Consider the following 55229-nt stretch of genomic DNA (forward strand, 5'->3'; position numbering starts at 1 on the left):
GCGGCAGGGTGCCCAGCAGCAGGATCATCACGCCGAGCCGGATGTAGAGCAGGATCGTGTGGATGATCCCGGAGATCAGCAGCAGGAAGGCGAGGATCATCAGCAGGAAGGCCTGGATGCCGCCGCCGTCCGTGCACTGGCCGATGTGGTTCAGCTGCTCCTGCGCCCCCGCCTTGAACAGATAGTCGGCGTAGCGGTCCGAGAGGCTGGCCGCCGCCGACACGAGGGTGGTGGCGCCGCCGGAGACGAGGACGACCCGGAGGATCCCCTTGAGCGCGGTGCGGCCCGCGTCGCCGCGTCTCTCGATCGCCATCCGGCAGGCCGCGAAGATCAGTGAGCCCACCGCCATATAGACCACCAGCCATTGCGAGGCTTGATTGATCTTCTGTGACGACTGGACGTTCGACAGGGTCGGAATGGCGGTGGCCAGTGCGCCGAACACGGTGATCGCGGCCGACAGGACGAAGTCCGCGATGGCGGTCATGATGGTTCCGATGGGGTCACCCAGGAAGCTGAAGAACCCCACCAGCGCGTCCAGGACGGGCACCCCGGTGCCTTGCGAGCACTGCATGTCAGGCCTCCCAGAGGAGATAACCGCGGGTGTTCTGCACCGACCGCACCTGCGCGTAGAGGGATCCGTCGCTGAACGGCACCACCTTCCAGTCGCCCTTCTCCCAGCGGAGGTTGACGGTGGTCGCGGCGTAGCCCTGGGTGGACCGCATGAGCAGGTTCACGCTCGCCGTGGTCCTTGTGCACGAGGGCACGGAGAAGCCGACGTACGTGGAGACGGCCGACGTGTCCGTCGTGTTCGCGGCGACGGAGTCCGCGACGGTCGAGCGGCGGAACACGAACATGTCGCGCGGCTGCCCCGGTACGAGCTGCTCCGCGGCCACGGTCCGCCAGCCGGACTCGCCCATCTGGGCCGTGATGATGTGGGCGGCCAGCACGGCGCCGGTGGCGGTGTGGGCGAAACACCACCACGGCGTGCCGTCGTCGTGCGTCGGCCCGGCCGCCGCGGAGACCGGCACCCGTACGACGCCGATCATGCGCCAGTCGATGTCCTTGGGCGCGGCCGTCGGCAGGGTGGCACCGGCGCTGTCGTCGGTGCGGCAGCCCCGGGGCCGGCCGTCCTCGGTGAGGGAGCCGGACAGCGGGCCGGAGGAGGCCACGGGGGTGCGGCCGTCCCCGCCGGAGGCCACCGCGGCGAACCCGCCCAGCACGACGGCGACGGCGAGGAACCCGGCGGACAACTGCCAGCCGCGCTGCCGCCAGTAGGGCTCGGACTCCTCGGCCCGCCGTTGCCTGCGTGTGAACATCTCGAAGGCCGCCTGCTCAGGCGAAGACGAACGAGATGAGCGGACCCGCGGTGGCCACCAGCACGCAGCCGCCGAGCACCATGCCGAGGCGGCTCATGTGCTCCGAACTCTCGCCGCGCTTCAGGGAGATGGCCATCATCGCGCCGGTGACCAGCACTCCGGCGACGCCGGCGGCGGTACCGGCCCAGGCGGCGATGCCGAGCACGGTGTTGACCTTCTCGGTCAGTTCGCCGGGCGCCTGCCGCGTCGGGTTGGGCACGTCGGCGGCGAGCAGCGATGCCTTGTACAACAGTGAGGAGGACATGGGGATTCTCCGGGTGGGTCGGCGTCCGCCGGACGGCGGGCGCGGGGTGGTGAGCGGTACGGAAACAGGCGGGGTACGGAGCGCGGGCGGCATGGAAGGCCGAGCGGGGCGCCCCGTCGGGGGTCAGTGGAGCGACAGGTCCCCGAGGGCGGCGACGAGCGGTCCGGCGCAGGTGGCGAGGAGGCTGGCGAGGGTGACGAAGAAGACACCGCGGAAGTGCTCGCCGCCCTCTCCCGGGTCACCCCGGCGCAGCTGGAGGGCCATCTGGATGCCGACGATGATCAGCCCGCCGACCCCGGCGGCCGAGGCGCACCAGGCGAGCATCCCGAGGATGTCGGTGGTCTCCCCGTTCGCGTTGGGGTTGAAGGAGTCGGCCAGCAGGTGCCCGTGGCGCAGCAGAGGGTTCATGACAGGGATTCCTCGGGGTGGATGTCGGCGCCCACCAGCTGGGCAAGGGTGCCGAGCTGCCGGGGCGGGGTACGCGGCCGGCCGCCCGTCCGCCAGGCCGGAATCCAGGGCACCCGGTGCACATGGGCGGCGGAGCGGATGACCCGGATACGGCGCAGCAGGCTGAGCGGCAGCCGTCCCGGGGCGTCGGCGACGAGCACCACGGCCAGCAGGTCGAGCCCCTGCGGGGCGTTGCCGTCGCGCAGCGCGCCCAGCGCCTGGGACACGGCCCGCAGACCGCGCGCACTGGTCCGGCCGACCAGCACGATCCGGCCCGGCTCCCCCCGGGCGGGCTCCGGCCAGCGGGCTCCCACGTCGACCCCGCCGAGCAGCTCGCACAGGGAGGACGCCCCCGCGCCGCCGTGCGCCTTGACCCACCCGATCTCGTTCCGCTCCTGCTTCTGCGTCCGCCCCGGCCCCCGTCCGGCGGCCCGGGGCCGCTGGAGCTCACCCCAGCCGGCGTCGCCGCCTCGGGGGCCCGCGGCGCGGCGCGGGGGCGGGGACTGGGGGGAGGAAGGAGCCGGGGGAGCGACGGTCCGCGGGGGAGCGGGAGCCGGCGGAGTGGCGGCCGGACGAGGAGCCGCGGCAGGAGTGGGCGTCGGACGAGGACCCGCGGCAGGCGGGGCCGGTGTCGGACCGGGTGCCGGTGAAGGTGGCTGCGAGCGGCCGGACTTGGGCCCCCGCACCCAGGACTGCGGCCCCGGCGGCGTCACCGGGGGAGTGCCCGTGGGCGACCCGTTCCGCTGCTGACTCATGCTTCCGCTGCTCTGGCTCATATGGTTTCCACCGGTTTGAACTTCTTTGCCCTGGGCCCCGTTTGATCTCCCGGGCTCGTCGGACAGCACAACGGGCCGTCCGGGCAGAGCGGTTCAAGGTGAGGGGAAGAAGGCGGGCGCGAATGAGCGCGGACATGGGAGAGAAGGGCGGCGACGGCGACGGCGGCGAGAGCGGTGTCGCGAAGACCGTACGGAACACCGGAGTGGCCGTCCTGGGCTTCGGCTGCCTGCTGTTGCCTGTGGTCCTGGTGGGCGGCGCGGTCGTGGTGATCATCTTCGGTGGACTCGGTGTCCTGCTGGCCCCGCTCATCGCGCTGATCCTGCTGTTCGGCGGGGGCGGCGGAAGCCACAGCGACGCCGACAACGAGGCCACGGCGAACGAGGTGGTGGCCATCATGCAGGGCGACGGCAAGGACCCGCTGGACGAGAGCACCGTCCCCGAGGACCTGGTGCAGCCCATCGAGGACGCCGGCAAGGAGTGCGAGACCATCGGCCCGGTCGTCATCGTGTCGCAGATCGAGTTCGCGTCCGGATACAACTCGAAGATGGTCGGCCCCGACGGCGAGAAGGGCATCTCCCAGCTGCCGCCCGCGGTCTTCGAGAAGTACGGCAAGGACGACGACGACAACGGCAAGGTGTCCGCCGAGGACGACGTGGACTCGATCCGGGCGCAGGGCCGCTTCATGTGCGACCTGGCCGACGAGGCGCAGAACGCGCTCGACACGGCCAAGGTCAAGGGCAATGTCCTGGACCTCACCCTGGCGGCGTACAAGGTCGGCATGGACGCGGTGCTGGCGGCGAAGGGCGTACCGCAGACGAACGAGGCCCTGGGCTATGTCGCCGCCGTCCGCGCCCAGTTCGCGAAGTACGCGGGTGTGGCCGCGCCCCCGCCCGGCGCCACCCCCGGCGTGACCCCCACCCCGACGGAGACCAGGAAGACGACGACCTCATGACAGAAGGGCCGCCCATGATCCGCTTCGACGTGCACATCTCCGACCAGGGCCGGGCGGAGATCGACGGCCGCCCGGTCGTGGCCGCACCGGGGGACTCGATGCACGAGGCGGTGCTGGACGAACTCCAGCGCCACGCGGAGGTCCACGGCACACCGGTGGAGGCCACGGTGAACGACATCGCGGGGGCCACGCACTTCGTACTGGAGGTGTCACCGGACGGTTCGAGCAGGGTCCTGGTGCGGGAGGAGGAACCGGCGGGGACACCGGAGCCGGAGCCTGCGCCGGAGCCCTCCCCGCGGTCGGCGATAGCGCAGGCGGTGGCCCGGGCGAGAGCCACAGCGGTGGCGCACGGGACACCGCCCCCGCGACGGGCGAGGGTGGGAGCAGCCGAGATAGCAGCGCCGTCACCCGCCCCGGACATATCGGCGGACCTGGCAGAACGCATAGGAAAAATAAACGAGTCGGCGCAGGCGGGCCGGCTGGACGAGGCGTACGCGGACGCGACGGCGCTGACGGAGAGCGTGACGGGCCGGTCGGGCGTGGCCCACCCGCACGCGCTGGAGGCGAGATCGGTCGAGGCGTATCTGGCCCATCTGCGAGGCGACCACAGAGCGGCCACGGTCCTGGCGTTGACCGTGGCAAGGATCCGCTGCGGGGCGGGGGACGACCGGGCTCCGGAGGACGTGGCGAGGGCGGCGGCGGCCTGGCAACGCCTGGAGGACGACAGGGCGGCGGTGGTCCACGGCTACGAGCTGCTGCACATGTGGGACAGATTGCACAGCAAGGGCCTGCTGCCGCCGGGTCACGCGGAGCTGGCGGACCGGGTGCGCGGCCATGTGGCGGAGCTGGAGGCGTACGGCCAGGGCGGCTTGAGCAAGGCTTGAGCTTGGCCCGAGGAGGACCGGGCGCGGCGCGGCAGGCGCAGAAGGCACGGGGACCAGCGGGTCCACGGCGCCGTACAACGACCGTCAACCGAACGTGGAACACGCACCGGAACACTCCCCTCCCCCGGAGGCCCGGCCCGCACCTGGGCCGGCCTTCCCAAGGAGCGGAGCACACGATGAACGTGATGGTCATAGGTTCGGCCGGCGCGATATCCCCCGAGGAACGCGCGCTGCGCGAGCTGTACGTGGAGCACGGCCCGGCGCTCTACACGTATGTACTGCGCCTGCTGGGCGGGGACACGCACCGGACCGAGGACATCATCCAGGAGACGCTGCTGCGCTGCTGGAACAAGCAGAACCTGGTCGACGACGAGAGCATGGCCGTACGCCCGTGGATGTTCCGGGTGGCCCGCAATCTCGTCATCGACGCCCACCGCACGAAGATGGCCAGGCCCCTGGAGATCAGCGGCGCGGCATGGCTGACCGAGCTGGGCGCCGAGGCGGACGACATCGAGCGCATGCTGTCGTCCATCGTCCTCCACGACGCCCTGAACTCCCTGACCCCGGCCCACCGAGAGGCCCTCCAGGCCACCTTCTTCGCCGACAGCACCACCCAACAGGCGGCAGAGGACCTGGGCGTCCCCCAGGGCACGGTCAAGTCCCGCGTGTACTACGCACTACGAAGCCTCCGCTCAGCACTGGAGGAACGAGGAGTCCATTGGTGACCCACCCCGCACCGCAGCGCCGGCCGTCACCACCCGGAGCCCGCCGACGACGGGACGGTGCATGGCCCTTACCGTTCTCCTCTGGGATCGGCAGCGTTCGCCCGGTGCTGTTTGTGCTTCGTCCGCCTGTCGTGATGTCTTCATCGCCCTGGGCAGCGGTCCGGAGCGCCGCTACTGCTCCCGGCGCTGCGCGACCCGTGAGCGTGTGGCGGCTCACCGCGCTCGCGCCACGGGTGGCCCCGCACAGCCCCGTTGACACCCGGCGGGCACGGTCGCAGACTCACGGGGCGGACCGGTGAAGGTGACTTCGCTCCGTGCATGCGTGCGCGAACGACGCCCCTGGAAGGGAACGGCCGATGCGTACCGCCGTCGGCATCATCGGAGCCGGTCCCGCCGGACTTCTCCTCGCGCGGCTGCTGCACCTCGCCGGCATCGACTCGGTCGTCCTGGAGAGCCGCGACCGCGCCTATGTCGAGCACCGCCAGCGGGCCGGGATCCTGGAGCAGGGCACGGTCGACGCGCTGCGCGCGGCGGGCGCCGGAGCGCGCATGGACCGCGAGGGGTTGCGGCACGACGGGATCGAGCTGCGGTTCGCCGGGCGGCGCCACCGCGTCGACTTCTCCGGGCTGGCCGGCGGACGGTCCGTGATGGTGTACGCGCAGACGGAGGTGTGCAAGGACCTCATCGCCCTCCAGACGAAGGAGGGCGGTCCGCTGCTGTTCGAGGCGGAGGCGCTCGCCGTGGAGGGCGCCGACACCGACCGCCCGCGCATACGGTTCCGGCACGCCGGGCGCGAGGACGTCCTGGAGTGCGACTACGCCGTCGGCTGCGACGGCTTCCGGGGCGTGGCCCGCGACGCCTTCCCCGCCGCCCTCACCCGGACCTTCGAACGGACGTACCCCTACGCCTGGCTGGGCATCCTCGTCGACGTCGCCCCCTCCCACGACGAACTGGTCTACGCCCGCCACGACCGGGGCTTCGCCCTGCTGTCCATGCGCTCCCCGCACGTCTCCCGCCTCTACCTCCAGGTACCCGCCGGCACCGAGGCCCACGAGTGGCGGGACGACGACATCTGGGCGGAACTGGAGCGGCGCATCGAGACCACCGACGGCCGGCGGCTGGAGCGCGGCCCGATCACCCAGAAGTCGGTCACGCCGATGCGCTCCTACGTGCACGAGCCCCTGCGGTACGGCCGTCTCCTCCTCGCGGGTGACGCCGCACACATCGTGCCGCCGACCGGCGCCAAGGGACTCAACCTCGCCGTCGGGGACGTCGTCACCCTCGCCCGGGCGCTGACGCACGAGCAGGAGACCGGCTCGGCGCGGCTCCTGGACGCCTACTCCGCGACCTGTCTGCGCCGCGTCTGGCAGGCCGAGCGGTTCTCCTACGACATGACGACCCTGCTGCACCGGGCCCCGGACGCCACCGCCTTCGAGGACCGCCTCCAACTGGCCCGGCTGGAGCGGATCGCCTCCTCCCGCGCGGCCGAGACCGACCTGGCCGAGGCGTACACGGGTTTCCCGTTCGACTGACTCCTCGGCAACGGCCCGTTACCTCGACCGGCCCAGCGCGGCCCGTCTCCGGCCGGTTTCGCCCATGTAGCGGAATCGTCATGGAACGGGACCCTCCATGGCCGGGAATGAGGCGGCCCGTTAGCGTGTTGCGCAGCACGAATGGGAAAAGATCCTCCCCAGGAACTAGGGTCAATCCTTTGCCAGCCTATTACTCTTGAGCCAAGGCCGCGCAGGGCGGCCATGGAGGAGTGAAATGAGGAGCAGTAACCCGGTCTTCTCGCGACGGGGGTTCAGCCGCGACAACGGCTACGCGGGCTTCAACACCGCGCCGCAGGCCGGGTACGCGCCGGGCAACCCCTACGCCCAAGCCGGCAACCCGTACGCCACGAACCCCTACGCCCAGCAGGACCAGCAGCACGGCGCCCCGCCGCAGGCCCCGGTCACCACCGACCGGATGACGATGGACGATGTCGTCCTGCGCTCGGCCACCACGCTCGGCGTGGTCGCCGTCGGTGCCGTCCTCGCCTGGACCCTGCTTCCGGTGTCGTCCGGCAGCTTCGGTCTCGCGATCGGCGCCGCGCTGATCGCGATGGTCCTGGCGCTGGTGCAGAGCTTCAAGCGCACCCCGTCCGTCGCGCTGATCCTGGGATACGCCGCCTTCGAGGGCGTCTTCCTCGGTGTGATCAGCGAGATGTACAACAGCCAGTGGAGCGGCGCCCCGTTCCAGGCGGTGCTCGGCACCATGGCGGTCTCGGGCGCGACCCTGCTCGTCTACAAGGCCGGCTGGATCCGCGTCACCGCCCGTTACGCCCGCATCGGCCTCGTGATCGCGATGGCGTTCGTGGCGGTCATGGCGGTCAACCTGCTCCTGGTGGCCTTCGGTGTCGCCGAGGACGGCGGTCTGCGCAGCTTCGGCCCGCTCGGTGCGATCGTGGGCATCATCGCGATCCTGCTCGGCGCGTTCTTCCTGACCCTCGACTTCAAGCAGATCGAGGACGGCATCGCCTACGGCGCCCCGCGCAACGAGGCGTGGCTGGCCGCGTTCGGTCTGACCATGACCCTCGTGTGGATCTACGTGGAGATGCTGAGGCTGGTCGCGATCTTCAGTAGCAACGACTAGCCGGCCGTACGTCGGCAGCGCGAAGGGCCCCGGGTTTCCTCCCGGGGCCCTTTCGGCGTTCCGGGTGTGCGCGGCTAGGTCCTGTCGTCAAATTCCCGTCGTTCGCCCGGAGGGCGGGCCCTGCGGCGTCGTGGGGGTCCCCCCTGGTCGAGCGGAGCCGAGAGCTTGGGGGAGCGTGCTCTCGGTGTGCCGGGCGCGGGTCCTCGTACTGGACGTACTTGGGCCTGTGTCCGGTGCGGCGAGTGGGGGTCCCCCCTGCTCGGAGAGCTCGGGGGAGCGTGCATGGCGTCGCGGGGCTGGGGGCACCTCCCGGCCGGAGGCTGGGGGAGGGAATTTGACGACAGGGCCTAGAGCAGTTTGCGCGCGGCCCTCCTCAAGTCGTACTCATGGACAAGAGCCTTGGCGTGGCCGTACGCGAGGTTGTGCTCCTGGCGGAGCCAGCTGACCTTCTCCTCGAAGCGGAAGAGGGCGGGGCCTTCCTCGACGGTGCGCAGCCAGTCGGAGACTTCACGACCGGTGCAGTGGGGGATGCGGGCGAGCAGATTGCGATGGGTCTCTTCGGAGAAGACTTGGGACATCGGCGCCTCCGGACGCATTCGAAGCCGGTCCTTCACGTCACCGTGCCTGAGCGTTGGCGTGTTGGCAACACTCCAGGTCCGACGCGTTACGCTCACCGCGTGGTTGATACGACGCCCCTGACCCGTGCCGTGGATCACTTCGCCGACCGGTTGCGGGCGGCCCCGCAGAGCCGGTTGCAGCGCAGCGCGGCTGCCGAGGCGCTGGGTCTGGCAAGGGAGTTGGCCGTGCGCGCCCAGCGGATCGAGGACCCCTCGGCGGAGCCGCGGGAGATGCCGGACGCCGGTATGTTCGCCGCCGCGGACCAGATCACCGTGGCCGGGCACGATCTGGCGCTCGTGCTCACGAGCGACGCCGAGGTGCTGGAGGCGGTGCGCCTGGTCGACGAGGCCCGCCAACGCGCGGGCGTATGAGCCGCCCCGCGGCACCCGTCCCCCGGCCCGGCTGAGGCCGATGGGCCGCTGTCCTGCCGCTGAAGGGCGCGGGCGCCGGCGTCCGAGCGCGCCCCGTCGCGGCCAGGGCTCGGTCCGGCGGTACGCCTCACGCTGAGGGCGGTGGGACGCGGTCCTGCCGGGGAAGGGATCCGATCGCCGGCGTCCGAGCGCGCCCCCTCGTGGCCAGGGAACGGCCCGGCGGTACGCCTCACGCCGAAGGCGGTGGGTCGCGGTTCTGCTGCTGGAGGGGCGCAGGTGTGTGCCCCGCTCGTTGCTCGGCTACAGGGACGCGATGACCCGGTCGGCCAGGATGTAGACGTTCTCCTCGCCGCACGCGAAGGTCAGCGTGTACGCGCCCGAGACGCCCGAGCCGCCCAGCAGGACCGGGGCCACGCCGCAGCGCAGGAACGCCGTCAGGCGTTCCGCGGTCTCGCGGTGGCCGGGAGTCATGCACAGGGTCGTGCCGTCGGCGAACACATAGACGTCGAGGGTGCCGAGGGGGCCGGGGCGCACGTCGGTCAGTTCGACGCCGGACTCGGCCAGCTCCTCCAGGGCGGTCACGGTGCGTTCGTGATCGTTCACGATCGGCGACTGCATCGGCACGAAGTCCGGATGCGAGGGATGCCGGCGGCGGGCCGCGGCCAGCTCCGGGGACTCACCGGTGAACTCGTCGACGTCCGTCACCGGGTCGGCCAGCGACTCGGCGACCGGCTCCAGGCCCGCGAAATCGGCCTGCCGGGGCAGGAACGGCTCGTTGTCGGCCAGGCCGAGCAGCGAGGGCGCGTCGGACGCGTCCCGGGCCTCCTGGGCGGCCCAGAAGGCGCGCGCCTCGGCCAGCTCCCGCTCCCGTTCCTCGGCGAGCGCCTCGGCGACGGCGGCACGTATCTGCTCGGTGTCGCTCGTGGTCCGGGCGCCGGGCAGCAGCGCGCGCGTGGCGGCTGCCTGGCTCTCCGCGAGCTGGGTGTGCAGGGCCGTGACCTGGCGGCGCAGGACGAGAACAGTGCGCAGGACGGCGACGCCCACGGCGCCCGTGGCGGCCGTGGTGATCAGCAGGGCGATCGGCATGGCGCTCACTGACGTACTCCCGGTTCAAAGTCGACCCCCGACTTCCTACATCAGCTTGAAGGATGGACTAACCAGCTGTCAGTGCGTAACGTCACGAAACGGACAGGACTTTGGGCCCGGGGTTTACCTCCACAACCGCTCTGACCTGCGGGATATCTCCCAGAAGGGAGATAGGTCACATCCTGGGGGAGATTGGATCACAAATCGGCCCGGCGTTCGGATCGTCCTCGAACGCCGGGTCCGAACAGTCACGTCGGGTCCCGCCTCGGTCACTCTGCGGAACCTCGGGCGTGATCAGCTGAGGCGCTCGATGACCATCGCCATGCCCTGGCCGCCGCCGACGCACATCGTCTCCAGGCCGAACTGCTTGTCGTGCCACTGGAGGGAATTGATGAGCGTGCCGGTGATGCGGGCGCCGGTCATCCCGAAGGGGTGGCCGACCGCGATGGCGCCGCCGTTGACGTTCAGCCTGTCGAGGTCGATGCCGAGTTCGCGGTAGGAGGGGATCACCTGGGCGGCGAACGCCTCGTTGATCTCGACCAGGTCGATGTCGTCGATGGTCAGCCCGGCGCGGCGCAGCGCCTGCCGCGAGGCCTCCACCGGGCCGAGGCCCATGATCTCGGGGGACAGTCCGGAGACGCCGGTCGACACGATCCGGGCGAGCGGGGTCAGGCCCAGCTCGCGCGCCTTGGTGTCGGACATGATGACGACCGCGGCGGCGCCGTCGTTCAGCGGACAGCAGTTGCCGGCGGTGACCAGCCCGTCCGGGCGGAAGACCGGCTTGAGGCCCTGTACACCCTCCATGGTCACGCCCGCGCGCGGACCGTCGTCCTTGCCGATCACGGTGCCGTCGGGGAGCGTCACCGGGGTGATCTCGCGCTCCCAGAAGCCGTTCTTGATGGCCTCCTCGGCGAGGTTCTGCGAGCGGACGCCGAACTCGTCCATGTCCCGGCGGGTGACGCCCTTCCAGCGGGCCAGGTTCTCGGCGGTCTGGCCCATCGCGATGTAGGCGTCGGGGACCAGGCCGTCCTCGCGCGGGTCGTGCCAGGCCGTGCCCTCCTGCCCGGCGACCGCGGCGGTGCGCGCCTCGGCCTCGGCGAAGACCGGGTTGTGCGTGTCCGGCCAGCTGTCGGAGTTGCCCTTGGCGAACCGCGAGACCATCTCGACGCCGGCCGAGATGAAGACGTCGCCCTCGCCGGCCCTGATGGCGTGCAGGGCCATCCGGCTGGTCTGCAGGGACGAGGAGCAGTAGCGGGTGACGGTGCAGCCCGGCAGGTGGTCGAGGCCCATCAGCACGGCGACGATCCGGCCGAGGTTGTTGCCCTGCTCGCCGCCGGGCAGGCCGCAGCCGAGCATGAGGTCGTCGATGTCCTTCGGGTCCAGTTCGGGGACCTTCGCCAGGGCGGCCTGGATGATCGTGGCGGTGAGGTCGTCCGGGCGCAGTTCCTTCAGCGAGCCCTTGAAGGCGCGGCCGATGGGGGAGCGGGCGGTCGAGACGATGACGGCTTCGGGCATCACGGCTCCATTGGCGTACGGGTGGGCAGGGCTGCTTGGGAAGCTACCTGTCCGTACGGTCACGGTCACCGGTGGCGCGGTGTGACACTGACCGCAGTTTTCTAAGCGCTTGCTTTCCCATCCTTCCGGTGTGTGCACGGCCGCCCGAGGGAGCGACGGCCCGCCTCACGAGGGCTGCACGGTGGGCGTGCCGGGCGCGGCGGGCGCGGACGTCGGCTCCGGCTCGCCGACCCGGCGCCGGCGCCGCCGCTTCAGCAGCGCCCAGGGCCCCCGCGGACCCGTCGGCATCGCCGCCGTGACCTCGGTGCCCGCTTCCGCCGCCGCTTCCGCCGCCGCACGGGCCACCGGCAGGAAGCCCTCGCGCCGCGACACGTCCGGGCGCTCCTCGTCCGCCGGCCACAGGCCGAGGCTCGCGCACACCGTCGGCAGCATCGCCATCGCGGCCGTGGCGTAGCCCTCCGCGGACGGGTGGTAGTTGTCCGGGCCGAACAGCTCGCGCGGGTTCGCCGCGAACTCGGGGCCGAGCAGATCGCCGAGCGACACCGTGCGGCCCCCCTGTTCCACCGCCCCGATCGTCTGGGCGGCCGCCAGCTGCCGCGAGGCCCGGCGCGCCAGCCAGCGCAGCGGCTGCTGCACCGGCTCGATGGTGCCCAGATCGGGGCAGGTGCCCACGACGACCTCGGCACCGGCCGTGCGCAGCCGCCGCACCGCCGCCGACAGATGCCGGACCGACTGCGTCGGCGGCATCCGGCGGGTCACGTCGTTCGCGCCGATCATGATCACGCAGACGTCCGGGACGGGCACGCCCGCGGACACCACCAGGGTCACCTGACGGTCCAGGTCGTCGGACTGGGCCCCCGGCAGGGCCACGTTCCGCAGCTCCACCGAACGCTCCGCCACCGCCGCCAGACCGGACGCCAGCAGCGCGCCCGGCGTCTGGCCCGCCCGGTGCACGCCCTGGCCCGCCGCCGTGGAGTCCCCGAGCAGGGCCAGCCGCAGGGGCGGCTCGCCGGGGATGTCATAGCCACGGCCGTAGAGTCCCTCAGCCGACGGGACCCGGTCGGCGGTGCCGTTGCCCACCTGGCGCTTGGCCAGCTGCACCTCGGCCAGCAGCAGCCCGACGGCGGCCGCGCCGACCAGCCCGACCCCGCCGCCGCCGTATGCCGCGCCGGCCGCGATCCGCCGGGCCACCCTCGCCCTCGACATGCTCGTCATGCGTCGCCGCCACCTCCTCGTAGCCCTACATCCACTCCTTGCCCCGTACCGCCCGTCGGTCAATCTCAACAGCGAGTGAACGGCCGTCCCGCCGGTGTCGCCGGCCTTAGGCTGACGGAACCACTAGGACCACTTCTTTGTGCAAGCAACCGGAGACAACGGTGCAATTCCACGACTCGATGATCAGCCTCGTCGGCAACACCCCGCTGCTGAGGCTCAACAGCGTGACCAAGGGGATTCGGGCGACCGTCCTGGCGAAGGTGGAGTACTTCAACCCGGGTGGAAGCGTGAAGGACCGCATCGCCCTGCGCATGATCGAGGCCGCCGAGCAGAGCGGGGAGCTGCGGCCGGGCGGCACCATTGTCGAGCCGACCAGCGGGAACACCGGCGTGGGCCTGGCGATCGTGGCGCAGCAGAAGGGTTACCGGTGCATCTTCGTGTGCCCGGACAAGGTGAGCACCGACAAGATCAATGTGCTGCGGGCGTACGGGGCCGAAGTGGTCGTCTGCCCGACCGCCGTGGCGCCCGAGCATCCGGACTCGTACTACAACGTCTCCGACCGGCTGGTGCGCGAGACCCCCGGGGCCTGGAAGCCGGACCAGTACTCCAACCCCAACAACCCGCTCTCCCACTATCACTCGACCGGACCTGAGCTGTGGGAGCAGACCGACGGCCGGATCACCCACTTCGTGGCGGGCGTCGGCACCGGCGGCACCATCTCCGGCACCGGCCGCTATCTGAAGGACGTCAGCGACGGCCGGGTCCAGGTGATCGGCGCCGACCCGGAGGGCTCCGTCTACTCCGGCGGCTCCGGGCGGCCGTACCTGGTCGAGGGCGTCGGTGAGGACTTCTGGCCGACCGCCTACGACCGGACCGTCGCCGACGAGATCGTCGCCGTGTCCGACAAGGACTCCTTCCAGATGACCCGCCGGCTGGCGAAGGAGGAGGGCCTGCTGGTGGGCGGCTCCTGCGGCATGGCGGTGGTGGCCGCGCTGCGGGTCGCCGAGCGGCTGGGCCCCGACGACATCGTCGTCGTCCTGCTGCCCGACAGCGGCCGCGGCTACCTCAGCAAGATCTTCAACGACGAGTGGATGGCCGACTACGGCTTCCTGGAGGACGAGGGCCCCAGCGCCCGCGTCGGCGACGTCCTCAACGACAAGGTGGGCGGTCACATCCCGTCCCTCGTCCATATGCACCCGGACGAGACGGTCGGCCAGGCCATCGAGGTGCTGCGCGAGTACGGCGTCTCGCAGATGCCGGTCGTGAAGCCGGGTGCCGGCCACCCCGACGTGATGGCCGCCGAGGTCGTGGGCTCGGTGGTGGAGCGGGAACTGCTCGACGCCCTGTTCAGCAAGCGGGCCTCGCTGGAGGACCCGCTGGAGAAGCACATGTGCGCCCCGCTGCCCCAGGTCGGCTCCGGCGAGCCGGTCGCCGACCTGATGTCGGTGCTCGGTACGGCGGACGCGGCGATCGTGCTCGTCGAGGGCAAGCCGACCGGTGTGGTCAGCCGGCAGGATCTGCTGGCTTTCCTCGCCAAGGGCGGAAAGCAGTAGCAAATGTCCGGTGAACCGCCGGTGTCCGCGGCGAACTTACGGTGTCCGGCGGCTTTGCAGCCGTTTCGGAAGTGGTACGAGCGCGTCACGTGCGCGCAGCACCCGCTTAACACGCGTCCGGCACATTAGTGGGTGTCGGCAGGGCGGGAGCGGCTCCCCGCCCCGGCCGGCGCCGAACGGCGCCAAGGACCTCCGGAGCGGCTCCCGGACCTCCATGGACGCCATGGACGCGCAAGCCCGGCCCTGACCCGGCCCGCGTCCCTCGCGGGGACCGCCGTCGTCCCGCCCCCCGGTAACGGGGGTGCGGCGGTCCCCGCGCACACCTCTTTCACGGCGCGCCGGGTGGTCCGGCCGGCCGTCAGTCCTCCCAGTCGTCGTCCCCGGAGGACGCGCCCGAGCGGCGGCGCGGTCGGCCGAACAGGCCCGGAGTGGTGCGCGCGGCCTGGACCGCGTTGACGCCGACGATGCCGAGCCAGGTGACGATCAGACCGGGCAGATGGCCGACGCCGCCGCCGATCGCGGACAGCGGGACCGCCAGCACCAGCGAGACGATGCCGAAGCCGAACCGCTCCCCCCAGGAGTCGGTCGGCCTGGGGGACCGGGCGCCGCGCGCGACCTGCATCTGCTGCTCGGCGAGGTGCCGGCGCATCCGGCGCTCCACCGCGCCGTCGATGCGCTGGTCGACCTTCTCCAGGAACGAGTCGACCAGCGCGGACTCGTACTCCTCGCCGAGTTCCCGGCGCGCCTGGAGGGTGGCGTCGAGTTCCTTCTTCAGGTCGGCGTCCCGTGCCTCGATTCCGGTCATACGGGCCACCGTAGGGGGCCGGGCCGTCCGCCGCACGGGGGCTAGCCCCCCTCTTGCCCCGGCGTCAGGGCAGCAGGGAGACGAGCCCGGTGCCGAGGTCGCAGCGGGCCGCCGCGACATGCGCAGGTGTGAACGCCGGGTCCGCGCGGATCGCGTCCCGGACCCAGGTGGTGTGGGCGCGCATGGCGTGCTCGGCCCAGTCGCCGGGGACCGCCCGGGTCCTGCGGGCCGCGGGGATGATCTCCGCGACGAGCAGCCGCAGGTGCCCCGGCACCGGCGCGCCCGTCCGCAGATGCTCCAGGGTGGCGGCGACGGCACCGCAGCGCTCGTGCCCGAGCACCAGCACGAGGGGGATGCGCAGGTGCTCCACGCCGTACTGGACGGAGGCGAGCACCGCCTCGTCGAGCACCTGGCCGGCGGTCCGGGTGCACAGCAGGTCCCCGAGCCCCTGGTCGAAGACCAGTTCCGGCGGCACGCGGGAGTCGATGCAGCCCACCACCGCGGCGATGGGGCGCTGCTCGGCGGCGAGCACATGGCGCTGTCTGCGGTCGCCGTGCGGATGGCGGGGGCGGCCGGTGGCGTAGCGGCGGTTGCCGGCGAGCAGCGCGTCCAGGGCGGCGGGCGCGGTGTGCGGCGGACGGGAGGAGGGGCCGGGCGTGGCCGCCGCCGGTGTCGCGGGGGCGGCGGCCAGCGCGCCGACGGCGGTGGCCGTCAGGAAGGCCCTGCGGTTCGGGACCATGACGCTTCCTCGGGGTTGTGCGTGCTGCGCATTTCACGATATGCACATGTCCCGGCACCCTGAGTGGCTGTTCGGTGTTCCTCGGCCGGCTGCCCGGTGCATCGGCGCCCTCGCGATACCGCCGCTCGACCGGTCACCGGCGCGGACGTCCTCCGCTCCGGCGCGCGGGCCGCGCGGCGCCGCGCCACCGGCCGGAACTCTGCGCCGTACGGCGCCGGAACGCAGCGCGGGAGCACGGCGCCGGGGCAGCCGGCTACTTCAGGAGGCCGTGCCGGCGCGCGTACGCGGTCGCCACGTCCTCCGGGTCCTTCTTGTCCTTGTCCACCTGGCGGTTGAGCTCGGTGAGCTGGGCGGTGGTGAGGACGTTGCCGAGCCGGGCGAGGGCCCGCCGGACCGTCGCGTCGGCCTTGCGGTCGGCGATGAGCGGGACGACGTGCTGGCCGGGGATGAGGTTCTTCGGGTCGGTGAGCACCACCCAGCCGTTGGCCTGGATGTCGGTGTCGGTGGTGAAGAGGTTCGCCACGTCCACGTCGCCCTTCTTGAGGGCGCCCTTGACCAGCGGACCGGACGAGTCGAGCGACTTGAACTCCTTGAACTCCACCCCGTACACCTCCTTCAGGCCGACCACGCCCACCTGGCGCTTCTTCACCTCGGGCGCGGCGCCGACGACCAGCCGGCCGTTCTGCTTCTTCAGGTCGGCGAGCGAGGTCAGGCCGTACTTCCGGGCGGTCTCCCGGGTGACGACGAAGGCGTCCGAGTCCTCCGCCATGCCGTACGGCAGGACCTGGAGCCCGGCGGGCAGCGCGACCGTGAGGGCGTTCTGCATCGCGCCCTCCTCCGTGGCCGTCGCCTTCGGAGCGAGGTAGTGCAGCAGGGCGCCCTGGTACTCGGGCAGCAGATCGATGTCGCCGCCCTTGAGGGCGGGGATGAGGATCTCGCGGGTGCCGAGGTTGGGGCGGACCGTGGCCTTCACGCCGGCCCCGGTGAGCGCGGCCGCGTAGAGGTGGCCCAGCACCTGGTTCTCGGTGAAGTTGGCGGTGCCGATGGTGACGCCGCCCTTGCTGGAGCCGCCGCCACCGGAGGCGCCGCCCTCGCCGTCGAGGGAGGTGATGCCGCCCGCGCACGCGGACAGGGCGGGGACGGAGGCGGCCGCGAACAGGCCGCCGAGGAGCGTACGTCGGTTCATGGTCTGGGATCCCTAGGCGGTGCGGTGTCGGAAGAGGAAGCGCTGCAGGCCGGCCAGGGCCACGTCCAGGACGACGGCGACCACGGCGACGAGGACCGCGCCGCCGAGCACCTGCACGAGGTCGCGCTGGGCGAGCCCGTCGAAGACGTAGCGGCCGAGACCGCCGAAGGAGACGTACGCGGCGATCGTGGCCGTGGCCACCACCTGGATGAGGGCGAGCCGCAGGCCCGTCATGATCAGCGGGAGGGCGAGCGGCAGCTCCACCTGGCGGAGGACCTGGTGGCCGCGCATGCCCTGGCCGCGCGCCGCGTCCTTGACGTCCGGGTCGACGGCGGTCATGCCGGCGTAGGTGTTGGTGACGATCGCCGGGACCGCGAGGGCGACCAGCGCGATGTACACCGGCCACATGGACAGGCCGCTGGCCAGGAAGACCAGGACGACCAGGCCGACGGTGGGCAGCGCGCGGCCGAAGGACGCGAGGTTGATCGCGACGAACGCGCCCTTGCCGGTGTGGCCGATCAGCAGTCCGAGCGGGAGGCCGATGGCGGCCGCGATGAGCGTGGCCAGGAGGGAGTACTGGAGGTGCTCGGCGAGGCGGTGCGCGATGCCGTCGCCGCCGGACCACTGAGCGCCGCTGGTCAGCCAGGTGCCGAGGTTCTTGAAGAGTTCGTACATCTCAGGCGCGCCTCCTGCGCCACGGGGTCAGGGCGTACTGGAGGGCCACCAGCAGCGCGTCCGCGACCACGGCGAGCAGGATCGTGAGGACCACGCCCACGATCACCGGAGTGGGGAAGTTGCGCTGGAAGCCGTCGGTGAAGAGCTGGCCGAGGCCGCCGTCCCCGATGTAGGTGGCGACGGACACGAGGGAGATCGACATGACGGTCGCGATCCGGACGCCCGCCATGATCACGGGCAGCGCGAGCGGCAGCTCGACGGTGAGGAGGGTGCGCAGCGGGCGGGTGCCCATCGCCTTCGCGGCCTCCTTCGTCCGCGCCGGGACCGAGTCGAGGCCCTCGACGGTGTTCCGCAGCAGGACGACCAGGGTGTAGATCGTCAGGCCGATGACGGTCGTGGTGCGGGTCAGGCCGCTGACCGGCAGCAGCAGGACGAAGACCGCGATCGACGGGATCGTGAACAGGACGTTGGAGAGGCCGAGCAGGAGGCCGCGCAGCGGGCGGATCCGGTGCGCGACCACGGCCAGCGGGAGGGAGATGACCAGGCCGAGCAGGACGGCGGTCAGGGCGGCCTGGAGGTGGGAGAGGGTGAGCGTGGTGAGGTCGTCGGTGTGGTCGCCCAGCCATGACCAGTCGATGGTCATGCGGCACGCTCCGCCGGGCCGGTGACGGCGGGCGCGGTGACGGCGGGCGCGGGGCCGGCGGCGACGTGCGCGGCGCCCGCGTGGTCGTGGATCAGCTCGCGGGAGGTGACGCCGGTGACGGCGCCGTCCGCGGTCACGCGTGCCACCAGACCGCCGGGCGAGGCGATCGACTCGTTGAGCGCGGACAGCAGCGAGTCCGTGTCGCGCAGGGCGCGGACGGGCAGCAGCGGGGCGTCGCCGGCCGGGCCGTCGTGGTGCCGCGCGTCGGCGTCGAGCCAGCCCAGCGGCGCTCCCGCGGCCGTGGTGACCAGCCGCCAGCGGGCGCCGGTGCCGGCCGGCGGCACGGCTTCGTCGGCGCGCAGCGTCTCGGCCGGCGTCTGCGGAATCTCGGCGAGGGAGGTCAGCGACAGGAGCTTCAGTCCGCGTTCCGCGCCCAGGAAGTCGGCCACGAAGTCGTCGGCGGGCCGGGCGAGGAGTTCCGCGGGCGGGGCGCACTGGACGAGATGGCCGCCGGTGCGGAACACCGCGATCTGGTCGCCGAGCCGCACCGCCTCGTCGATGTCGTGGGTCACGAAGACGATGGTCTTGCTCAACTCCTTCTGCAGGCGCAGGAGTTCGTCCTGCAACTGGGTGCGGACCACCGGGTCGACCGCGCCGAACGGCTCGTCCATGAGGAGCACGGGCGGGTCGGCGGCCAGGGCGCGGGCGACCCCGACGCGCTGCTGCTGGCCGCCGGAGAGCTGGTGCGGGTACCGCTTGGCGGCGTCGGGGGCGAGGCCGACGGTCTCCAGCAGTTCGGCGGCGCGGGCCCGGGCCCGCTTGCGGCCCTGGCCGAGCAGCAGCGGCACGGTGGCGATGTTGTCGAGCACCGTGCGGTGCGGGAAGAGGCCGGCCTGCTGGATGACGTAGCCGATGGAACGGCGCAGCTCGGCCGCGTCCTGCCGGGTCACGTCACGGCCGGCCACGCGCACGGTGCCGGAGGTCGGTTCGACCATCCGGTTGATCATCCGCAGGGTGGTGGTCTTGCCGCAGCCGGAGGACCCGACCAGGACGGTGACGCCGCCCTCCGGCATCTCCAGGGTGAGGTCGTGGACCGCGGTCGTGCCGTTGGGGAAGCGTTTGTGCACCGCGTCGAACTGGATCATGAGATGTCCCTTGCCCGGCTGTATAACGTCATGCAGAGTTCTTGGTGTCTGAATAGGTTGTCAATGCTCCGGCGTTAATCCGCGGTAACGGATGACCGAAACGCGCGATCGAATGTCCTAGTGTGAGGGAGTCTGAGCTTTATGTCGTCTCGGATCGTGGACACACCGGGTTCCGTGCACAACGGACTGGTGATCCTCGACGGGGTCGGCCTCCGCGTCGAGGACGTCGTACGCCTCGCCGACGGGACCGCGCGGCCGGTCCCCGGGACCGACGCGATGCGGCGCACGGAGGAGTCCTGGAACGCCGCCCGGAAGATCGCCGCCACCGGCCGCGTCTACGGCCGCTCCACCGGCGTGGGCGCCAACCGCGGCGAGGACGTGCCCACCGAGGCCGCCGCCGGACACGGCCTGCGCCTGCTGCGCAGCCACGCCGGCGCCATCGGCGACGAACTACCGGCCCGGCAGGTACGGGCGATGCTCGCCGTCCGCGCCAACCAGCTGCTGGCCGGCGGCGCCGGACTGCGGCCGGGCGTCGTCACCGCCCTGTGCGAGGCGCTGGAGAACGGCGCGCACCCGGTCGTCAACGAGTTCGGCTCGGTCGGCACGGGCGACATCGCGGCACTCGCCCAGGTCGGGCTCGCGCTGACCGGCGAGCACCCCTGGCGGGGACCGGGCGCCCCGGCCCCGCAGGCCCTCGACAACAATGACGCCCTCGCCCTGATCAGCAGCAACGCGCTCACCCTCGGGCAGTCCGCGCTGGCCCTGCACGAACTGCGCGGCCTCGTCGCCGCCACCCAGGTCGTCGCGGCGCTCTCGCTGCTCGCGGTCGACGGCTCGCACGAGGCCTACGCCGCCCCCGTGCACGCCGCCCGGCCGCACCGCGGCAGCGTCGAGGTCGCCCGCCGGATGCGGCAGCTGATCGGGGCGGCCGACCGGCCGACACCACCGCTCGGCCGCATCCAGGACCCGTACGGCTTCCGCTGCCTGCCCCAGATACACGGGCCCGCGCACGACGCGGCCGACGCGCTGGAGGCGGTCCTCGCCGTCGAGATCAACGCCGCCGCCGAGAACCCGCTCATCTCGCCCGAGGACCTCGCCGCCTACCATCACGGCGGCTTCTACCAGGCCCAACTCGCCCTCGCCCTGGACCACTTCAGGCTGGCCCTCACCCAGGTCGCCCGGCTGTCCACGTCCCGGCTCTCCACCCTCAACGAACCCGCCTACACCCGGCTGCGCCCCTTCCTCGCCGACCCCGAACCGGCCTCCTCCGGAGTGATGATCCTGGAGTACGCCGCCGGGGCCGCCCTCGGTGACCTGCGGGCCTGCTCCGCGCCCGCGTCGCTCGGCCACGCTGTACTCTCCCGAGGCGTCGAGGAACAGGCCAGCTTCGCCTCGCTCGCCGCGCGCCAGACGCTGCGCGCCTGCCGTGCGTACCGTCTGGTGGTGGGCTGCGAACTCGTCGCCGCCGTACGGGCGCTGCGCCAGCGCGACCTCCGGCCCGACCCGGAGCTTCCGGTGGGCCGGGCGCTGGCGCTCGCCGAGTCGGTGCTCGACGAGGACCCGGCCGACCGGCCGCTCACGGACGATGTGACGGCGGCGGCCGAGCTGCTCGACCGGTTGACGGACATCTGGAGGGGGAGCACGTGATGAACGTGACCGACAGCCCTGCGACCCGCCTGCAGGCGCTCTTCGAGGGGCACCGGCTCACGCCGACCCAGCGGCGCATCGCGCACAGCATGGTGCGGCGGGCCGCCGACGTGCCGTTCCTGTCCAGCGTGGAGCTGGCCGAACTGGCCGGGGTCAGCCAGCCGTCCGTGACCCGGTTCGCGGTCGCCCTCGGCTTCGACGGCTACCCGGCCCTGCGCAGACACCTGCGGGACGTCGTGCCCGCCGAACCCGCCCCGGACGCGGCCTCCTACAACGAGTACCAGCAGGCCGTCGAGGCCGAGATCGAGAACCTGCGGCATCTGGCGGAGGTCCTCGCCGACCCGCGGCCGGTGCGCAAGGCGGGCCGCATCCTGGCCGCCTCCCGGCCGCTGCCGGTGCTCGGACTGCGCGCCGCCGCCTCGCAGGCGTACGGCTTCTCCTACTTCGCCGCCAAGGTGCACCCGGACGTCCGGCTGCTCGACGAGGGCGGCACCATGATCCAAGACCGGGTCGACGCGGCCGTCCGGGCGGGTGCGAGCGCGCTGCTGTGCTTCGCCCTGCCACGGCATCCGCGCGAGGTCGTGGAAACCCTGGCGTACGCCAAGGACGCCGGGCTGACCGTGGTCACCGTCGCCGACTCGGCGTTCGCGCCCGTCGCCCGCCACTCCGACCTGCTGCTGCCCGCCGCCGTCGGCACGGGGCTCGCCTTCGACACCGCGTGCGCGCCGATGCTGCTGGGGCGGGTGCTGCTGGAGGCGATGTGCGACGACCTGCCGGACGCCCAGGCGAGGCTGGAGGAGTTCGACACGAACGCCGCCGCACGCGGGCTGTTCGTGGAGTGACCCGCCGCTCTCAGACTTGTCTCACGTTGTCCCGTTAGCGTGCCCGTGCGCAGGCGCTCGAAGGAGCCGGGAGACGGGAGGCCGGACGTGGCACGCGGAGGACAGGGGCTGGCCCGGGTGGCCGTCGTGGTGCGGGCCGGGGCGGCACCGCTGTGGTGGCTCGGGGTGTTCGCGGCCGGCATCGGCGTGCTGGTGCCTGGTGTGACCGGGCGCCGGATCGGTGTGCTCGACGGGGCCGCGCTGTTCCTCGTCGGCGCCGCCGTCGTGGCGTACACCCGGCGCCGGCGCTACACGGCCCTCGCCACCGGTGCGGCCCGCGCGGGCAAGCACGATGTGCTCCAGGACCGGGCGGTGACGATCCGCAACTGGCGCCGAGGAAACCGCTGGTGGCTGCTGCTCGCCTTCCTCGTCGCGCTCGGCAGCTCGTTCGCCGTGCCCGCGGCCGGCGGCATGCTGCTGGCCGGTACCGGCACCGGGCTGCGGCTCAAGGCCGCCTGGCTCGGACGGCGCGAGCGGGCCGGGGACGCGCTGCTGTGGGTGCGGGTCGACTGGCTCGACCGGCGCGGCGGACGCCCGGCGGGCAGGGCGGTCAAGGCGTATCGCGGCACGGGCATCGCGGCGGGCGACGCGGCCCCGGGCGGGGCGCGCCGCCGCACCGCGGCACTCGTCTGACCTGACCTGACCTGATCTGGCTCGGTCCGGCCTCGTCTCAGACCTCCAGGTCCTGCTCGATCCTCTTCAGCTGGTGCCGGGCCATCGCGAGGTTGGCCCGGCCGGAGTCCAGGACCAGATACAGGAACAGACCGTTGCCGCCCCGTCCCTTGAGCAGCCGGATCAGGTGGTACTGGTTGGTCAGCGTGATCAGGACGTCCTCGATCTCGCTCTTCAGGCCGAGGTGTTCCATGGTGCGCATCTTGGCCCGGATGACATCGGTGTTGCCGGCGGCGGCCACGTTCAGGTCGAAGGTCTTGCTGCCGCCCATCGTGCCCAGCGCCATCCCGCTGGTGTAGTCGACGAGCGCGACGCCGGTGGCGCCCTCTATGGAGGTGAGCGCCTCTTTCAGCGCGGCCTCGGTGTTGGCCATGGCGGTGGTTCCTTTCGTCAGCTGTCGGTTGCGGTACGCGTGTCGGTCATGGCGGTGCCCTGGGCGCGCGGGGTTCCGGTGCGTGGCGCGGCGGTACGGCCCACCGCCGGTTTCCCGGCCCGCTCCGCCGCGGCGCTCCCGCTCTCCGCGGTGTCGACCAGCTCGCCGATCCGCGCGGCGGCCCGGCGGCCCTCCAGATGCAGCCGGCCGACGTTGACCCGGTCCTGGGCGAGCAGCGTGAGGACCGCCGTGCGGCCCGCCGCATAGGTGGCGACATATCCGCCGGAACCGCGGACGAGCAGTTCCCGCAGCTCGCCCTGGCCGGTCGCGTCGGCGAGCCGCACGGCGACACCGAGCGCGGCGGCCGTGAGCGCGGCCAGCCCCTCCGGGTCGACGCCCGGGGTGTCCTGGGCGACGACGAGACCGTCGACGCCGGCCGCGAGGGCGCCGGTGAGCTGGGGGACGCGGGTACGCAGCCGGCGCAGCTCGTCGAGGATGTCCGACTCGGCCGCCATCAGGTGTCTCCTCTCGGCGGGACGGTGCCGTTCAAAGGGCCTCCAGCGCATCCCTGAGCCTCTTCAGCAGCGCGATCTCGGGGTCGGTGACCTCGGGGGCGGACGGGGGAGCGGCGGCGGTCGACGGGCCCGGCGACACCAGCCCGGCCGCCGCCAGCCGTCGCACGTCCACCAGGGTGTGGAACGCGTGTCTGCCCAGCTCGCGGGCGATCTGAGGGGCCGTGCGGACGCCGTCCACGCGGTCCAGCACCGCCCGCCTGCGCGGTGTGACCGGCGGGGCGGCGAGGGGGTCGGCCCGGATCAGCGGCGCCCCGTCGACGGCCGGGTCGGGCCAGAGGCGGTGCAGCAGCCGGCGGCGGCGCAGCGTCTCCCGCTCCAGGGCTTTCACGGGGACCGGACGCAGCGGTCCTGGCCGGGCCACGGCCTCGTAGCGGAAGCGGCCGGGCGCGCCGCTGGGCGCCAGCGTGAAGTACCCGGCGTCGTACAGCGCGCCCAGATGGCACAGCTCCAGCGCGCCCGCGGCCAGCAGGCCGGCGTCGAGCAGCAGCCGGACGGCGCCCGGCGGGTCGCCGGGCCGGTCCGCGGCCTGCCGCCAGACGGCCTCGTCGAGGGTGCCCCGCGCGGTGAGGAGCACGTCGAGGCCGGGGGCACAGGGGCTCTCCGCGTGGATCACCCGGCCCTCGTGCAGAACGAGCGTGCCGTGCTCGCGCACGAGGACCCCGGTGGCCCGCTCCTCGGCGAGCCGGGTCAGCATCGGGGAGAGGGCGCCGTGGGCCCGTTCCCCCGCGAGCGCCCCGTCCCGCACGGGCAGCGGCGGTGGCGGTGGCGGTGTGGCGACCATGGTCATTCCAGCACCAGCCGCCCGGCCATCTCGCCGAGCCGGATGCGGGCGAGCGCGAGGTTGCCGTCCTCGCGGGCCAGCCACAGGTGCAGGAAGACGGTGCTGTCGAACGGCGTGGCCACGAACCGCAGCAGGTGGTAGCTGTCCCGGTTGCTGACGATCAGGTCCTCGACCGGGGGGCGTTCGCCGCCGGGGTCGTCGGCGGCGGCGAACGCCCCGTGCTCGGCGGCCAGCCGGGCCAGTTCGGCGGCCTCCGCCGCGGAGGTCTCGTGGTCCTCGCCGGGGGCCTCCCCGACGGTGCCCAGGGCCAGCCCGCTCGTCCAGTCGACCAGCGCGGCGCCCCGGGCACCGGGCAGTCGCATGGCTTCCAGCAGGCACTCGTCGATTCCGGGCACCGTGGCTCCCCTCCCCCTGGGACTCCGGTTGAGTGACGGCGACACTACGCAATGTGTGCGGGAGGGGTGAGGTTTCTGGCATTTTCCATGGGAACATGCCGCCGATGACCTAGGGTGGGTCGACTGTGGTGCGCCGCAAGCCCGTTGGCCGGGTGCGCTCGGGGGTGCGTCAGGGCTGCTCGGGCGCCCGGAGGGTGGTGAGCGCGGAGGCGTGCGAACCTCCCGACTCGGCCACGATCTCCTCGATCGTCTGCGGCGCCCGCACCGTCGCGAAGGCCACCCCGCCCGTGCCGTCCGGCGCGAAGCCGTACACCCCGGGCCGGGCCAGCGAGTTGTACCCGTAGTGGTGGGCGAAATAGTAGGCGCCCGTGTCCAGCGCCGCCGCGTAGTCCCCCTGGTCCAGCGGCGGCAGCGCGCACCCCTCGGCCAGCAGGTCGCCGGAGAAGCAGGCCGGGCCCGCCACGTCCTGCACCACCTCGGGCCCGGCCTTGGGCCGCCCCTTCGCGTCGTACGCGGCGATCCTGAGCGGCCACGCCGCCGGTGCGTACACCGTCCGCGTCGCCACCTGCACGCCCGCGTGGGTCACCGCGACCCGCCGCCCGCCGGCGCTCTTGGCGTACTCCACCCGCGCCACCACGGTGCCGTGCTTGGCCAGCAGCGACCGACCGAACTCGGTCACCAGCCCGTACCGCCCGTCGAACAGCCCCGGCACGGCCTCCCGCAGCACGCGCGCGTACCGCGCATGGGTCGGCGACGTCGCGTCCGACGCGAAGTTCACCGGCAGCCCGCCGCCGATGTCGAGCGTGTCGATCTGCCGCCGCCCGGCGCGCTCGTTGATCTCCTCGGCGAGCGCGTACGTCTCCGCCGCGCCCCGTGCCAGCAGCGTCAGCGGGATGCCCTGCGAGCCGGTGTGCGCATGCAGCCGGGTCAGCCACGGCCGGTCAAGGAACGCCCGTACGACCCACTCGCGCGCGCCCTCGTCGCGCAGCGCCACCCCGAACTTGGAGGTCGCCGTCGCCGTCGAGGTGGCCCCGATGGAACCCCCGCCGATCTGCGGATTGACCCGGATGCCCAGCGGGGAGCGGGTGGGCGCCGACCGCACCAGGCCGTCGATGCGGTCCAGTTCCTGCGGGTTGTCCGCGTTGACCGCGATCCCCAGGGCCAGCGCCTCGCGCAGCTCGGCCGGCGTCTTGGCGGGCGAGTCGAGCACGGTGCGCCGCGGCGGCACCCCGGCCGCCCGTGCCAGCGCCAGCTCGCCCGGGCTGGCCACCTCCGCGCCGATGCCCTCGCCGTCCAGCAGCCGCAGGACCGCCACCAGCGGGGTCGCCTTCACGGCGAAGGCATGCAGCACCGGCGTGCCCGGTGCCACCACCGCGTCGAACGCGGCCCGCAGCGCCGCCGCCGAGTCCCGGATGCCGGTGACGTCCAGCAGTCCGACGACGGGTGCCATGGGCCCGAGCAGCCCCTGCTCCACGGCGGCCCGCACCGCCTGGTCGCGCCGGGCGCCCCGCCCGGCGTCGTCGCCCCGCCCTTCGTCCCCGTGTGCCCCGTCCGTGCGCTTGTCCTCGCCGGTGTCCATGGCGCCCCCCGTCCGGTCGTTGCCTGAGCCCATGCATCCAGCCAAACATCCATGACGCGTCCACGAGCCCTCCGCCTCCGTATTGACTAGCTCTATTCATGGCGCCAGGATGTGAATAACCGCAGTAACAAGCCGCAGGAACCCACCGGGAGCAATCCATTAGGAGGCAGACCATGTCAGGACAACGCCCGCCCGTCTCCCGCCACCACCCTCAAACGAGGCCCTCCGGGCCGCCCCCTGGTGGAGTACGAGCCCCGCGCGGTACGGAACTGAGCGCCCTGGGATGGCAGCAGGAGGCCGCCCTGCGGATGCTGCAGAACAACCTGGACCCCGAGGTCGCCGAACACCCCGACAAGCTCGTCGTCTACGGCGGCACCGGCAAGGCCGCCCGCGACTGGCGCTCCTTCGACGCCATGGTCCGTACCCTGGGCACCCTCAAGCAGGACGAGACCATGCTGGTCCAGTCCGGCCGCCCGGTCGGCGTGATGCAGACCCACGAGTGGGCCCCGCGCGTCCTGATCGCCAACTCCAACCTCGTCGGCGACTGGGCCACCTGGGAGGAGTTCCGCCGCCTGGAGGCCCTCGGCCTGACCATGTACGGCCAGATGACGGCCGGCTCCTGGATCTACATCGGCACCCAGGGCATCCTCCAGGGCACCTACGAGACCTTCGCCGCGGTCGCCGCGAAGAAGTTCGGCGGCACCCTCGCCGGGACGATCACCCTGACCGCGGGGCTCGGCGGCATGGGCGGCGCCCAGCCGCTCGCCGTCACCATGAACGACGGTGTCGCCCTCTGCATCGACTGCGACCCGCGCGCCATCGAGCGACGCATCGAGCACCGCTACCTCGACGTCAGGGCCGACTCCGTCGACCACGCCCTCCAGCTGGCCGTCGAGGCGCGCGCCGCCCGCCGCCCGCTGTCCATCGGCGTGCTCGGCAACGCGGCCGACCTGGTCCCGCAGCTGCTCGCGATGAACGCCCCGATCGACATCGTCACCGACCAGACCTCCGCCCACGACCCGCTGTCGTACCTGCCGGTCGGCGTCGCGTTCGAGGACATGGCCTCCGCCGCCGCCAAGGACCCGGCCGGCTTCACCATCCGCGCCCGTGAGTCCATGGCCCGGCACGTCGAGGCCATGGTCGGCTTCCTGGACGCCGGCGCGGAGGTCTTCGACTACGGCAACTCGATCCGCGGCGAGGCCCAACTGGCCGGATACGAGCGGGCGTTCGCCTTCCCCGGCTTCGTCCCCGCCTATATCCGCCCGCTGTTCTGCGAGGGCAAGGGCCCCTTCCGCTGGGCGGCCCTGTCGGGCGAGGCGGCCGACATCGCCAAGACCGACAAGGCGATCCTGGAGCTGTTCCCGGAGAACGAGTCCCTGGCGCGCTGGATCAAGCTGGCCGGTGAGCGGGTCCACTTCCAGGGCCTGCCCGCCCGCATCTGCTGGCTCGGCTACGGCGAGCGCGACAGGGCAGGCGAGCGCTTCAACGACATGGTGGCGTCCGGCGAGCTGGCGGCCCCCCTCGTCATCGGCCGCGACCACCTCGACTGCGGCTCCGTCGCCTCCCCGTACCGCGAGACCGAGGCCATGCTCGACGGCTCCGACGCGATCGCCGACTGGCCGCTGCTGAACGCCATGGTCAATGTGGCCTCCGGCGCCTCCTGGGTCTCCATCCACCACGGCGGCGGCGTCGGCATGGGCCGCTCCCTCCACGCCGGCCAGGTGACGGTCGCCGACGGCACGAAGCTCGCCGGCGAGAAGATCCGCCGCGTGCTCACCAACGACCCGGGCATGGGCGTCATCCGGCACGTGGACGCCGGGTACGACATCGCGGACTCGGTGGCCACCGAGCGCGGGGTGCGCGTGCCGATGCGTGAGGGTGACGACGCGTGAGCCAGGAACCGGGCGGGCAGGGCGGCTCTCCGGTGGGGGCCGGGGCCGCGCCGCCGGCCACAGGTTCGGTGTGCCCCGGCGGTGCCGCCGGCCACCACGTGCCCTCCTTCCACGAGATGTGGACCGACCTGCTGCCCATCGGCCGGCACCCCGACTCGGGCGGCTACCGGCGCTCCGCCTGGACCGGGCCCGACGCCGAGTGCCGGGCCTGGTTCCGGGAGCAGGCCGAGCGGCGCGGGCTCGCGTACGAGACCGACCGGAACGGCAACCAGTGGGCCTGGCTGGGGGACCCGGCCGCGGGGGACGCCGTGGTCACCGGGTCACACCTCGACTCCGTACCCGACGGCGGGGCCTTCGACGGGCCCCTCGGCGTGGTGTCCGCGTTCGCCGCTCTCGACGAACTGCGCGGCAGGGGCGTGCAGTTCGGCCGGCCCCTCGCCGTCGTGAACTTCGGCGACGAGGAGGGCGCCCGGTTCGGGCTCGCCTGTGTCGGCTCCCGGCTCACCGCCGGGGCGCTCACCGTCGAGCAGGCGCACCGGCTGACCGACGCCGACGGCGTCACGCTGCCCCGGGCCATGGCCGCCGCCGGACACGACCCCGACGCCATCGGGCCGGACCCGGAGCGGCTCGCCCGCATCGGCGCGTTCGTCGAACTCCACGTCGAGCAGGGCCGGGCGCTGGACCTGTCCGGCGACCCGGTCGGCATCGCCAGTGCCATCTGGCCGCACGGGCGGTGGCGGCTCGACTTCCGTGGTGAGGCCAACCACGCCGGCACCACCCGGCTCGCGGACCGGCGCGACCCGATGCTGCCGTACGCCGAGACCGTGCTCGCCGCCCGCCGCGAGGCACGGCTGGCCGGTGCCGTCGCGACCTTCGGCAAGATCGCCGTCGAGCCGAACGGGGTCAACGCCATCCCCTCACTGGTGCGCGGCTGGCTCGACGCCCGCGCCGCCGACCAGACGGCCCTCGACACGGTCGTCACGGGCGTGGAGAAGGCCGCGCGGGAGCACGCCGCCGCCCACGGCGTCGATCTCGACGTCGTCCGCGAGTCCTTCACGCCCGTCGTCGAGTTCGACCACGCCCTGCGCGACGAGCTCGCCCGCATCCTCGGGACGGACACCGAGCTGAAGGTGCCCGTCCTGGGGACCGGTGCCGGACACGACGCGGGAATCCTCTCCGGGCGCGTCCCGACCGCCATGCTGTTCGTGCGCAACCCCACCGGGGTCTCGCACTCCCCGGCCGAGTTCGCCGCCGAGGACGACTGCGCGGCCGGGGTGACCGCGCTCGCCGACGTACTGGAAGGGCTGGCCCGCAGGTGACGCCGACACAGCAACCACCCACCTCGCCCACCCGGACGTACTGGCTGGAGCACGCCTGGCTCGGCGCCCACGTCGAGCCGGGGGTGGCCGTGGATGTACGGGATGGCCGGATCGCGGCCGTCCGCACCGGTACCCCGGCCCCGCCGCCCGGCGCCGAGATCCTGCGCGGTCTCACGCTCCCCGGGCTGGCCAACGCCCACAGCCACGCCTTCCACCGCGCTCTGCGCGGCACCGTCCAGGTCGGTTCCGGCACCTTCTGGACCTGGCGCGAGGTCATGTACTCGTTCGCCGACAGGCTGACCCCGGACAGCTACCACGCGCTGGCCCGTGCCGTGTACGCGGAGATGGCGCTGGCGGGCGTCACGGCGGTCGGCGAGTTCCACTACGTGCACCACGCGCCCGGCGGCACCCCCTACGCCGACCCGAACGCCATGGGCGAGGCGCTCATCGACGCCGCCGCCGAAGCCGGTGTCCGCATCACCCTCCTCGACACCTGTTACCTCTCCGCCGGCTTCGGCAGCCCGCCCGACACCCACCAGCGCCGCTTCTCCGACGGCACCGCCGAGGCCTGGGCCGCACGCTGTTCAGTTCTCAAGGAGCGGGATCACGCACGGATCGGGGCGGCCGTCCACTCCGTACGGGCCGTGCCCGCCGGGCAGCTGGCGACGGTGGCGCGGTGGGCGCAGGAGCGGCGGGCCCCGCTCCATGTGCACCTGTCCGAGCAGACCGCCGAGAACGAGGCCTGCCTGGAGACGCACGGCTGCACCCCCACCCGGCTCCTCGCCGACCACGGTGTCCTCGGCCCGCGCACCACCGGCGTGCACAACACCCACGTCACCGCCGACGACATCGCCCTGCTCGGCGGCTCCGGCACCGGCACCTGCATGTGCCCGACGACCGAGCGGGACCTGGCGGACGGCATCGGCCCCGCGGTGGCCCTGCAACGCGCGGGCTCCCCGCTCAGCCTCGGCTCCGACAGCCACGCCGTCATCGACCTGCTCGAAGAGGCGCGCGCCATGGAGCTGAACGAGCGCCTGCGCACCCGCGCCCGGGGCCACTGGACGGCCGCCGCCCTGCTGCGGGCCGCCACCGCCGACGGCCACGCCGCCCTCGGCTGGGACGAGGCGGGCACCATCGCGGCCGGCGCGCTCGCCGACCTCACGACGATCGCGCTCGACTCGGTCAGGACGGCCGGGCCGCTGCCCAGGCTCGGCGCCGAGACCGCCGTATTCGCCGCGAGCGCGGCGGACGTGCGGCACACGGTCGTGGCGGGCCGGCACGTCGTGCGCGACGGGGCGCACACGCTCGTCCCCGATGTCCCGCGGGCGCTGGCGGCAGCGGTCGAAGCCCTGCGCGCCTGACGCCCCCGACCAGCCCGCCCACCGAGAAGGACGCCATGAGCAGCACCGCCATCACCGACATCGCCACGCTGGTCACCAACGATCCCTCCCTCGGACAGGGGTCCCCCCTCGGTCTGATCCAGGACGCGGCCGTCGTCATCGAGGACGACCGGGTCGTCTGGACCGGTGAATCCAGCAAAGCACCCGCCACTGACAATCGGGTCGACGCCGGCGGCCGGACGGTGCTGCCGGGCTTCGTCGACTCCCACTCGCACCTGGTCTTCGCGGGCGACCGCACCGCCGAGTTCAACGCCCGCATGTCCGGCCGCCCCTACCACGCGGGCGGCATCCGGACCACGGTGGCGGCCACCCGCGCCGCGTCGGACGGGGAACTGGAAGCGAACCTCACCCGTTATCTGTCCGAGGCGCTGCGCCAGGGCACGACCACGTTCGAGACGAAGTCCGGGTACGGCCTGACGGTCGCCGACGAGGCGCGGGCGCTGCGCATCGCCGCCGCCCACACCGACGAGGTCACCTACCTCGGCGCGCACATCGTGTCCCCGGACTACGCCGACGACCCCGCCGGGTACGTCGCCCTGGTCACCGGCGAGATGCTCGACGCCTGTGCGCCGTACGCCCGTTGGATCGACGTCTTCTGCGAGAAGGGCGCCTTCGACGGCGACCAGGCCCGGGCGATCCTCACGGCCGGCAAGGCGAAGGGCCTGCACCCCCGCGTCCACGCCAACCAGCTCTCCCACGGCCCCGGTGTGCAACTGGCGGTCGAACTGGACGCGGCGAGCGCCGACCACTGCACCCACCTCACGGCCGCGGACATCGACGCCCTCGCGAGCGGCCGCACCGTCGCGACGCTGCTGCCCGGCGCCGAGTTCTCCACGCGCGCCCAGTGGCCGGACGCCCGCCGGCTGCTGGACGCGGGCGTCACCGTCGCGCTGTCGACGGACTGCAACCCCGGCTCGTCCTTCACGTCCTCCGTGGCCTTCTGCATCGCACTGGCCGTGCGGGACATGGGCATGACGCCGGACGAGGCGGTCTGGTCGGCCACGGCGGGCGGTGCCGCGGCCCTGCGCCGCACCGACATCGGCCGCCTCGCCCCCGGCGCGTACGCCGATCTGACCCTCCTGGACGCCCCGAGCCACGTACACCTGGCCTACCGGCCGGGCGTGCCCCTGGTGACCGGCGTCTGGCGCCGAGGCACCCGGATCCTGTGACCCGGACCACCGCCTCCGGCGCCCACACCCGGACCCGCCCGGCCCCGTCAGCCGGCCTTCGCTTGCCTCCGCTCGGCCGGGGAGCGGGTTCTGTGGTCGGGGTGGGGGCGTGCGGTGGCTCGGTCAGGCGCGCGTCCGGTGCTCCCGCGCTAGCGTCGCAGTCGCCTCTGGGCGCGCCCTGTGCCCTCGCACCCGGGCCTGCCCCGCCTCGTCAGCCGCTCCCTGGTCGTCGGTGTTGGGCGGTGGGGCGGGTGTTGTGGTCGGGGTGGGGGCGCGCGGTGGCTCGGTCAGGTGCGTGTCCGGTGCTCCCGCGCTAGCGTCGCAGTCGCCTCTGAGCGCGCCCTGTGCCTTCGTCCCCGGGCCCGCCCGGCATCGTCAGCCGGTCTCCGTTCGTCGGCGTGGGCCGTGGAGCGGGTTCTGTGGTCGGGGTGCGGGTGGGTGGTGGCTCGGTCAGGTGCGCGTCCGATGCTGTCGCGCTCGCGTCGTCGCTGCTGTCCCGGCCCGACCGACGCCGCCCTCTGAGCGCGCCCTGTGCCTTCGTCCCCGGGCCCGCCCGGCATCGTCAGCCGGTCTCCGTTCGTCGGCGTGGGGCCGTGGAGCCGGTTCTGCGGTCGGGGTGCGGTCAGGTGCGTGTTCGATGCCGTCGTGCTCGCGGCGTCGTCGCTGCCCCGGCCCGGTCGGCGCCGGCCTGGGTGCGCCCTGTGTCGCCGCGCGCCCAGGCCGGCTGACGTACCGGGAGGCTCATTCCTCCAGAGTCAGGCCCTTGCGCAGCCGTACCAACGTCCGTGACAGCAGCCGGGACACATGCATCTGTGAGATGCCGAGTTCGTCGCCGATCTCCGACTGGGTCAGGCCGGCCACGAAGCGCAGGGAGAGGATCTTCCGGTCCCGTGGCGGGAGTTCGGCGATCAGCGGCTTCAACGACTCGACGTACTCGATGCCTTCGAGCCCGTGGTCCTCGTAGCCGATGCGGGCCGCGAGCGCGCCCTCGGCGTCGTCCTCCTCGGGCTGGGCGTCCAGCGAGGAGGCGGTGTACGCGTTCGAGGCCGCCATGCCCTCGACCACCTCGTCGTTCGAGATGCCGAGCCGCTCCGCGAGCTCGGCCACCGTCGGCGCCCGGTCCAGCTGCTGGGCCAGTTCGTCGCCCGCCTTGGCCAGGTCGAGGCGCAGCTCCTGCAGCCGGCGCGGCACGCGCACGGACCACGAGGTGTCCCGGAAGAAACGCTTGATCTCGCCGATGATGGTCGGCATCGCGAAGGTCGGGAACTCGACACCGCGGGAGAGCTCGAAGCGGTCGATCGCCTTGATCAGGCCGATCGTGCCGACCTGGATGATGTCCTCCATCGGCTCGCTGCGGGTGCGGAAGCGGGAGGCGGCGAACTTGACGAGCGCGAGGTTGAGTTCGACGAGGGTGTTGCGGACGTACGCGAATTCGTGGGTGCCTTCCTCCAGCGACTCCAGCCGCTCGAAGAGGGTCTTGGACAGGGCCCGTGCGTCGACGGGTCCGACCTCGTCGTACGGGGGGATCTCGGGAAGCCCCGCGATGGGATCCAGCTGTTCCGGTGGGAGTGTCGACGTCGCGGTGGGGGTATGCGATGCGTCGAGCCGGGGTGACATGGTGTCCTCCATCGTTCTCGGCATTTGGCTGCCGAAGCCATGCGTGCACTGCGGTGTGCGGCGCCTCCAAAGCCGGCCGTGTCGGTTTGTGTGTCCTTACTAGCCCTACCCGCTTCACCAAGGCCGTTGCAAGTGGCTTTTGTTGGCATATGTCCAATTGTGTGCGGTTGTTCGGCTGTCGGAGTGCGTACGGAAGGCGTAGTGTTCGAGGGCACCGGCGGAGCCCCGGCAGCACATGCGCACGAATATCGACAGGGCATCGGCGGGGCATCAGTCAGCAGCCACGACCTCGGGAGACAGACGGCATGGACCGCGGGACGGTCGGCAGCGCACAGTCGGGCCGGCTTCTGGTGGAGGTGCGGGAAGCGGGCTCCAGCGCAGTGGTGGCACCGGCGGGTGAGCTGGATCACCACACCGCCGATCTGCTGCGCGAGCCCCTCGACGACCTCCTCGACAAAGGGTTCTCCCGACTCGTCGTGGACTGCTCACGGCTGGAGTTCTGCGACTCCACGGGCCTCAACGTGCTGCTCGGCACCCGACTGAAAGCGGAGGCCGCCGGGGGTGGGGTGCATCTGGCGGCCATGCAGCCGGTGGTGGCCAGGGTGTTCGAGATCACCGGGGCGGAGGCGGTCTTCACCGTCCACGACTCCGTCGAGGCGGCCCTGGTCGACGAGACCGGCTGAGACCTGCCGTGGAGCTTCCCGGACACCCCGAATCGGGGGGTGTTTCGACGGGTGCGCCGGGCAGGAGACATCCTGGACCGGTGGGCCTCCGAAGGTGTCGCGGAACCGATGGACGACCTGCGGACGACGTAGGTGCCGACGAGTGCCGACCACTACTGATTGCTGAACGTGAACTGCTCGATCGTGAACTGGTGAATCGGTGAGGTGAAGCGCTGATGAGCACCACCCGGCCTTACCCGCCGGGCGACCGCGACCCGGAGCCGAGCGGCGCTTCCGGGGCGTCCGAGGGGGGAGCGCCGGATGACGGCGCGTCCACGGGGGCAGCGGCCGTACCGCCGGAGGGTCCACAGGCCCGCAGACTCCGTCTGGACGGCGAGAGTGGCGTCGTTCCGCTCGCCCGTGACTTCGCCCGCCAGGCGCTGTACGCGTGGGGCTGGCTGCCCGCTGCCTCAGCCGACCAGCGGGCCGCCGCCGAGGACGTGCTGCTCGTCGTCTCCGAGCTGGTCACCAACGCGTGTCTGCACGCCGAGGGCCCCGAGGAACTGCTCCTCGCCCTCGACAACAAGGTGATCCGCATCGAGGTCTCCGACCGCGGCACCGGCCAGCCGGCACCCCGCACCCCGCACCGCGCGGGGCGTCCCGGTGGGCACGGCATGTTCATCGTGCAGCGGCTGTGTCTGGACTGGGGTGTGGTGCGGACTCCAGGCGTGGCCGGCAAACGAGTCTGGGCCGAACTGGGCGCACCGGCTTGAGCCGTGCGTCCCGGGTGGTTACGCCGGGGGCGTCGGTTTGGGGGAGTGCCTTCGCGGCGGTTCGCTACCGAGGTCTCCGACCGCCCGGGGCGCCTTGGTGGGCATGGCTGTTCATCGTGCGGTGGCCGCGTCTGCGGGTTCCGGGTGCGGCCGGCAAACGAGTCCGGGCCGAACTGGGCGCACCGGCCTGAGCCATGGGTCCCGGGCGGTCATGTCGGCGGCATCGGTCTGACGCGTACGTCCCTGGCGGTCCCGCCGAACGCGTCGGCCTGACGCGTACGTCCCCGGCGGTCAGGTCGGGCGCGTCGGTCTGGCCGCGCGCCTTCGCGGCGGCGCGCTGGGCCGAACTGGGTACGTCGCGCTGAGCCGTACCCCCGGTTGTCACGCCCGGCGCCTCGGCCTGCCTCGTGCGTCTCGGTGGTCATGCTGGGCGCATCGCCCTGAGTCGTGGGTCCCGGGCGGTCACGCCGTACGCGTCGGCCTGACGCGTACGTCCCCGGTGGTCATGCTGGGCGCGTCGGCCCGACCCCTACGTCCCCGGCGGGCGTGCCACGCGTGTCGCCCTGAGCTGTAGCTCACCCGTGGTCATGCCAGGCGCGTCCGTCTGGCCGTGTGCCTCCCGGGCACCTCCCTCCCCCCAACCCCCTCCCATGTGCGCCGGATCGTCACAACTCCGGCCTGTGCCGTGTCTTCCCTCCTCGCGGGCCCCGGCGTACCTTGACGGCCCATCTGATGTGCCGTCAGGAACGGGGTGGACCGTGTCGTACCCGAAACGAACCGCCGCGCTCGCGTCCGCCGCGGCGCTGGCCGGCTCGGTGGTGCTGCTGGCCGCGCCCGCGGCGCGGGCCGATGTCGTCGACGTCGACTACCAGTGCAAGACGCCGATCGGCGACAAGAGCGCGGTGTCGCCCATCGACATCAAGGGCGTCAAGAGCGGCAACAGCTACAAGATCACCATGTCCTGGCAGAAGGGCGTCTCGTCCAGCCCGGTCGAGCTGGGCAAGGGCGCCATGAACCCGAGCGCCACCATCGAGCTGGGCGGCGCCGACAGCGGCACGATGACGGTGTCGGGCCCCGCCAACCAGGCCGCGATCCCCGCGAACACGCCCATCAAGATCAGTGACCTGAGCAGCACCTACACGCCGAAGAAGTCGGGCAAGGTCACCTTCACGGCGGGCATCCTCACCATCAAGGCGCTCGGCACCACGACGACCTGCACGCCGTCCAACGATCCCAAGCCCTCGCTGACCCTCGACGTCACGGCGGCCGGCGGCTCCTCCGGCTCGTCGGACTCCTCGGGTTCGTCCGGGGGCTCCGCCGCGTCCTCCCGGAGCGGCGGCGACTCCGCCGGGCAGCTCCCGCAGACCGGCCCCGAGGACTCCGCGATCGCCCTCGGCACGCTCGGCGGCACGGTCCTGCTCGCCGGTCTGGCCGGCGTCCTGTGGGTGACACGGCGTCACCAGCCCGTGCGCCGCTGAACCCCCGGGCCCGACCGCTGGAGCCGCCGATGCCGTCCGCCGCCCGTGCCCTGTGTCTGTCCCTGCTCACCCTGCTGCCCCTGCTCGGCGCCGCCCCGACGACAGCGGCGGCCGGCCGGCCCGGCCCTGTCACGGGGCCCGGGCAGTCCCCGCCGGCCGCCGGGCCCACGGGCTGGTCCCTGGCGCCCGCCGGCGGCGGCCGGCCGTCGTTCTACGCCGAGGGCACGCCCGGGACGGTCCTGCGGGACACCGTCTCCGTGACCAACCGGAGCGCCGAACCGGTCACGCTGCGGCTGCGCGGCACCGGCCTGCGCGTCACCTTCGCCGGGACCGGCGTCCGGGTTCCCGCCCGCACCCGCGCCGACGTCCCGTTCACGGTGGCCGTGCCCACGGCGGCCGGAACCGGCGACCGCTCCGGAACGATCGTTGCCCAGGACGGCCACGGCGGGACCCGAACCGTGCGGATCCGGCTGCGCGTCGGCGGCCCCGCGCTGTCCGCGCTGACAGTCGAGAAGCCGGCCGTGCACGCGGACCGCATCACGTACGAGCTGGTCAACCGCGGTACGACCGTCCTCGTACCGCGGCTCGCGGTGCGCGCCGACGGCGTCTTCGGCCGGGTCCTGGACCGGGCCCCGCGCACCCTGCCCGTCCGGCTGGCCCCCGGCCGACGGCTGCGGCTGAGCGAGCCGTGGCCCGACCGGCCCGCCCTGGACGCGGTCGACGTGCGGCTGACGGTGACCGCGCCGGGTGGGGCGCGTGCCACGGCGGACACGTCGGTGCGGTTCGTGCCCTGGGGCGCGATCGGCGCCGGGGCCGCGGTGGTGGCCGGCGCGGCGGCGGCGCTCGCCGTACGCCGTCGCGGGCGCGGCCGCCGCACGGCCGGTGCCGAGGACGAAGTCCCCCGTACGGAGATTGAGTTGACGGGAGCGGTGATGTGAGCGGCAAGCTGCGGATCCCGGTGCTGACGGCGGTGCTCGCCTTGCTTCTGCTGCCGCTCGCGGCCCCGGCGCAGGCGGTGCAGCGGCCCGCCGTCGACCTGTCCGCGTCCCAGGCGGGCACCGGAGGGACGATCACCGTCAGCGGCAGCGGCTGGCGGCCGCACACGCTGCTGATGCTGCTGATCTGCGGGCGGGCCACGCCCGCGCGGGGCGTGCTCGGCGGCACCAACTCCTGCGCCAACGGTGACGGCCGGGCCGTCACGACCGACGCCGAGGGCGGCTTCAGCAGGAAACTGCCGGTCGTCGAGCCGCCGGTGCCGTGCCCGTGCGTGGTGCACGTGGCCACCGTGACCGGCGCCCAGGCCGTCGCGGACGCCGAGTTCCAGGTCGCCGGGCACGCCGTCGAGCCGCTGCCCGCCGAGTCAGCCGCCGGGCGTCTCGCCGTGCTCTCCGACACCCGGCTCGACGGGTCCAGCGGGGTGCTCACCTGGTTCGGCGCGCCTCCCGCCCGGACGCTGGTCTTCACCGTGGGCAACCTCGGGTCGACGGCCGTCCGGAACCCCGTGTTCCAAGTCGGCACCGCGCACGGCGTGTTCGCCCCGCAGTGGGACGAGCAGCAGTGGCGCGGCACCCTCGCGCCCGGCAAGAAGGCGCAGATCAAGCTGCCCGTGGAACTCGCGGCCGGGGCGCACGGCGACTACACCGTCTCGCTGCGGTACGGCGGCAAGGTCCTCGCCGAGCAGCCCTGGGGCGTGGGCCGGCCCTGGGGCGTGACGCTGTTCTGGATCCTGCTCTGCCTGGTCGTACCGGCCGCCGTGTTCCGGGTCGGCCTGGCCGTGGTGGACCGGGTACGGCCGCGCCGGGCGGGCGGCGTACGCCACCGCGGGCTGCCCCGGCCGGCGTTCCGGCTGCCGTGGCCGGCGCTCCGGGCGCCCGGGCCCCCGGCGCGGGCCGCCGAGCCCGCCACGACCTCGACCCTGCCGTGGTTCACCCCGGACCGTGGTCCGGGCACGGCCGGTCGGCTCTCCGCACCGCACGACGACAGCCCGACGAGTCCTACGACTCCCACCACGAAGGGACCCACGTGAGCATGCGAAGGAGAGTCATACCGGTCGGCGGACGCGGCGCGGGCGCGGCGGCGGCCGCGCTGGTACTCGGCGGGGCGGGTGTCCTGCTGGGGGTGGCCGCGGCGCCCGCGCTGGCCGCCGAGGTGTCGTTCGCCACCCACTGCGTACCGCCCGCGGGCATCGACCCGGTGGACGGCACGACGAAGGTCGAGATCACCGCGCCGGCCACCGCGAAGGTCGGCGACACGGTCGACATCGTGTGGAAGTTCGCGCAGGCCGCCTCGAAGAACCCCGACATCATCGACCTGCCCGCGAACTCGGTGCAGCCGTCCGGCACGCTCAAGGCGGCCGGTGCGCAGACCGCCGACGTCGCGATGCAGGGGCCGCGCGAGAACCCGGCGATCCCCAAGGGCGGCGCCATGGTGCTGTCCGACATGAAGGGCACGCTGAAGCTGACGGCGCCCGGCGCGGTGACGCTGACGCCTGATGCGTACACCGTCAACGCGATGTCGACGAACACCGTGTGCACGCCGACGGAGACCGTGCAGAAGGCGGCGACGATCGAGGTGACGGCGGGCGACGGGAGTTCGCCGAGCACGTCGCCCACGCCGTCGGACTCGGCCTCCCCGCCGGCCACCCCCACGCCCACGCCGTCCGCCTCGGCGAGCGGGAGCGACGGCACCGGCGGCGGTCAGACCGACTTCACCGGCAAGGAGGTCCAGATCCCGTACGCCTGCAAGACGCCGATCGGCGACAAGAGCGCGACCTCGCCGGTGCAGATAAATGCCAGGAAGAACGGCGCCAGTTTCGACCTCACCGTGCAGTTCAAGAAGTCGGTGATGGACAGCCCCGCCGACATCCCGAAGGACTCCGTCAAGCCGTCGATGGAGGTGGTCCTGGGCGGCGCCGACAAGGGCACCGTGCACGTGGAGGGACCGATGAACTCCGCCGCCATCAAGTCCGGCGACCCGATCGAGATCCCCGACCTGACCGGCACCTACAAGCCGGGCGCGAGCGGTACGTCCACGCTGTCGCCCGGCGTGCTGACGGTCGAGGCCCTGGGCACCACGACGACCTGCACCCCGACCGAGTCGGCGGTCTCGCTCACCCTCGACACCACGGCACAGCCGGGTGGCGCCGCCGGCGGCTCCTCGTCCTCGGGCGGCTCGTCGACCGGCGGCAGTGGCAGCGGCAGCGGCACCGACGGCGGCCTGGCCGCGACGGGCTCCGAGGACCACGGCGCCGTCAAGGCCCTCGGCCTGGTGGCGGGCACGGCGATCCTGCTGGGCGCAGCGATCTTCACCTTCCTGCCCCGCCGCAGGACCCGATGAGCACACCGGCCACGGAAGCCACCGAGTGCCCTCGGCCTCTGCCCGGCCGAGGGCACCTTCTCCGGACCCGGGTGCATACGGGGAGGGCCGCCGCGTTCTGTGCCGCGGTGGCCCTCCGGTCAGCAGGCCCGTGGCGTGGCGGCGGTCAGTTGACGTCGCCCATCAGCTGCTTCACCTTGTTGCGGTAGATCCACACCGCCGCACCGGCGACGACGGCGAGGGTCGCCTCCAGGGCCACGATGCCCATCTTGTCCAGGTTGACGCCTGCCACACCGAGCAGACCGGTCGTGGCGTCGCCGGCGGTGACGGCCAGGAACCAGACACCCATCATCTGGGACGCGTACTTGGCGGGCGCCATCTTCGTGGTGACCGACAGGCCGACCGGGGAGAGCAGCAGCTCGCCGACAGTCTGCACGAAGTAGATCGCCACCAGCCACAGCGCGGCCGCCTTGTGACCGCCCTCGGCGATCGACAGCGGGGCCAGGAAGAGGAAGAAGGACGCGCCGACCAGGATGAGGCCCAGGGCGAACTTCGTCGCCGTGCCGGGCTCCTTGCCGCGCCGGGCCAGCGCGAGCCACAGGGCGGCGAAGACCGGCGCGAACGCCATGATCATGACCGGGTTGACCGACTGGTACCAGGAGACCGGGAAGTGCCAGCCGAAGATGCTGTTCTCGGCCCGGCCGTCGGCGAAGATCGACAGCGTCGAACCGCCCTGGTCGTAGATCATCCAGAACACGGCCGCGGCGACGAAGAACCAGATGTACGCCGACATCCGGGACTGCTCCGTGGGGTCCAGCTCCTTGTCGCGCTTGATCCGCGCCAGCACCACGACCGGGATGACCAGGCCGGCGACGATGATCGGGACCATCACCCAGTTCAGGGTGTAGGCGCCGGAGAAGCCGACGACGGCGTAGAAGACGACGGCGACCGCCGCCCACAGGGCCGCCTTGCGCAGCGTGGCGGCCTTCTCCCGGTCGGACAGCGGCGTCGGCACCACGTTCGAGCGCGGGCTCAGGTGCCGGGTGCCGAGCAGGAACTGGGCCAGGCCCAGCGCCATGCCGAGCGCGGCGAGCGCGAAGCCCAGGTGCCAGTTGACCTTCTGCCCGATGGTGCCGATGACCAGCGGCGCGGCGAAGGCACCCAGGTTGATGCCGACGTAGAAGATCGTGAAGCCGCCGTCGCGGCGCGGGTCGTCCGGGCCGTCGTACAGGTGGCCGACCATCGTCGAGATGTTGGCCTTCAGCAGACCGGAACCGATCGCTACCAGGCCGAGACCGGCGTAGAAGGTGCCGGCGCTCGGCAGTGCCAGGGTGAGGTGGCCGAGCATGATGACCGTGCCGGCGACGGCGACCGTCCTGCGGGGGCCGAGGACCCGGTCCGCGAACCAGCCGCCGGGCAGGGCGAGCAGGTACACGAGGGACAGGTACACCGAGTAGATCGCGGTCGCCGTGGCCGCGTCGAGGTGCAGCCCTGCCGGGGCCACGAGGTAGAGCGGGAGCAGGGCCCTCATGCCGTAGTAGGAGAAGCGCTCCCACATCTCGGTCATGAAAAGGGTGGCCAGTCCGCGGGGGTGGCCGAAGAAGGTCTTCCCAGAGCCGGGGGTGCCCGGTTGGACCGAGTCCTTCGTCAGGCTGGACGCCATGGTCGTTCCTTGCTGGTCGGGACGCGCGTGGAGCGTTGCGCGCCCGGTGGGGGCGGCCGGGACCGGCGGATGGGCCGTCCACCCCCACGCCCACGGGGTGTCCGCCCCGGATCGCGGGACGCGGACGGTGACCACCGGGTTCCACGCCCGGCACGCGACGATGCGTCCGGAGTCCGGCCAGAGGTCATTCCTTCGAGGCCGGCGCAGGCCGACCCGCACACAAAAGAGACCTCCGGCGTCGAATACGCGCCAAAGGTCCCCGGTGTACACAGGCGTTCTCACGTCACCATACGGCAGGACAGTGCCGGATATGGAAGGACTTGAGATATGGATCACAGGCGTCGGCGGAACCGGGCGCCCGGTTTTGAAGGTCTCTCCACCATCGCACCTTTCGGCCATGGGTTCGTCCCCCTGTGACCCAAGGTAAGAATCCCCGGCGCCGATCACACCCCGGCACGAGGTGCGGGCGGACTACCATCACCCCATGACCCGTGTACTGCTCGCCGAGGACGACGCGTCCATCTCGGAGCCGCTGGCCCGCGCCCTGCGCCGGGAAGGTTACGAGGTCGAGGTCCGCGAGGACGGCCCCACCGCGCTCGACGCCGGAATGCAGGGCGGTGTCGACCTGGTCGTGCTGGACCTCGGCCTGCCCGGAATGGACGGCCTGGAGGTCGCCCGCCGGCTGCGTGCCGAGGGCCACACCGTGCCCATCCTCATCCTGACCGCGCGCGCCGACGAGGTGGACACCGTCGTCGGCCTGGACGCGGGCGCCGACGACTACGTCACCAAGCCCTTCCGGCTCGCCGAACTCCTCGCCCGGGTCCGGGCCCTGCTGCGGCGCGGCGCCGCCGAGCCGCAGCAGCCGCCGGCCACGCACGGCGTGCGGATCGACGTCGAGTCGCACCGCGCGTGGATGGGCGACGAGGAACTCCAGCTCACCGCCAAGGAGTTCGACCTGCTGCGGGTCCTGGTGCGGGACGCCGGCCGGGTTGTCACCCGCGACCAGCTGATGCGCGAGGTCTGGGACACGACGTGGTGGTCGTCGACCAAGACGCTCGACATGCACATCTCCTGGCTGCGCAAGAAGCTCGGCGACGACGCGGCGAACCCCCGGTACATCGCGACCGTGCGCGGGGTCGGCTTCCGCTTCGAGAAGAGCTGACCCCTTCAGGGGAGTTACCGGGTAAGAAGACATGCGCCGCCGACTGATCCAGTCCACGCTCGCCGTGGTGCTCGTGGTGATCGCCGTCTTCGGCGTGTCCCTCGTCATCGTCGAGACCCGGACGATCAGCAACAGCGCCCAGGAGCGGGTGGACTCCGAGGCGCTGCGGCTGGCCAGCATCGTGGACAGCCGGATCCTCGGCGCGGAGGACGTCTCCGCCGGCATACTGCGCAACCAGGTCGGCAAGGACCAGTACGCGATCATCCGGATGCCCGACCGGCCGCCGATCACGGTCGGTGTCAAGCCGCAGGGCGACGTCATCCAGTCCAGCGCCGACGGCGAGGAGGGCGAGCGGGTCACCGTCCAGGTACCGCGCTCCTCGGTGACCCGGGAGGTGGGCCGGACGCTGCTGATCATCGGGGCGGTGGCGCTGCTCGCGGTGATCGCCGCGGTGCTGCTCGCGGTGCGCCAGGCGAACCGTCTCGCCTCCCCGCTGACCGACCTCGCGGAGACCGCGGAACGGCTCGGCTCCGGCGACCCGCGCCCCCGGCACAAGCGGTACGGGGTGCCCGAGCTGGACCGGGTCGCGGATGTGCTGGACTCCTCCGCCGAACGCATCGCCCGGATGCTCACCGCCGAGCGGCGGCTGGCCGCCGACGCCTCCCACCAGCTGCGTACGCCGCTGACCGCGCTGTCGATGCGGCTGGAGGAGATCACCCTCACCGACGATCCGGACACGGTGAAGGACGAGGCGAACGTGGCGCTCGCGCAGGTCGAGCGGCTGACGGACGTGGTGGAGCGGCTGCTGACGAACGCCCGCGACCCGCGCACCGGCTCCGCGGTCACCTTCGATCTGGACGAGGTCATCCAGCAGCAGCTCGCCGAGTGGCGTCCCGCCTATCGCAGCGCGGGCCGGGCCATCGTCAGCTCGGGCAAGCGGCATCTGCGGGCGGTGGGCACGCCGGGCGCGGTGGCCCAGGTACTGGCGGCGCTGATCGAGAACTCGCTGATGCACGGCGGCGGCACGGTTGCGTTGCGCACGCGCGTCACCGGCAATCAGGCGGTGGTCGAGGTCACCGACGAGGGGCCCGGGGTGCCGGCCGACCTCGGCGCCCGGATCTTCGAGCGGGCGATCAGCGGGCGGAACTCGACGGGGATCGGTCTGGCCGTGGCGCGTGACCTCGCGGAGGCGGACGGTGGACGGCTGGAACTGCTCCAGGCCCAGCCGCCGGTGTTCGGCTTGTTCTTGTCCCGCACGCCGCCTTTGAAGAAGGGGGAGGGGTCGTCTTCGACCGTCCGGTGACGCTCCGCTGTGGGGGCCGTGGTGGGTTGTGTTTTGTCTGCGGCGGCTTCGTGGCTGGGCGCGCAGTTCCCCGCGCCCCTTTGGGGCGATCGGCTGAGGGTGCCGTCTTGGGGCGGTCTGCTGTGGGGGTTGTGGGCGGGGTGCCGTTCGTCTGCGGCGGCGTTGTGGTTGATCGCGCAGTTCCCCGCGCCCCCTTGGGGCGCTCAGCTGGGGGTGCCGTTTTTGTCTGCGGTGGCGTTGTGGCTGGGCGCGCAGTTCCCCGCGCCCCTTTGGGGCGCTTCAGCTGGGGCGGTTATGAGATGTGTTGGTGTTGGCGGGGGGAGTCTGGTGTCAGGTAGGGGTCCGCTCCTGTGAGGGTGGCTCGGAAGACCCAGGTGCGGTACGACCAGAAGCGGAACAGGGTCGCGACGGCGATGCCGAAGAACTTGAAGACGTTGCTCTGCAGCGGGCTGTCCCAGCCGAACCCGTACGTCGCCGCGTACAGGACGCCGTTCTCGATCACCAGGCCGACCACGCTGAACAGCAGGAACAGCGTCAGTTCCCGGGTACGGCCACTCTTGTCACGGTCCCGGTACGTGAAGTAGCGGAAGCCGATGTAGTTGAAGATGATCGCGACGACGGTGGCGATGATGCTGGCCCGGACGACCGGCAGTTCGGTGACATGCCGTACCAGGTTGAACACGCCCAGATTGACGAGAAGCCCCGCGCCGCCCACGGCGCCGAACTTGGCGGCCTCGTGCACAAGCCTTCGCAGCCCCGAGGAACCGGGTTCCATGGTCGTGCAGGCTCCTGTCCGTAGGTTCCGTCGATCCAGCCATGCTATCCAGCGGTCACCGCTCCTGCCTCCGCATCCGGCCACGGGTCGGCAAGAGAGGGGGAAAATACGGGTGAGAAGGCGGCGAAGAGGAGCGGAATCCGGCCGTCGTGGCGCGGCCGATACCCTAGGGGCGTGACGTTCCCGGTAGTCGGCATGATCGGCGGGGGCCAGCTCGCTCGTATGACACACGAGGCAGGCATCCCGCTGGGCATCAGGTTCAAGCTCCTCAGTGACACCCCACAGGATTCCGCGGCACAGGTCGTCGGTGACGTCGTCATCGGCGACTACCGCGACCTGGACACGCTGCGCTCGTTCGCGCGGGGCTGTGACGTGATCACCTTTGATCACGAGCACGTCCCCACCGAGCATCTGCGGGCCCTGGAGGCGGACGGCATCCCCGTCCGCCCCGGCCCCGACGCGCTGGTGCACGCCCAGGACAAGGGTGTGATGCGGGCGAAGCTCGACGCCATCGGCGTCCCGAGCCCACGCCACCGGATCGTGGCCGACCAGGAGGACGTGGTCCGCTTCGCGGCCGAGGGCGACGGCTTCCCGGTCGTCCTGAAGACCGTGCGCGGCGGCTACGACGGCAAGGGCGTATGGGTCGTGGAGACCGCCGAGGAGGCCACCGACCCGTTCCGCGCCGGCGTCCCCGTGCTCGCCGAGGAGAAGGTCGACTACGTCCGCGAGCTGGCCGCCAACGTCGTACGCTCCCCGCACGGCCAGGCCGTCGCCTACCCGGTGGTGGAGTCCCGGCAGGTCGGCGGGGTCTGCGACACGGTGATCGCCCCGGCCCCCGGCCTGGACGAGTCGCTCGCGCTGCGGGCCGAGGAGCTGGCGCTGCGCATAGCCAAGGAACTCGGCGTCGTCGGCCACCTCGCCGTCGAGCTGTTCCAGACCCGCGACGGCCGCATCCTCGTCAACGAACTGGCGATGCGCCCGCACAACTCCGGCCACTGGAGCCAGGACGGCGCGATCACGTCGCAGTTCGCCAACCACGTCCGCGCGGTCCTCGACCTCCCGCTGGGCGACCCGCGCCCGCGCGCGAAGTGGACCGTCATGGTCAACGTGCTCGGCGGCGACTACCCCGACATGTACTCGGCGTATCTGCACTGCATGGCCCGCGACCCCCAGCTCAAGATCCACATGTATGGCAAGGACGTGAAGCCCGGCCGCAAGGTGGGTCACGTCAACACCTACGGCGACGACCTGGACGACGTGCTGGAGCGCGCCCGTCACGCAGCCGGCTACTTGAGAGGCACCATCACCGAATGAGCCCTGTTGTTGGCATCGTCATGGGGTCGGACTCCGACTGGCCCGTCATGGAGGCCGCCGCCAAGGCCCTCGACGAGTTCGAGATCGACTACGAGGTCGACGTCGTCTCCGCGCACCGCATGCCGCGCGAGATGATCGCGTACGGCGAGCGGGCGGCGGAGCGCGGGCTGAAGGTGATCATCGCGGGCGCGGGCGGCGCCGCCCACCTGCCCGGCATGCTCGCCTCGGTCACCCCGCTGCCGGTCGTCGGCGTCCCGGTCCCGCTGAAGCACCTCGACGGCATGGACAGCCTGCTGTCGATCGTGCAGATGCCGGCCGGTGTCCCGGTGGCGACCGTCTCCGTCGGCGGTGCCCGCAACGCCGGGCTGCTCGCGGCCCGTATCCTCGCCGTGCACGACGACGAACTCCGCGCCCGCATGCGGGACTTCCAGCAGGAGCTGAACGACCAGGCGACCGAGAAGGGCAAACGGCTGCGCGCCAAGGTCGAAGGGTCGAACGGCTTCGGCTTCGGGAAGTGACAGGTATGACCTCACTGGACGAAGCCAGGGCGCTGCTGCGCGAGTTCCCCGTCGTCGACGGCCACAACGACCTGCCGTGGGCGCTGCGCGAGCAGGTCCGTTACGACCTCGCCGCCCGTGACATCGCCGGCCGGCAGAACGCCCATCTGCACACCGACCTCCCGCGGCTGCGCGAGGGCGGGGTCGGCGCGCAGTACTGGTCGGTGTACGTCCGCTCGGACCTGCCCGACGCGGTCCCGGCCACCCTCGAACAGATCGACTGCGTACGGCAGTTGCTGGCCCGCTATCCGAAGGACCTGGCGCCCGCGCTGACCGCCGCCGACATGGAGGCGGCCCGCGCGGACGGCCGGATCGCCTCGCTCATGGGTGCGGAGGGCGGCCACTCCATCGCCTGCTCGCTGGGCACCCTGCGCGGCCTGTACGGGCTGGGCGTGCGCTACCTGACGCTCACCCACAACGACAATGTGCCGTGGGCGGACTCGGCGACCGACGAGCCGAACGTCGGCGGCCTGTCGGCCTTCGGCCGTGAGGTCGTACGGGAGATGAACCGCCTTGGCATGCTCGTCGACCTGTCCCATGTGGCGGCGACGACGATGCGGGCCGCGCTGGACGCGACGTCCGCGCCGGTGATCTTCTCGCACTCCTCGTCCCGTGCCGTGTGCGACCACCCGCGCAACATCCCGGACGACGTCCTCGAACGGCTGGCCGCGAACGGTGGCATGGCGATGGTGACGTTCGTCCCGAAGTTCGTGCTCCAGGCCGCCGTGGACTGGACGGCCGCGGCCGACGAGAACATGCGCACGCGGGGTTTCCACCACCTCGACACGACGGAGGAGGCGATGAAGGTCCACCGGACCTTCGAGGAGGCGCACCCGCGTCCCGTCGCCACGGTGGCCACCGTCGCCGACCACCTGGACCATATGCGCGAGGTCGCGGGCATCGACCATCTCGGCATCGGCGGCGACTACGACGGCACGGCCTTCACCCCGGACGGCCTGAACGACGTCTCCGGCTACCCGAACCTGATCGCCGAACTGCTCGACCGCGGCTGGTCCACGGCCGACCTGGCCAAGCTGACCTGGCAGAACGCGGTCCGGGTGCTGGGCGCGGCGGAGGACGTGGCCCGTTCGCTCCAGGCGACGCGCGCCCCGTCCAACGCCACGATCGAGTCACTGGACGGCTGACCGTCCAGGGCGGGGCGGTCGTCGTGGCCGTCCGCCCCGCCCACGTACATGAAGCACCGGTCAGGACGCCGGGCCGGCCGCGGTCAGCAGGCGCACAGGCAGAACGGGTGGCCCGACGGGTCCGCGTACACGCGCCAGGTGCGGGAGCGGTCCGCCGTGTCCAGTGGGGTCGCGCCCAGGGCCAGCACACGCTTCTCCGCCGCGTCCAGGTCCGCCACTTCAAGGTCCAGGTGGAACTGCTGGGGGTGGTCGGGCGCCGGCCACTTCGGCGGCACATGTCCGGGCGCCGCCTGGAAGGCCAGCGTCTGGCCGCCGGGCACCTTCAGGTCCACCCAGTCGCTGCCTCCGGGGTCCGTCTCGACGGTGCCGCCCACCACCTCGGCGTAGAAGCCGGCGAGCGCGCGGGGATCCGGACAGTCCAGGACGACGGCGCCCAGCTTGGCGTAGGCCATGACTTCCTCCTCGATCGCTGGTTACCTGTAGTTCCGGTCAACAGGTAACGGTTACTGCATGCTGCCGCATCGGAGGTAACGTCGCAAGCATGAGTGAGAGATCGCCCGCGCCCGGCGGACTCGCGCTGATCGAGAGCCTGGTCAACACGCTGGACCTCGAGTCGGGCGCCGACGCGCTCGACACGGCGGAGGGCCGGGCGCGCTTCGGGCTCGGCCCGCAGGAGCTTCCGGCGGCGCGGGAACTGCGCGAGTCGCTGCGCGCCGTCCTGCTCGCCCACGCGGGCCACCCGCCGCACCGCGCGGTGACCCCGCTCGGCCGGCTGCTCGCGCACGCGCCGCTGTACCTGTCCGTCGACGACGAGGCGGGCGCCGCGGCCCTCGCCCCCGCGGCCGACGACTCCGCGCTGCTCTCCCGGGTCGCCGCCGCCGTCGCCGAGGCGCTGGTGGCCGGCACCTGGCTGCGGCTGAAGGCGTGCGAGGCCGTGACGTGCCACTGGGCCTACTTCGACCGCAGCCCCGCGGGCCGCGGCCGCTGGTGCTCGATGCAGGTGTGCGGGGCGCGCGCGAAGATGCGCCGGTACCGGGCCAAGGAGGCGTGATACGTGCCCGGTTCGTCGGCCGCGCCCGGCCCGGTGGGGCAGAATGCACCGGGACGCCGGTTCGGCCGACTGAGCCTCGGCCGAACCGACGTCGCCCGCCCGAGCTTTCGCACGATGCGCTCGCCTGCCCCGGGCAGTGGCCCCGCGCCGGTGAGCGAGGGCGGCCCTCCGCCGTGCGTCGTGCATGCTTCCGACCCGACGGTGCCTTGGATCCGGCTGCCCGCTGCAGGCTGTCGTGGTGGCGTGGCTTTCGCGGTCGGGCGGCCCATCGCGGTGCCCGGGCCGCCACCCGCGCCGCGTGGTCGGAGGGTCTGTGCCGGTGAGCGGGGGCGGTTCTCCGCCGTGTGCCGTGCACGCTTCCGATCCGACGGTGCCTTGGATCCGGCCGCCCGTTGCAGGCTGTCGTAGTGGCGTGGCTTACGCGGTCGGGCGGCCCATCGCTCGGTAGGTCCAGCCGGCCCGGCGCCACCGCTGTGGGTCCAGGGCGTTACGGCCGTCGAGGAGCACCTTCGCCGCCGCGACCTCGCCCAGCTCGGCCGGGTCCAGTTCGCGGAACTCCCGCCACTCGGTGAGGTGCAGGACGACGTCCGCGCCCCGCACGGCCGCCAGCGCCGAGTCCGCGTAGCCGAGCGTCGGGAAGACCCGGCGGGCGTTGTCCATGCCCTTCGGGTCGTACACCGTCACCTGACCACCCTGGAGGTGTATCTGGCCCGCCACGTTGAGCGCGGGCGAGTCCCGGACGTCGTCCGAGTCGGGCTTGAAGGCCGCGCCGAGCACCGCGACCCGCTTGCCCAGGAAGGAACCGCCGCCCAGCGCCTCCCGGGCCATCTCGACCATCTGGCCGCGGCGGCGCATGTTGATGGAGTCGATCTCGCGCAGGAAGGTCAGCGCCTGGTCGGCGCCCAGTTCACCGGCCCGTGCCATGAACGCCCGGATGTCCTTGGGCAGACAGCCGCCGCCGAAGCCGATCCCGGCGCGCAGGAACTTCTTCCCGATCCGGTCGTCGTGTCCGATGGCCTCGGCGAGCTGGGCCACATCGCCGCCGGCGGCCTCGCACACCTCCGCCATCGCGTTGATGAACGAGATCTTGGTGGCCAGGAAGGAGTTCGCCGAGGTCTTCACCAGCTCGGCGGTCGGGAAGTCGGTCACCACGAACGGGGTGCCCTCGGCGACCGGCGTCGCGTACACCTCGCGCAGCAGCTTCTCCGCCCGCTCGCTGCGCACACCCACCACGATCCGGTCCGGGTGCAGGGTGTCCTCGACGGCGAAGCCCTCCCGCAGGAACTCCGGGTTCCAGGCCAGTTCGGCGCCGGCCCCTGCGGGCGCGTGCGCGGCCAGGTAGCCGGCCAGGCGGTCCGCGGAGCCGACGGGCACGGTGGACTTGCCGACGACGAGGGCGGGACCGGTGAGATGGGGCGCGAGGGAGGCGATCGCCGCGTCGACGTACGACATGTCCGCCGCGTACTCGCCGTGCTTCTGCGGGGTGTTCACACAGACGAAGTGCACATCGCCGAACTCCGCGACCTCGGCCCAGTCCAGTGTGAACCGCAGCCGCCCGGTGGCGCCCTCCAGACCGGCCACGTGCTTGCGCAGCAACTCCCGGAGCCCCGGCTCGTACATCGGGACCTCGCCCCGCTGCAACAGCGCGATCTTCTCGGGCACGACGTCGAGCCCGAGTACCTCGAAGCCCAACTCGGCCATGGCCGCGGCGTGCGTGGCGCCGAGATAGCCGGTTCCGATCACGGTGATCTTCAGGCTCATGGGTGCTCCAGGGGGGAACGGATGTGCTGCGGGCCCGAGCATAGCCGGGGGCTGTGTGCGCCCTTCGACGGGCAACTTCCCCGCTGTCGCAGAGCCCACGCGGGCGCCGGGTGAGCGGCCCCCCCGAAGTCCGGGTGAACTCGCGTTCAGTCGTCGAACCCCTGCGCCGCCCGCTGCTCGCGCAGCTCCCGGATCGCCCGGCGGCGGGCGAGGCGGTGGGTGCGGCGGATCTGGGCCTCCTGGTAGCGGCGGCGGTCCCGGTCGGTCTCCGGGAGGACCGGTGGGACCGCGCGGGGCCTGCCGTCCGCGTCCACCGCGGTGAAGACCAGGTAGGCGGAGCCGACCTGGGTGGCCGGGGTCGACTCGTTCCAGCGTTCCGCGAGGACCCGCACCCCGATCTCCATCGAGGTCCGGCCGGTCCAGTTGACCTGTGCGTTCACATGGACCAGATCGCCCACGCGGACCGGTTCGAGGAATGCCATCTCGTCCATGGACGCGGTCACGGCGGGACCCCCGCTGTGCCGGCCGGCCACCGCGCCCGCCGCGTCGTCGACCAGCTTCATGATCACGCCGCCGTGCACCGTGCCCAGCAGATTGGTGTCGTTGTGGGTCATGATGTGGCTGAGCGTGGTGCGGGACGCCGACGTGGGCTTGCCTGGAATGTCGGATTCCGCTGTGCGGGCCTGATCTGTCATGGCCTCCACCATATGCCGAGCCGACATCTGCGAAATTTGTGTCAGGTTGGCAACAGCGGCGCTCTTATTTTCCGACGACCCTTGTAAGCCATACAGCCCTGCCCTGCACACTGGGGCGCATGAATGATTGGCCCGAGGGATGGTCCGACGACAACCGCGGCAACCGCTATGGACGCGGCAGTGCCGGCGCGCAGCCTGAGGGCGCCCGCGTGATGCGCCAGGTCCGGCGCGGCCAGGGGGGCCCGCCCGGAGGGGGCGGGTACGGCGGCCCCGGCCCGTCGGCACCGCCGTACGGCCAGGTCCCGCAGCAGCCGGCGTACGCCGACGGCCAGGGGTACGACGACTACGGCGACCCGCACGGGTACGACAGCGGCTACAACGGCGGGCAGGTCTACGGCAGGCCGGGCGGCGGCGGTCCGGGCGGCCCGGCCGGCCCGGACCCCCGCGGCCCGCGGCCCGCGCCGAACTGGCGGCGCCGGATCAAGTGGACCGCGATCACGGTGGTCGGCGTGCTGGTCGTCACCACCGTGGCAACCTACTTCTGGGCCGACTCCAAGCTGAACCGGGACGTCGACCTCTCGACGGTCATCGAGCGGCCGGAGGCCGGCAAGGGTACGAACTATCTGATCGTCGGCTCCGACAGCCGCAAGGGCATGTCGGACGAGGAGAAGAAGAAGCTGCACACCGGCTCCGCCGAGGGGCAGCGCACCGACTCGATGATGATCCTGCACGTCGGCGGCAACGGCGACACGCTGATCTCGCTGCCGCGCGACTCGGACGTGGAGATCCCGAGCTACAAGGGGTCGACGTCCGGCAAGGTCTACCAGAGCACCGGCCGGCGCACGAAGCTCAACGCGGCCTACGCGGAGGACGGGCCGACGCTGCTGGTCCGCACGGTCGAGTTCAACACCGGTCTGCACATCGACCACTACGTGGAGATAGGCTTCGCCGGCTTCGCGAACATCGTGGACGCGGTCGGCGGCGTCGACATCACCATCGACAAGGGCTTCAAGGACAAGTACTCGGGCGCGGACTTCGAGGCGGGCAAGCAGACGCTGAACGGCGAGCAGGCGCTGGCCTTCGTGCGCACCCGGCACGCCTTCGCCACCTCCGACCTCCAGCGCACCAAGAACCAGCAGAAGTTCCTGTCGGCGCTGGCCCACCAGGTGGCCACGCCGTCGACGGTCCTGAACCCGTTCAAGCTGTATCCGACGCTGGGCGCGGGCCTGGACTCGCTGAGCGTCGACAAGGACATGAGCCTGTGGAACCTGGCGTCCATGTTCTGGGCGATGAAGGGCGTCAGCGGCGGCGACGGCGCCTCGCTGAACATGCCGATCTCCGGCTCCAGCGGCGGCAACCTCGTGTGGGACAAGACCAAGGTCAAGACCCTGGTGAACGAGCTGAACAACGACGAGAAGGTCACGGTCACCGGCAACTGAGCGCTCCGCTGGAGCTGCCGCGATGCGCCGGCGGCCGACTGCGGCACCGTCGGGGCCGGTCGCGCGGTTCCCCGCGCCCCTTCAGGGCGCTGGGGCGAGGGCACCCCGCGGGGTGCCCTCGGTGGTCGGGGGCGGGTCAGGCGCGGGCGGTCGTCATCGCGCGGCAGGTCTCCGCACAGCGGCGGCAGGCCTCGGCACAGCGCTGCATCTGTGCGTCGTCCGGCATGGACATACACGCCTCCGCACACATGTCGCACGCCTTCGCACACATCCCGCACATCTCGGCGGACAGCGGCGAGCGCCGCATCATCATGTCCGCGCACATGCGGGTCATCTCGGAGCAGTCCATGAGCGTCCGCATGATCTGCATCTGGGCCTGGCCGCCCATCGACAGGCAGGAGCTCATCGTCTCCTCGCACACGCTGTGGCAGTTCATGCAGGCCTGGACGCAGTCCTGCATCTGCTGGGTCATGGCGGGCATGGTTCCGGGCTGGGTCACGGCTCCTCCAGGGAACGAAGGGGGCCCGACGGGCCCCTGTGCTTCCGTCCTACTCCGGTATGCCATGTACCGCTATCCGGGAGATTGCCCCAGAAGGCGGCTTGTCAAAAGGCGCCTGTCCGGTCCACGGCGACGGCGTGGCACGGCCCTTCCCGCGGAGCGCTCAGCCCTTGCCGGAGCACACCACCTCGTCGCCCCGCACCGCCCCCGACTCGCCCTGCGTCGGCGGCTGCGCCTTCACCTTGCGCACGTCGTGGAAGTCCGCCCCGGCGATCACCTTGAGCACCGGCCCCTGCGCCGGCACCGCCCGCAGCTCGCTGCCGGGCAGCGCCGCCGCCACCGACCTGGCCGAGCGGTCCCAGCGCGGGTCGTAGACGATCACCGTCCGCCGCACGTCGTGCTCCGCCGAGGTCACCGGCTGTCCGGTGGTGGCGAAGCCGGTCGCGGCCAGGGCCGCGTCCACCTGCTTGCCGAGCCCCGCCGTGTCGGTGCCGTTCTCCACCTGCACCCGGATCTGCTGCGGCGACACGTCCACCGGCACGGCCGGGGTCCCCGCCGGCCGGCGCTTCACGATGAGCGGCTTGTCCTCGCGCAGGGACCGGAACAGCTGCTCAGCCCGGGCCTGGTCCCACTTCAGCGTCGACCCGATGCCCTTGACCGGGAACGCCATCTGCCCGATCGGCACGGTCGTGAACTCGGAGGAGGAGGGGGAGAAGTTCCGCATCGCCCGGCCCAGGTCCAGCAGTTCGTCCGTGCCGAAGTCGGTGTCCGCCCGGACCGAGCCCAGCACCGCCCGCGTCACATCCCGGAACCTCATCGGATTCAGCAGCACCCCGGAGGAGGTCGCCCGGTCGATCAGCGCCGCCAGGAACCGCTGCTGGCGCTGCATCCGGCCCAGGTCGCTGGCCCCGTCGACGTGCCGTGAGCGGACGTACTGAAGCGCCTCACCGCCCGTCAGCGTGTGGGTGCCGGGCGTCAGGTCGAGGCCGGTGAACGAGTCCTTCAGGGGCGTCGCGGTGCAGATCCGGACCCCGCCGAGCACGTCCACCGTCTTCATGAAGCTGGTGAAGTCGACCTCCAGATAGTGGTCGATCTTCACATGGGTCATGTGCTCCACCGTGCGCACGGTCAGCTGCGGCCCGCCCTCCGCGTAGGCCGCGTTGAGCTTCAGCGGATGCGAGCCGTGGCGGGCTCCGGTGGTCTCGTCGACATGCTCGGGCACCTCGGCGTACGAGTCGCGCGGCAGGCTCACCACGGTGGCCCGCTCCCGGTCCTCCGAGATGTGCACCATCATGATCGTGTCGGTGCAGTGGCACGGCGCGCCGCCCAGCCGGAACCGCCGCCGCTCCGCCTCGGAGATCTTGTCCCGGCCGTCGGTGCCGACCAGCAGGACGTTCATGCCGTGTCCGCCGCTCGGGCGGTTCTTCATGTCCCTGAACAGGTCCACCCGGGCGATGTCCGCGTCCAGGCTGCTGACCACCGCGTGCCCGATCCCGGCCGAGGCGAGCACCACCACGGACACCGTCGTCACCGCCCGCATGGCCCAGCGGGGCCGCTTCGGGCGTCCCGGCCGCACCCTACGCGCGGGCGGCCGCGGCGCACGGCGGGGCGGCTGCGGGCGGCGCTGCGGCCGGGCAGCGGACCGAGGCGGGCTGGGCGGCAAGGGGAGACCTCCGGGTGACGGCCGTACGTGGGATCCGGAAGCACCGTAGGCCCATACGATCTCCAGCCCGCGGCAGCGGCCCGG

Annotated in this window: 55 protein-coding genes and 1 pseudogene (1 of these 56 only partly in view); 28 read left to right on the forward strand and 28 right to left on the reverse strand. The window is 72.4% G+C overall.

Annotated features, from left to right (window positions below; translation table 11 throughout):
- The 5 genes from CTZ28_RS18170 to CTZ28_RS49545 all read right to left on the reverse strand — a co-directional run.
- Nucleotides 1-571: the beginning of a hypothetical protein gene (locus CTZ28_RS18170; protein ID WP_121890473.1), read on the reverse strand. It extends 716 nt beyond the left edge of the window; only the first 571 of its 1287 coding nucleotides appear in the window; the start codon lies at nt 569-571; its stop codon lies off the left edge, out of view.
- Nucleotide 572: 1 nt separating this feature from the next.
- The gene (locus CTZ28_RS18175; protein ID WP_121890474.1) at nt 573-1316 is read right to left on the reverse strand and encodes a DUF8175 domain-containg protein; all 744 of its coding nucleotides are present in this window, start codon (nt 1314-1316) and stop codon (nt 573-575) included.
- Nucleotides 1317-1332: 16 nt separating this feature from the next.
- A complete protein-coding gene (locus tag CTZ28_RS18180; protein WP_121890475.1) occupies nt 1333-1620 on the reverse strand; it encodes a hypothetical protein in 288 nt (95 codons plus the stop codon).
- A gap of 123 nt (nt 1621-1743) precedes the next feature.
- A complete protein-coding gene (locus CTZ28_RS18185) occupies nt 1744-2028 on the reverse strand; it encodes a hypothetical protein (RefSeq protein ID WP_121890476.1) in 285 nt (94 codons plus the stop codon).
- Nucleotides 2025-2381, reverse strand: a complete 357-nt coding sequence (locus CTZ28_RS49545; RefSeq protein ID WP_259471682.1) for a hypothetical protein — start codon at nt 2379-2381, stop codon at nt 2025-2027. The genes CTZ28_RS18185 and CTZ28_RS49545 overlap by 4 nt, the downstream gene beginning before the upstream one ends.
- A 584-nt stretch (nt 2382-2965) precedes the next feature.
- Between CTZ28_RS49545 and CTZ28_RS18195 the strand changes: the two genes are divergently transcribed.
- From CTZ28_RS18195 to CTZ28_RS18220, 6 genes and pseudogenes are all read left to right on the forward strand, one after another.
- Complete coding sequence (locus CTZ28_RS18195; protein ID WP_121890477.1) at nt 2966-3796, forward strand: lysozyme family protein; 831 nt, start codon at nt 2966-2968, stop codon at nt 3794-3796.
- A 14-nt stretch (nt 3797-3810) separates the two neighbouring features.
- Entirely contained in the window at nt 3811-4680 is an 870-nt protein-coding gene (locus CTZ28_RS18200; RefSeq protein ID WP_121890478.1) for a hypothetical protein, read from the forward strand.
- Between the two features lie 176 nt (nt 4681-4856).
- Complete coding sequence (locus tag CTZ28_RS18205) at nt 4857-5405, forward strand: sigma-70 family RNA polymerase sigma factor (RefSeq protein WP_121890479.1); 549 nt, start codon at nt 4857-4859, stop codon at nt 5403-5405.
- A gap of 58 nt (nt 5406-5463) precedes the next feature.
- Nucleotides 5464-5661: pseudogene (locus CTZ28_RS18210) on the forward strand (CGNR zinc finger domain-containing protein); the annotation flags it as partial.
- Between the two features lie 100 nt (nt 5662-5761).
- Complete coding sequence (locus tag CTZ28_RS18215) at nt 5762-6937, forward strand: 4-hydroxybenzoate 3-monooxygenase (protein WP_121890480.1); 1176 nt, start codon at nt 5762-5764, stop codon at nt 6935-6937.
- 235 nt (nt 6938-7172) lie between these two features.
- On the forward strand, nt 7173-8039 hold the full coding sequence (locus tag CTZ28_RS18220; protein WP_121890481.1) for a Bax inhibitor-1/YccA family protein: 867 nt from the start codon (nt 7173-7175) through the stop codon (nt 8037-8039).
- Nucleotides 8040-8386: 347 nt separating this feature from the next.
- On the opposite strand, the gene CTZ28_RS18225 is transcribed toward CTZ28_RS18220, so the two are convergent.
- Nucleotides 8387-8617 (reverse strand): DUF4287 domain-containing protein, encoded by a 231-nt coding sequence (locus CTZ28_RS18225; RefSeq protein WP_121890605.1) that lies wholly within the window; start codon nt 8615-8617, stop codon nt 8387-8389.
- Between the two features lie 99 nt (nt 8618-8716).
- On the opposite strand from CTZ28_RS18225, the gene CTZ28_RS18230 reads away from it, so the two are divergent.
- Nucleotides 8717-9028: a hypothetical protein gene (locus CTZ28_RS18230; protein ID WP_183154451.1), complete on the forward strand. Its 312-nt coding sequence runs from the start codon at nt 8717-8719 to the stop codon at nt 9026-9028.
- Nucleotides 9029-9328: 300 nt separating this feature from the next.
- Here CTZ28_RS18230 and CTZ28_RS18235 read toward each other — a convergent pair whose 3' ends face one another.
- The 3 genes from CTZ28_RS18235 to CTZ28_RS18245 form a co-directional block, all read right to left on the reverse strand.
- Nucleotides 9329-10123, reverse strand: a complete 795-nt coding sequence (locus tag CTZ28_RS18235) for a hypothetical protein (protein WP_121890483.1) — start codon at nt 10121-10123, stop codon at nt 9329-9331.
- A gap of 285 nt (nt 10124-10408) precedes the next feature.
- Nucleotides 10409-11629, reverse strand: a complete 1221-nt coding sequence (locus CTZ28_RS18240) for an acetyl-CoA C-acetyltransferase (protein WP_121890484.1) — start codon at nt 11627-11629, stop codon at nt 10409-10411.
- A gap of 165 nt (nt 11630-11794) precedes the next feature.
- Complete coding sequence (locus CTZ28_RS18245; RefSeq protein WP_183154452.1) at nt 11795-12844, reverse strand: SGNH/GDSL hydrolase family protein; 1050 nt, start codon at nt 12842-12844, stop codon at nt 11795-11797.
- 161 nt (nt 12845-13005) lie between these two features.
- On the opposite strand from CTZ28_RS18245, the gene CTZ28_RS18250 reads away from it, so the two are divergent.
- Nucleotides 13006-14397 carry a cystathionine beta-synthase gene (locus CTZ28_RS18250; protein ID WP_121890486.1) on the forward strand — a complete coding sequence of 464 codons (1392 nt, stop codon included), beginning with the start codon at nt 13006-13008 and terminating at the stop codon, nt 14395-14397.
- A gap of 358 nt (nt 14398-14755) precedes the next feature.
- Here the strand turns inward: CTZ28_RS18250 and CTZ28_RS18255 are convergent, their stop codons facing one another.
- The 6 genes from CTZ28_RS18255 to CTZ28_RS18280 form a co-directional block, all read right to left on the reverse strand.
- Nucleotides 14756-15202, reverse strand: a complete 447-nt coding sequence (locus CTZ28_RS18255; RefSeq protein ID WP_121890487.1) for a hypothetical protein — start codon at nt 15200-15202, stop codon at nt 14756-14758.
- Between the two features lie 64 nt (nt 15203-15266).
- Nucleotides 15267-15941 carry a carbonic anhydrase gene (locus CTZ28_RS18260; RefSeq protein ID WP_121890488.1) on the reverse strand — a complete coding sequence of 225 codons (675 nt, stop codon included), beginning with the start codon at nt 15939-15941 and terminating at the stop codon, nt 15267-15269.
- A gap of 253 nt (nt 15942-16194) precedes the next feature.
- Nucleotides 16195-17127, reverse strand: coding sequence for an ABC transporter substrate-binding protein (locus CTZ28_RS18265; RefSeq protein ID WP_121890489.1), 933 nt, complete (start codon nt 17125-17127; stop codon nt 16195-16197).
- A gap of 12 nt (nt 17128-17139) precedes the next feature.
- Nucleotides 17140-17802 carry an ABC transporter permease gene (locus CTZ28_RS18270; protein ID WP_121890490.1) on the reverse strand — a complete coding sequence of 221 codons (663 nt, stop codon included), beginning with the start codon at nt 17800-17802 and terminating at the stop codon, nt 17140-17142.
- Between the two features lies 1 nt (nt 17803).
- On the reverse strand, nt 17804-18445 hold the full coding sequence (locus CTZ28_RS18275; RefSeq protein WP_121890491.1) for an ABC transporter permease: 642 nt from the start codon (nt 18443-18445) through the stop codon (nt 17804-17806).
- The gene (locus CTZ28_RS18280; protein WP_121890492.1) at nt 18442-19590 is read right to left on the reverse strand and encodes an ABC transporter ATP-binding protein; all 1149 of its coding nucleotides are present in this window, start codon (nt 19588-19590) and stop codon (nt 18442-18444) included. The genes CTZ28_RS18275 and CTZ28_RS18280 overlap by 4 nt, the downstream gene beginning before the upstream one ends.
- A gap of 141 nt (nt 19591-19731) precedes the next feature.
- Here CTZ28_RS18280 and CTZ28_RS18285 point away from each other — a divergent pair, with 141 nt between their 5' ends.
- The 3 genes from CTZ28_RS18285 (at nt 19732) to CTZ28_RS18295 (ending at nt 22751) form a co-directional block, all read left to right on the forward strand.
- Nucleotides 19732-21237 (forward strand): aromatic amino acid ammonia-lyase, encoded by a 1506-nt coding sequence (locus tag CTZ28_RS18285; RefSeq protein ID WP_121890493.1) that lies wholly within the window; start codon nt 19732-19734, stop codon nt 21235-21237.
- Nucleotides 21237-22079, forward strand: a complete 843-nt coding sequence (locus CTZ28_RS18290; RefSeq protein WP_183154453.1) for a MurR/RpiR family transcriptional regulator — start codon at nt 21237-21239, stop codon at nt 22077-22079. Before CTZ28_RS18285 ends, CTZ28_RS18290 begins: the two co-directional genes overlap by 1 nt.
- Nucleotides 22080-22166: 87 nt before the next feature.
- On the forward strand, nt 22167-22751 hold the full coding sequence (locus tag CTZ28_RS18295; RefSeq protein WP_121890495.1) for a hypothetical protein: 585 nt from the start codon (nt 22167-22169) through the stop codon (nt 22749-22751).
- A 37-nt stretch (nt 22752-22788) separates the two neighbouring features.
- Here the strand turns inward: CTZ28_RS18295 and CTZ28_RS18300 are convergent, their stop codons facing one another.
- The 5 genes from CTZ28_RS18300 to CTZ28_RS18320 all read right to left on the reverse strand — a co-directional run bounded on the left by CTZ28_RS18300 (nt 22789) and on the right by CTZ28_RS18320 (nt 26526).
- Nucleotides 22789-23163: a roadblock/LC7 domain-containing protein gene (locus CTZ28_RS18300; RefSeq protein ID WP_121890496.1), complete on the reverse strand. Its 375-nt coding sequence runs from the start codon at nt 23161-23163 to the stop codon at nt 22789-22791.
- A 17-nt stretch (nt 23164-23180) separates the two neighbouring features.
- Complete coding sequence (locus tag CTZ28_RS18305) at nt 23181-23678, reverse strand: roadblock/LC7 domain-containing protein (RefSeq protein WP_121890497.1); 498 nt, start codon at nt 23676-23678, stop codon at nt 23181-23183.
- A 31-nt stretch (nt 23679-23709) separates the two neighbouring features.
- Nucleotides 23710-24525: a transcriptional regulator gene (locus CTZ28_RS18310; protein ID WP_121890498.1), complete on the reverse strand. Its 816-nt coding sequence runs from the start codon at nt 24523-24525 to the stop codon at nt 23710-23712.
- The gene (locus tag CTZ28_RS18315) at nt 24522-24914 is read right to left on the reverse strand and encodes a hypothetical protein (protein ID WP_121890499.1); all 393 of its coding nucleotides are present in this window, start codon (nt 24912-24914) and stop codon (nt 24522-24524) included. The genes CTZ28_RS18310 and CTZ28_RS18315 overlap by 4 nt, the downstream gene beginning before the upstream one ends.
- 169 nt (nt 24915-25083) lie before the next feature.
- Nucleotides 25084-26526: a type III PLP-dependent enzyme domain-containing protein gene (locus CTZ28_RS18320; protein ID WP_121890500.1), complete on the reverse strand. Its 1443-nt coding sequence runs from the start codon at nt 26524-26526 to the stop codon at nt 25084-25086.
- 140 nt (nt 26527-26666) lie between these two features.
- Here CTZ28_RS18320 and hutU point away from each other — a divergent pair, with 140 nt between their 5' ends.
- From hutU to hutI, 4 genes are all read left to right on the forward strand, one after another.
- The gene (gene hutU, locus CTZ28_RS18325; protein WP_121890501.1) at nt 26667-28385 is read left to right on the forward strand and encodes a urocanate hydratase; all 1719 of its coding nucleotides are present in this window, start codon (nt 26667-26669) and stop codon (nt 28383-28385) included.
- A 116-nt stretch (nt 28386-28501) separates the two neighbouring features.
- Nucleotides 28502-29704 (forward strand): allantoate amidohydrolase, encoded by a 1203-nt coding sequence (locus CTZ28_RS18330; RefSeq protein WP_121890606.1) that lies wholly within the window; start codon nt 28502-28504, stop codon nt 29702-29704.
- Nucleotides 29701-31065, forward strand: a complete 1365-nt coding sequence (locus tag CTZ28_RS18335) for a formimidoylglutamate deiminase (protein WP_121890502.1) — start codon at nt 29701-29703, stop codon at nt 31063-31065. Before CTZ28_RS18330 ends, CTZ28_RS18335 begins: the two co-directional genes overlap by 4 nt.
- 35 nt (nt 31066-31100) lie before the next feature.
- The gene (gene hutI / locus CTZ28_RS18340) at nt 31101-32273 is read left to right on the forward strand and encodes an imidazolonepropionase (protein WP_121890503.1); all 1173 of its coding nucleotides are present in this window, start codon (nt 31101-31103) and stop codon (nt 32271-32273) included.
- 741 nt (nt 32274-33014) lie between these two features.
- Here hutI and CTZ28_RS18345 read toward each other — a convergent pair.
- Nucleotides 33015-33902 carry an RNA polymerase sigma factor SigF gene (locus tag CTZ28_RS18345; RefSeq protein ID WP_121890504.1) on the reverse strand — a complete coding sequence of 296 codons (888 nt, stop codon included), beginning with the start codon at nt 33900-33902 and terminating at the stop codon, nt 33015-33017.
- Between the two features lie 293 nt (nt 33903-34195).
- On the opposite strand from CTZ28_RS18345, the gene CTZ28_RS18350 reads away from it, so the two are divergent.
- From CTZ28_RS18350 to CTZ28_RS18375, 6 genes are all read left to right on the forward strand, one after another.
- Entirely contained in the window at nt 34196-34573 is a 378-nt protein-coding gene (locus tag CTZ28_RS18350) for an STAS domain-containing protein (protein ID WP_121890505.1), read from the forward strand.
- Nucleotides 34574-34788: 215 nt separating this feature from the next.
- On the forward strand, nt 34789-35325 hold the full coding sequence (locus tag CTZ28_RS18355) for an ATP-binding protein (RefSeq protein WP_121890507.1): 537 nt from the start codon (nt 34789-34791) through the stop codon (nt 35323-35325).
- Between the two features lie 758 nt (nt 35326-36083).
- Nucleotides 36084-36803: an LPXTG cell wall anchor domain-containing protein gene (locus CTZ28_RS18360; RefSeq protein WP_183154454.1), complete on the forward strand. Its 720-nt coding sequence runs from the start codon at nt 36084-36086 to the stop codon at nt 36801-36803.
- A gap of 29 nt (nt 36804-36832) precedes the next feature.
- Nucleotides 36833-37741, forward strand: coding sequence for a COG1470 family protein (locus tag CTZ28_RS18365; RefSeq protein ID WP_121890511.1), 909 nt, complete (start codon nt 36833-36835; stop codon nt 37739-37741).
- On the forward strand, nt 37738-38829 hold the full coding sequence (locus CTZ28_RS18370) for a hypothetical protein (protein WP_121890513.1): 1092 nt from the start codon (nt 37738-37740) through the stop codon (nt 38827-38829). The genes CTZ28_RS18365 and CTZ28_RS18370 overlap by 4 nt, the downstream gene beginning before the upstream one ends.
- Nucleotides 38830-38831: 2 nt before the next feature.
- Nucleotides 38832-40139, forward strand: a complete 1308-nt coding sequence (locus CTZ28_RS18375; protein ID WP_121890515.1) for a hypothetical protein — start codon at nt 38832-38834, stop codon at nt 40137-40139.
- Nucleotides 40140-40284: 145 nt separating this feature from the next.
- Here CTZ28_RS18375 and CTZ28_RS18380 read toward each other — a convergent pair whose 3' ends face one another.
- Nucleotides 40285-41781, reverse strand: coding sequence for an oligopeptide:H+ symporter (locus tag CTZ28_RS18380; RefSeq protein WP_121890517.1), 1497 nt, complete (start codon nt 41779-41781; stop codon nt 40285-40287).
- A gap of 484 nt (nt 41782-42265) precedes the next feature.
- Here CTZ28_RS18380 and CTZ28_RS18385 point away from each other — a divergent pair, with 484 nt between their 5' ends.
- Nucleotides 42266-42943 carry a response regulator transcription factor gene (locus CTZ28_RS18385; protein WP_018566970.1) on the forward strand — a complete coding sequence of 226 codons (678 nt, stop codon included), beginning with the start codon at nt 42266-42268 and terminating at the stop codon, nt 42941-42943.
- Nucleotides 42944-42974: 31 nt separating this feature from the next.
- Nucleotides 42975-44246, forward strand: coding sequence for an ATP-binding protein (locus tag CTZ28_RS18390; RefSeq protein WP_121890519.1), 1272 nt, complete (start codon nt 42975-42977; stop codon nt 44244-44246).
- Between the two features lie 292 nt (nt 44247-44538).
- Here CTZ28_RS18390 and CTZ28_RS18395 read toward each other — a convergent pair whose 3' ends face one another.
- On the reverse strand, nt 44539-45021 hold the full coding sequence (locus tag CTZ28_RS18395) for a GtrA family protein (RefSeq protein WP_121890521.1): 483 nt from the start codon (nt 45019-45021) through the stop codon (nt 44539-44541).
- A gap of 174 nt (nt 45022-45195) precedes the next feature.
- On the opposite strand from CTZ28_RS18395, the gene CTZ28_RS18400 reads away from it, so the two are divergent.
- Genes CTZ28_RS18400 through CTZ28_RS18410 form a run of 3 tightly spaced genes read left to right on the forward strand, consistent with a single transcriptional unit; the run spans nt 45196 to nt 48037 of the window.
- Complete coding sequence (locus CTZ28_RS18400) at nt 45196-46335, forward strand: 5-(carboxyamino)imidazole ribonucleotide synthase (protein WP_121890522.1); 1140 nt, start codon at nt 45196-45198, stop codon at nt 46333-46335.
- 20 nt (nt 46336-46355) lie between these two features.
- Complete coding sequence (gene purE / locus CTZ28_RS18405) at nt 46356-46853, forward strand: 5-(carboxyamino)imidazole ribonucleotide mutase (RefSeq protein WP_121890524.1); 498 nt, start codon at nt 46356-46358, stop codon at nt 46851-46853.
- A gap of 5 nt (nt 46854-46858) precedes the next feature.
- Nucleotides 46859-48037 carry a dipeptidase gene (locus tag CTZ28_RS18410; protein ID WP_121890526.1) on the forward strand — a complete coding sequence of 393 codons (1179 nt, stop codon included), beginning with the start codon at nt 46859-46861 and terminating at the stop codon, nt 48035-48037.
- Between the two features lie 83 nt (nt 48038-48120).
- Here CTZ28_RS18410 and CTZ28_RS18415 read toward each other — a convergent pair whose 3' ends face one another.
- Complete coding sequence (locus tag CTZ28_RS18415) at nt 48121-48489, reverse strand: VOC family protein (RefSeq protein ID WP_121890528.1); 369 nt, start codon at nt 48487-48489, stop codon at nt 48121-48123.
- An 89-nt stretch (nt 48490-48578) separates the two neighbouring features.
- On the opposite strand from CTZ28_RS18415, the gene CTZ28_RS18420 reads away from it, so the two are divergent.
- The gene (locus tag CTZ28_RS18420) at nt 48579-49088 is read left to right on the forward strand and encodes a CGNR zinc finger domain-containing protein (protein ID WP_121890530.1); all 510 of its coding nucleotides are present in this window, start codon (nt 48579-48581) and stop codon (nt 49086-49088) included.
- Nucleotides 49089-49505: 417 nt separating this feature from the next.
- Here CTZ28_RS18420 and CTZ28_RS18425 read toward each other — a convergent pair whose 3' ends face one another.
- Complete coding sequence (locus CTZ28_RS18425; protein ID WP_121890532.1) at nt 49506-50849, reverse strand: UDP-glucose dehydrogenase family protein; 1344 nt, start codon at nt 50847-50849, stop codon at nt 49506-49508.
- A 146-nt stretch (nt 50850-50995) separates the two neighbouring features.
- Nucleotides 50996-51571, reverse strand: a complete 576-nt coding sequence (locus CTZ28_RS18430; protein WP_121890534.1) for an acyl-CoA thioesterase — start codon at nt 51569-51571, stop codon at nt 50996-50998.
- Nucleotides 51572-51663: 92 nt separating this feature from the next.
- On the opposite strand from CTZ28_RS18430, the gene CTZ28_RS18435 reads away from it, so the two are divergent.
- Entirely contained in the window at nt 51664-52983 is a 1320-nt protein-coding gene (locus CTZ28_RS18435; protein WP_183154455.1) for an LCP family protein, read from the forward strand.
- Nucleotides 52984-53119: 136 nt separating this feature from the next.
- Here the strand turns inward: CTZ28_RS18435 and CTZ28_RS18440 are convergent, their stop codons facing one another.
- Entirely contained in the window at nt 53120-53455 is a 336-nt protein-coding gene (locus CTZ28_RS18440) for a four-helix bundle copper-binding protein (RefSeq protein ID WP_383093133.1), read from the reverse strand.
- A 190-nt stretch (nt 53456-53645) separates the two neighbouring features.
- Nucleotides 53646-55145 (reverse strand): LCP family protein, encoded by a 1500-nt coding sequence (locus tag CTZ28_RS18445; protein ID WP_183154456.1) that lies wholly within the window; start codon nt 55143-55145, stop codon nt 53646-53648.
- Between the last annotated feature and the right edge of the window lie 84 nt (nt 55146-55229).

The organism is Streptomyces shenzhenensis (assembly GCF_003688995.1).
Classification (GTDB): domain Bacteria; phylum Actinomycetota; class Actinomycetes; order Streptomycetales; family Streptomycetaceae; genus Streptomyces; species Streptomyces shenzhenensis_A.

Bases quoted from the DNA above. Each gene is read 5' to 3' on its own strand.
- CTZ28_RS18435 (WP_183154455.1), top strand. From the start codon at position 51,664: ATGAATGATTGGCCCGAGGGATGGTCCGACGACAACCGCGGCAACCGC.
- CTZ28_RS18440 (WP_383093133.1), bottom strand. From the start codon at position 53,455: ATGACCCAGCAGATGCAGGACTGCGTCCAGGCCTGCATGAACTGCCAC.
- CTZ28_RS18255 (WP_121890487.1), bottom strand. From the start codon at position 15,202: ATGACCGGAATCGAGGCACGGGACGCCGACCTGAAGAAGGAACTCGAC.
- CTZ28_RS18285 (WP_121890493.1), top strand. From the start codon at position 19,732: ATGTCGTCTCGGATCGTGGACACACCGGGTTCCGTGCACAACGGACTG.
- CTZ28_RS18175 (WP_121890474.1), bottom strand. From the start codon at position 1,316: ATGTTCACACGCAGGCAACGGCGGGCCGAGGAGTCCGAGCCCTACTGG.
- CTZ28_RS18280 (WP_121890492.1), bottom strand. From the start codon at position 19,590: ATGATCCAGTTCGACGCGGTGCACAAACGCTTCCCCAACGGCACGACC.
- CTZ28_RS18290 (WP_183154453.1), top strand. From the start codon at position 21,237: ATGAACGTGACCGACAGCCCTGCGACCCGCCTGCAGGCGCTCTTCGAG.
- CTZ28_RS18355 (WP_121890507.1), top strand. From the start codon at position 34,789: ATGAGCACCACCCGGCCTTACCCGCCGGGCGACCGCGACCCGGAGCCG.
- CTZ28_RS18245 (WP_183154452.1), bottom strand. From the start codon at position 12,844: ATGACGAGCATGTCGAGGGCGAGGGTGGCCCGGCGGATCGCGGCCGGC.
- hutU (WP_121890501.1), top strand. From the start codon at position 26,667: ATGTCAGGACAACGCCCGCCCGTCTCCCGCCACCACCCTCAAACGAGG.
- CTZ28_RS18330 (WP_121890606.1), top strand. From the start codon at position 28,502: ATGTGGACCGACCTGCTGCCCATCGGCCGGCACCCCGACTCGGGCGGC.
- CTZ28_RS18395 (WP_121890521.1), bottom strand. From the start codon at position 45,021: ATGGAACCCGGTTCCTCGGGGCTGCGAAGGCTTGTGCACGAGGCCGCC.
- CTZ28_RS18430 (WP_121890534.1), bottom strand. From the start codon at position 51,571: ATGTCGGCTCGGCATATGGTGGAGGCCATGACAGATCAGGCCCGCACA.
- CTZ28_RS18215 (WP_121890480.1), top strand. From the start codon at position 5,762: ATGCGTACCGCCGTCGGCATCATCGGAGCCGGTCCCGCCGGACTTCTC.
- CTZ28_RS18265 (WP_121890489.1), bottom strand. From the start codon at position 17,127: ATGAACCGACGTACGCTCCTCGGCGGCCTGTTCGCGGCCGCCTCCGTC.
- CTZ28_RS18410 (WP_121890526.1), top strand. From the start codon at position 46,859: ATGACCTCACTGGACGAAGCCAGGGCGCTGCTGCGCGAGTTCCCCGTC.
- CTZ28_RS18200 (WP_121890478.1), top strand. From the start codon at position 3,811: ATGATCCGCTTCGACGTGCACATCTCCGACCAGGGCCGGGCGGAGATC.
- CTZ28_RS18305 (WP_121890497.1), bottom strand. From the start codon at position 23,678: ATGGCGGCCGAGTCGGACATCCTCGACGAGCTGCGCCGGCTGCGTACC.
- CTZ28_RS18275 (WP_121890491.1), bottom strand. From the start codon at position 18,445: ATGACCATCGACTGGTCATGGCTGGGCGACCACACCGACGACCTCACC.
- purE (WP_121890524.1), top strand. From the start codon at position 46,356: ATGGGGTCGGACTCCGACTGGCCCGTCATGGAGGCCGCCGCCAAGGCC.
- CTZ28_RS18350 (WP_121890505.1), top strand. From the start codon at position 34,196: ATGGACCGCGGGACGGTCGGCAGCGCACAGTCGGGCCGGCTTCTGGTG.
- CTZ28_RS18415 (WP_121890528.1), bottom strand. From the start codon at position 48,489: ATGGCCTACGCCAAGCTGGGCGCCGTCGTCCTGGACTGTCCGGATCCC.
- CTZ28_RS18300 (WP_121890496.1), bottom strand. From the start codon at position 23,163: ATGGCCAACACCGAGGCCGCGCTGAAAGAGGCGCTCACCTCCATAGAG.
- CTZ28_RS18205 (WP_121890479.1), top strand. From the start codon at position 4,857: ATGAACGTGATGGTCATAGGTTCGGCCGGCGCGATATCCCCCGAGGAA.
- CTZ28_RS18380 (WP_121890517.1), bottom strand. From the start codon at position 41,781: ATGGCGTCCAGCCTGACGAAGGACTCGGTCCAACCGGGCACCCCCGGC.
- CTZ28_RS18310 (WP_121890498.1), bottom strand. From the start codon at position 24,525: ATGACCATGGTCGCCACACCGCCACCGCCACCGCCGCTGCCCGTGCGG.
- CTZ28_RS18180 (WP_121890475.1), bottom strand. From the start codon at position 1,620: ATGTCCTCCTCACTGTTGTACAAGGCATCGCTGCTCGCCGCCGACGTG.
- CTZ28_RS18385 (WP_018566970.1), top strand. From the start codon at position 42,266: ATGACCCGTGTACTGCTCGCCGAGGACGACGCGTCCATCTCGGAGCCG.
- CTZ28_RS18225 (WP_121890605.1), bottom strand. From the start codon at position 8,617: ATGTCCCAAGTCTTCTCCGAAGAGACCCATCGCAATCTGCTCGCCCGC.
- CTZ28_RS18375 (WP_121890515.1), top strand. From the start codon at position 38,832: ATGCGAAGGAGAGTCATACCGGTCGGCGGACGCGGCGCGGGCGCGGCG.
- CTZ28_RS18260 (WP_121890488.1), bottom strand. From the start codon at position 15,941: ATGGTCCCGAACCGCAGGGCCTTCCTGACGGCCACCGCCGTCGGCGCG.
- CTZ28_RS18425 (WP_121890532.1), bottom strand. From the start codon at position 50,849: ATGAGCCTGAAGATCACCGTGATCGGAACCGGCTATCTCGGCGCCACG.
- CTZ28_RS18270 (WP_121890490.1), bottom strand. From the start codon at position 17,802: ATGTACGAACTCTTCAAGAACCTCGGCACCTGGCTGACCAGCGGCGCT.
- CTZ28_RS18365 (WP_121890511.1), top strand. From the start codon at position 36,833: ATGCCGTCCGCCGCCCGTGCCCTGTGTCTGTCCCTGCTCACCCTGCTG.
- CTZ28_RS18345 (WP_121890504.1), bottom strand. From the start codon at position 33,902: ATGGAGGACACCATGTCACCCCGGCTCGACGCATCGCATACCCCCACC.
- CTZ28_RS18195 (WP_121890477.1), top strand. From the start codon at position 2,966: ATGAGCGCGGACATGGGAGAGAAGGGCGGCGACGGCGACGGCGGCGAG.
- CTZ28_RS18185 (WP_121890476.1), bottom strand. From the start codon at position 2,028: ATGAACCCTCTGCTGCGCCACGGGCACCTGCTGGCCGACTCCTTCAAC.
- CTZ28_RS18220 (WP_121890481.1), top strand. From the start codon at position 7,173: ATGAGGAGCAGTAACCCGGTCTTCTCGCGACGGGGGTTCAGCCGCGAC.
- CTZ28_RS18240 (WP_121890484.1), bottom strand. From the start codon at position 11,629: ATGCCCGAAGCCGTCATCGTCTCGACCGCCCGCTCCCCCATCGGCCGC.
- CTZ28_RS18420 (WP_121890530.1), top strand. From the start codon at position 48,579: ATGAGTGAGAGATCGCCCGCGCCCGGCGGACTCGCGCTGATCGAGAGC.
- CTZ28_RS18320 (WP_121890500.1), bottom strand. From the start codon at position 26,526: ATGGGCTCAGGCAACGACCGGACGGGGGGCGCCATGGACACCGGCGAG.
- hutI (WP_121890503.1), top strand. From the start codon at position 31,101: ATGAGCAGCACCGCCATCACCGACATCGCCACGCTGGTCACCAACGAT.
- CTZ28_RS18390 (WP_121890519.1), top strand. From the start codon at position 42,975: ATGCGCCGCCGACTGATCCAGTCCACGCTCGCCGTGGTGCTCGTGGTG.